Source organism: Yersinia pekkanenii (genome assembly GCF_001152565.1).
Classification (GTDB): Bacteria; Pseudomonadota; Gammaproteobacteria; order Enterobacterales; family Enterobacteriaceae; genus Yersinia; species Yersinia pekkanenii.
In genome coordinates this window covers 1-57,671 of record NZ_CQAZ01000017.1, presented here as the reverse complement: position 1 = coordinate 57,671, position 57,671 = coordinate 1, and the positions used below count along the sequence as shown (strand labels likewise).

Sequence of the window (57,671 nt, the reverse complement as noted above, 5' to 3'; positions counted from 1 at the left end):
GCAGGTTCATATGTTATTAAAGTACTTGCCAGTACTAAATTAGAAGTAGGAACTATCATACAATTTACCAATCATAAAAAGATATATAAGATTATTAGTAATGATGGTTTGGGTAATCTATCCATATATCCATCTCTAAGAAAAACAGTGCAATTATCTGAAAATATCAAATTTAATAATATCATGGGTACATTCATCTTACAGAACAGTAATGATAAGACTGATTATAATTCGGGAAATATCATAAGTATGAACATATCCGCAATTGAGGATGTAACATCATAATGAACAATTCAATCCTAACTAATCCAGATCTGATCAAGTACTGGAATGTTACTCGTGGTGGTAATAAGACCGTACTAACAGAATCTGATGTATATCAACTCAATGTTGTTGTTAAATGCTTGGATGTTATTCCTAACAGTACTACAGCTCCAATTTACATCACAGATTCATGGACAGACCTAACAGCAAATGGCATCGATTATAAATCTGCTCCCGACTTCATCGATGATTCATTCAGTACGACAACAGAGAAGAATTCAATATCTAACAATGGTACTTCATTTAAGATTTCAAATGTCGAACAACCATATATATCACTACTGTCTCAGGGTTTACTTAACAACGCCAAGGTAAACATTTACCTAACAATCCTTAATCCAGCAAATGGTAATGTTATTTCACATGATCGTATGTTTTCTGGTTATATCAATAACTTTGAAAGTACTTTCAGTAATACTACTGGCTCTGTGAAAAATGAAACAACTCTTAATCTTAATTCTATTTGGAAAAAGTTAGATAGAAGCCAGCCAGTACTATCATCTACCAGCATACATCAAAGTACTCATAAAGGGGATCAATTCTTTGATCTGATAGGAATTATTAATAGTACGCAACAATGGAAGAACTAAGGAAGAACTAATGGATCATGGAAGAATCACACAATACCTATCTCAATTATTAGAACAAGAATTCGAATTTGGCGTCAATGATTGTCATATTATGGCATTCACAGTAGTAGACCTAATATTAGGAAATACAAATTATAGGGATGAATTAGTAGGGAAGTACAAAACAGCCAAGGCAGGATTTAGATTACTTGCCAAGAAAGGAACGTTTAAAAACATTGTTCATCTATGCCAAGAATTATGTGATGAAGTAGATCATCCCATGGAAGGAGATATTCTCGTAGATGTGGATGGGTTTCATTGTTCCATATATTGGATGGGCAAATATTTAGTACTGAATCAAGAAAAAAACAAATATCAAATAACAAAGTATTCCACGGATTGTGAATACAAAATTTATAGAATAAGGAAATCATAATATGGGCTTCATCGCAGTAATTGGAGCAGTAATCGCGGGTATGAGTGCGGCAGCAGCAGTAGCCGCGACAGTCAGTACAATAGCCATGATCGCAATTGGCGTTGGGGTGGCCGCATTGTCATATATTGCCAGTGCCAGCATGATGAAAATCGGTAGTTCTGGAACATCAACCTATTCAAGTACGAGTAGTTCAAATTCTCGCTCCACATCCCCAAGCACTGGAATTCCTATAATTTATGGTGGTGACAAGTTAAATGTCAGTACTGAAGCATTCGTGAAAGTGGGTTCAATAGTAGCATGGCAAAACATCCCAAATGATACGGGGGCAAAGTTATGTACGGTTCATGCCATTTCAATTGGTGAATGTGGCAATAAGATCAATCAAATCTATTTCGATAACGTAGCAGTATTGGCACAACCAATCACCAAAGAGGGTATTGTTGATAGTACTTTACTGTTTGACAAGTTCAGACCATATCTACAATTAGAGGTACGATTCGGTAAATCATCATATTCAGGTTCTATGTCATTGGCAAAACAATATGGTGGTTCTCAATGGACAGATAATTTTAGGGGTGATGGATTAGTACAAATATGTTCAGTTATTACCAAGACAGAAGATAGTATGTTGGGTGGAATATTAACCAATCAAAATTATGCTCTCTCTGTAGAGATGAAAGGTCGTCAAATTACAGATATTTTAACCAGTCAGAAATCAAGTTCATCTAATCCCGTAAATCAAGTGTATGATTACTTAACAAATGAAGAATTTGGATTCGGATTTGATTCACAAAATATTGATATGGCATCATTCCAAAACATTGCTCAATACTGTGTTAATCACGAATTGTATTCGAATGGATCAATTGATTACTCAAAAACGTATAAGGAAAACTTAGAAAGTATTTTACAAACATTTGCGGGTGTTATATATGAAAGTACTGGCAAGATCTACCTTACTGTTGATACGGCAGATGTACCCATTTTCGCATTCGATGAGTCATCTATCATTGGTGAAGTACAAGTCGTCTCTGGTACGAATACCGATTATTACAATACAATGGACGTTACATATACGAATCCAATAGGCGATTACAGTAATGATATAGTACGTTATCCAAGTGACCTATACGCATCAGAACAATTAAAACGTGATGGCGTAATTATCAAGAAAGATTTGAATTATCTTTGGGTTCAGGATAAAACTCAATTATCATTTCTTGCCAATAAAGAAATGCGAAAGTCTCAGTACTTGAATACTACTATAACATTTAATTCGCACGTCGGGTATGACCTTAAAGTTTATGATGTCGTCACAATGACATTTCCAGAAATGGGATACAATAATAAGAAATTCCGAGTATTACAAAAAATAATTCCATTGTCTGTTAAGAAAGTTGGGATCAATCAATTTACCCTTATCGAATACTTTGACGAGATCTACAGTGGTAATGATGTTGGAAATTTCCCACAGGCAGGTTCCAGTACTTTACCTAATTCACAATTTGTTCAACCTCCAACGAACCTAACAGTAGTCAAGAAAGGTAATACGGTTAATGGTGGCACTGTAGTACTTAATTGGGATTTCAGCCCTGATTCACAAGTTCGCGGTTATCATGTTAGATACAAGAAATCGAATTCTACAGTTTGGGTTAAATTGGCAAGTCTCAATCAATATCAAAATAGCTATGAAGTCTATGGGCTTGAACCTGATACCAAGTATGATTTTGGTGTGTGTGGATATAATAATATTGGTGTTGTCTCAGAATTGATAACTGTTATGAATTCTATTCCTCAATTGGCGTTCACCCTACCTATTGTTACTGGCTTGAAACTGGATAATGGAGATATTGATCAGTTCAATACTAACAGTACTGATTTTAGTATCTCATGGGATAACCAGAACTCCGTACAGGTCAATGGAAAACCATTTGTTGAGTACTTCAAGTATTATGAAGTGAAAGTTTATGATGGTAATGGCGTATATCTTAAGTCTTATTATTCTCAAGTATCGAACTTTAATTATACATTTGAAATGAATAAAGGTGATGGGATTGGGCGTAAGAGAACATTTGGTATTATTGTGTGGGGATTCTCAAATAATATCTATAGTCAAGAAGTACAGATAACAGTACAAAATCCACAATCGCCAGCTCTCGCAGGGGCTATTTTCAAATCTGGAATTGATCTGTTCTTTGTAGAATGGATAGAATCAAATGTTCCAGATTATGCGGGTATCGTTGTAATGGTCGCCGTAGATATTGAATTCAGCTCTAGCGTTCAGTATTTCCAATCTAATAATGTTTATTCTGCGAGTTTTAACCTATCTGATGGTTCGTATTTCATCAAGGCAGGACAATATGATAAATTTGGTATCGATGGCGTAGTATATAGTCCCCCAATTGGTTTTAACCAGAATAGTAAAGTACCATATTCTAAACTCAATGATGATGTTGTAGATGGAATTATCAATAGTCCTAAATTGGATGGGGTTATTCAATCTCAGGTCACCGATGAGTTGGGTTCTAAATGGCAATTACAGGTTAGTGCTAATGGGAATATAGCGGGGCTTGTTTTGGCGGCAGACGGAAAGGAGAGTGTTGCTACGTTCGTGGCTGATAGGTTCTCAATAATTGGAACAGACGCGGCATCACAGAGTACTAAGGTCTATCCATTCGTAGTACAGAATGGGAAGGTTTATATGAATTCAGCAGTGATTCAGGACGCCAGTATTGGAACCGCACAAATTAATGATCTTTCTGTCTCGAATGCCAAGATTCAGAATGGTGCTATTGATGCTGCCAAGATTAAAGATGCCAGTATTACAAATGCTAAAATTCAGGACGCATCTATTAGTACTGCCAAGATTCAGGACGCATCTATTAGTAATGCGAAAATTGGTTCGGTTATTCAAAGTACTAACTATGTTGCTAATACGTCTGGCTGGCAATTAAATAAAGCCGGGACCCTTTACGCCATGAATATCGATATCAAAGGTAAAATACAGGCTACGAGTGGTACATTCTCTGGAACACTAAGTGCGACAGATGGTGTTTTCAGCGGTACGATTTATGCTGAGAAAATCCAAGGCGATGTGACAAAAACGTACATTCTTAATTCGAACAGCGGTGTTATGACAATTGCGTCCCAACCATTTGCCCGAATATTAGCAATACCCTGTATTCTTAGTTTTGCGTCATCATCGAGTACATCAGGGAGTACGTCAGCAAGTAGCGTTATCACATTATATATAAACGGTAGTAGTATTTTAAATTGGACAACACAAAGTTCAAACGGATCGGCGGCTCAATTCAACTCTCAAAGTTATTCTCTTAATATTGCTGCGAACAGTGTAACAACAATCGAATATCGCTCCTCTGCTTCATACTCAGGTACGGCAAACGCTGGTGTGTTAACGCCGCTCGTTGTATTGGTCAGTAAGTCATAAATAATAGAGCATAATAATAATAATAATAATATGGAAGTAATAATATGGGTCTTGATTTAGCAACAGTTGCCATAGTGTTCTCAATCCTAAGTGTTCTCTGGACAATTTTCCGAGATAGGAAGATTGACGCAGACGGCCTGAATACGAGAATATCAAATATTGAGAGTGATTATCGAGTACTACAAAGTACTGTCAAAATATTAAATGATGATCAAGAAAAAACGAAGGAAACTTTGAAAAATCTTGAAACGTCGATTAATAGTCTTAATCTAAAAATGGAACGTGTAATCACAATTTTGGAAAAGAAGTAACCAAAAGGTCAGCCAATAGCTGGCCTTTTTTCATTTGGGGATTGTTTTGAATCTATTTGATAAATATTCATAACAACAATCAAATGGGATTATTAAAATGGAACTAAAAGCAAAATTAAAAGAATATGAAGGTACTAAGGCATATCAAACGAAATTCGGTTATTTCAAGAATGATAAATTCTGGGTCTATAAGTGTAGCGAAGGATTCCCCACAATAGGGTATGGACACCTTGTCCTAAGAAATGAGAAAGCATACTATGATGGCATAACAGAGCACCAAGCAGATTTATTATTAGAACAAGATATTGAAATTGCCCGTACTGGTGTTAACTCACTAAAATTGAATTTACCCCCAGAGAGCCGTTGGAATGAATTCCTAATCATGATGATATTTCAACTCGGATTAGCAGGGACAAAACAATTTAAACGTTTCTTGGCAGCATTATCAACCGGGAATTACGCTACCGCAATACTTGAAGTAAAAGATTCAAAATGGTATCGACAGACGCCAAACAGAGTAGAAAGCATGATTACCTATGTAGTAAGGGGTTAATTATGGATAAAACAGAATGGAGAATGTGGGGTAATGAGTTTAGGCTTGAAGAAGTAACAGATCATGCGGCATTTGTTTATATGATTCAGTTCCCCGATAGTGGTCAATATTATATTGGGGTAAAACAAGTATACAAAGGTATTCGCAATATTAAAGATTTTGATGAGAATTCTAAACAATCAAATTGGCGTACTTATACATCCTCATCAAAATCTGTTAATGAATATATTGGTGAAGGACAACCATATCGTAAATCAATATTGTATTGTTATAAAACATTACAGGAAGCCTCATTGTGTGAAACTGCCTTGATAAGTATTTTTGGTACACGTTGGGATTGTTTGAACAAAGCAATAATGGTGAAGAATCGATTGTTGAAGGATAACGGTGAACAATTGTTTATTATTCGTCAACTATTAGAGGACTTATCATAAGGATTAGCATATGCAAAATACATCTGGCTGGCAAGGAATGACGCCAAGACAAGCGGGGGCATTATTAAATCGTAATGCTCCACGTATAACGGCAGATTTTCAAAAAGAATTGTCTCAACGTGTAAGATTAGTATCACAACAAATTCAAAATAAGATTAACAGCACTGCCAAGGGTGGAGTAGTACCGTTCACATCAAAGGCGATATTATTCAATTATAAAAATGTGAACGGTAGAACTGAGAACCAGATTCTTGTAAAGCAATTACAGACGAAGTACTTAAAATGGATGTTAGACGATTCTTACACACAGAAACAAGAATCTAAAATTATTCCATTCAGTACTGCCAAGTTAAACCAACAAGGTAATATTACGGGACTTAAATCTAATCTTGCCAATGGTAAGTTTAAAAAGCAAAAAGATAAACATGGTAGAACTTACATTATAGATACGCGTAAGAAGAAGGGTAAAAGTAAGCAAGATAGATTGGCGAGGATTATTGGTGTCATTCGTCAGAAGAAACGTAAACCATTGTTTGATTTTTATCAAGAGACATTAACACAAGTAAATAATGAACTATCAGATCTGAGAGGGTCATTTAACTATACATTTAGGTAAACAATATATGAACAATTTAGAAGATTGTATAAAACAATTTCCATGTTATCACCACGAAGATTTAAAAGACCAATTATTCAATGGATTTGTACCAGTAAGTACTACATTACCTTATTCAATTTGTTTGGTAATGATCAAAAAAGTTAAGAAAATGCTCGACAAGAATGGTGGTGATATGTTCGTCGTATCATTCAATCTGGATCAAAAACCATTAGTATTAGATGGTGATATTAGTACTTTTAATATTAAGGGTATAGAACAAGAATGCACTGTGATTACCCAATTACCAATCCAGTATAAAGGATATAGGTGCTGGTCAATTGTTTGCCAGTTCACACAAAAGGAGGGGACAACGGATGTTCTCAATCACAGCAATTATTGAATTAATAAAAACAGGTTTTGGATTCTTTCAGAAGAAGGAGCAAAACAAAGATGAATTGAATAGTCAGAATAGTCATGAACAAAACCAGATCACCATGGAAGAAACCCGCAATGGCAAGTCATGGCGTAATTATATGGGTTATGGCTGTGTAATTATAATCATGTGGAACTACATTGCGATTCCAATTCTGGGATTGTTTGGCGTTATTTTACCCATCATCCCACTGGAGCAGATTTTCAGGATCGTGTTCGCCATGCTGGGGAGTATATAGGCCCTAAGGGGGGGTATGGGATGTGACGGGCATTGTGGTGTTAGGTTATGGGTTCACAGTGCGATCTCATACTCACATCTCAAATAATAGTTGTTTGATTGTCTCATAACAATTGTATAAGAGTAGTATCATAGATAGTGATCGCCTCACAATGAGAACTATTATCATGTGTAAATGATTTAACAATACCTTAGTCTATGGTCATACTCATCTGCCCGAAGCTCAGTGGCAAGGTGATATAATTTGTTTTAATCTCGGTTCAGTCAGCATCCCTAAAGGGGGATATCCGGTAAGTTATGGCGTGTTAGATGAGGGCGTTTTACAGGTTCTAACCCTACAAAGTGATGAGCCTGTCGTCCAGTTGGCATTGAAAGACTAATTAACAATTGCGCGCGTATTAATCGCGCCCAGAGAGAAGGTTTCAGAGGATGGTGGAGCAAAATCCAGCAGCAGTCACCGAGTGGGTTGATATTGTTGATGATCAGAATGAGGTTATAGCTCAATCCAGTCGTCAACAAATGAGAGCTCAACGGCTACGCCATCGTGCTACTTATATTGTGGTGCATGATGGAATGGGCAAGATTCTGGTACAACGCCGTACTGAGAACAAAGATTTCTATCCCGGAAAACTGGATGCGACAGCCGGTGGGGTGGTGCAAGGCGGTGAGAACTATCTTGAATCTGCCCGGCGCGAGGCAGAAGAAGAGTTAGGCATTGCAGGGGTGCCTTTTGCCGAACATGGGCTGTTCTACTTTGAAGAAGAGTGTTGCCGCGTCTGGGGTGCTTTGTTCAGTTGTGTTTCTCATGGCCCGTTTGCGTTGCAGGCCGAGGAGATTGACGAAGTATGTTGGATGGTACCGGAGGAGATAACCGCCCGTTGTGACGAGTTCACTCCGGATTCCCTGAAAGCACTGTCATTGTGGTTAACCCGCAACAATGAGCAGAATTACGGCAAAATTACCCCGCGCGAAGATTAATGCCTGCTTAGCCATAAAAAAGCCCCTTCGTCAGGGGCTTTTGTGTTTTTACATTTATCTCACTGATTAGCGAACAATAATACCCAGCAGAATACCCAGCGCACCAAAGTCAGCATCGCTGAAGGTGGTGTTGGCAAAACCGATATCACCTAGCACGGGCAGTAAGAACACGGGTAGGAAGGTAATCAACAAGCCTTGGGCAAATGCGCCCAGAATGGCACCGCGACGCCCACCGGTGGCATTACCAAACACCCCGGCGGCGGCACCGACGAAGAAGTGAGGCACGACACCAGGGATAATCACGGTCATGTTCATCAAATACAGCGCGAACATACCGATAAGGCCCGCTGCAAAACTACTCAGGAAGCCAACCAATACCGCATTTGGCGCGTAAGGGAACACCACCGGGCAGTCCAATGCAGGTTTTGCATTCGGTACCAGTTTATCGGAGATCCCTTTGAATGCCGGTACGATCTCAGCAATAACCATTCGTACACCTTGCAGGATGATGTATACACCCGCCGCAAAAGTAATGGATTGCATCAGCGAGAACATAAACCAGTTTTTGCCACCACTCAGGCTTTTCACCACTTCCGGCCCGGCAAACAGGCAGGTTACGATGAAAATAATACACATGGTGAATGAGATAGCCACTGGTGTATCACGCAGGAACAGCAGGCTTTTCGGTACATTCATATCTTCAGTTGAATGTTCTTTATTGCCGAATTTGCTACCGATAAAACCGGCCAGTACATAAGACAAAGTAGAGAAGTGGCCGATTGCCACATCATCAGAACCGGTGACCTTTTTCATGTAAGGGTGGGCAATGGCTGGGAAGAACACCATCGCAACCCCAACCACCAGCGAACCAATAACAATCAGTGTCACACCGCTGATGCCAGCGGTGGCCAGGATCACGGCGACCATCATTGACATAAATAGGGTGTGATGACCGGTCAGGAAGATAAATTTCCACGGCGTAAAGCGAGCAATCAGAATATTGATAACCATAGCGAAGAACATAATCATCGCCATTTCTTTACCAAAGCTCTTTTGTGCCACTGACACAATCGCTTCGTTATTTGGCACCACGCCCTGAATACCGAAAGCATGCTGGAAGATATTGGCAAAATCACCCAAAGATGAAACTACCAGCCCGGCACCGGCACCTAAAATCACAAAACCCATGATGGTTTTTACGGTGCCTTTAATACATTCAGTCACCGGTTTTTTCTGGGCAATCAGGCCGATTAAAGCGATCAAACCGACCAGAATTGCCGGTTCAGAAAGCACATCACTCATTAAAAAACGAAAGAAATCCATACCAGCCTCCGCTTACAAAGCGCCTAATTCGGTTAATGCTGCAGACAGACGCTCTTTCATGGCTTTCTTATCGATCATGTTATCCAATGCCACTATCCTACCGCCAACCGCTTGAGCCACTAATTGTTCGGCAATATCTTTGGTACCGATGAAAATATCACTCGGTGTCCCTTTTGCTGAGCCCAGGTCGACGTGATCAACTTCTGCACTCACGGCTAATTCTTTCAGAATACTTTTGATGCTGATTTCCATCATCAGGCTGGTGCCTAAACCGTTACCGCAAACCACTGTAATTTTCATTTTCTTTTCCCTTAAAATTATTATCCAAACTGAATACCAAGATTAGTAACGTGCAATAACCGACAAAATATCCTGCTGCGTTTTGGCATTAAGTAAGGTTTGTACATCGTTATCGTTATCGAACAACTGAGCGAGTTGAGAAATAGCCTCGATATGGCTAGTACTGTCTGTCGCGGCTAACACGATGAGCAGTTTTACCGGGTCGTTACCTTCTGCATTGAAAGTGACGCCCTCAGTAATGAGGGTTAATGCCAGAGAGCGTTTATTTACGCCTTCTTCCGGGCGGGCATGTGGCATCGCAATCCCCGGCCCGACCACGTAATAGGGGCCAATAGCCTCATGGGAGCGATAAATTGCCTCGACATAACGGGGTTCAATGGCGCCATTATCAATCAGCGGCTGGCATGAAATTGCAATAGCATCACGCCAGTCTTTTGCCTGGCTGACCACCTGAATGACGTCTGAGGTTAACAGTGTTTTTAACATGATATTGATGACTCCCGATGACTGTTAACCTGAGAGTAGAGCGTTATCGTTGGTATTAATGTGATGAATATCTCAATTGGTAGCGCTACCTGATAGCGCTACCAAAAATTGTGATAGCGCTATCATTTGTTGTGTCAGGGGCTTTGGCTATCTCCGGATAAGCCATATACAATGCAATGTATTGTCGAGGGCTAGCTCGGAATGGCGTGTTTTGTCCAGAAAAGAAATTTTAATCAGGCAGGAATTCAGCATGGAAAAAACGCGTAAGCGCCGTAATACCGGCCGGGTCACTCTACAGGAAGTAGCAAATTACGCCGGAGTAGGGTCGATGACGGCTTCCAGAGCGCTGCGAACGCCGGAGCAGGTTTCCGAAAAATTACGTGAAAAAATAGAGCAAGCGGTTGAAATACTTGGGTATATTCCTAATCGTACCGCAGGAGCATTGGCATCAGGGCACAGTGATACCATCGCCGTTTTAATTCCGTCATTGACGGACAAAGCCAGTTCCCGGTTTATGCAAGCACTACAACAGATTCTGAATAAAAATGAGTTCCAGCTATTGCTCGGTTGCCATGAATATAATCAGCGTAAAGAGGCTGAAATATTGATGACCTTGCTGCAAAGTAATCCGGCGGCAGTGGTGATATTCGGTTCACAACTGGCAGATAAAACCTATCAACTGCTTGAAAGAGCTAACGTTCCGACGGTCAATGTGATCGGTTCCTCTTTTAAAGGGGCTAAAATAACCCTTGAAGCGGCTTTTTTTGAGTCGGCCTATGAATTAAGCCGCCATTTGCTGGCGCGTGGCTATCGCAATATTGGGTTTATCGGCGCTCATATGGACAACCGTTTACAACGCCAGCAACTGAACGGCTGGCATAAGGCGATGCTGGAGCATTACAAGAATGCGGATCAATCGGTCACTACGCCTGAAACGGCCAGTTTACAGTTTGGCCGTTATGCTCTGACTGAAATACTTCAGCGCCAACCGGAGCTGGATGCGGTGATATGCAGCCATGAAGATATCGCTCTCGGTGTGCTATTTGAGTGCCAGCGGCGGTTATTGAAAATCCCCGGTGGGATTGCAGTTGCTTGCCTGGATGGCTCAGACAGTTGTGATCAAACTCACCCGACGCTGACTTCAATGCGTATTGATTACAAAAAGATGGGTAAAGAAGCCGGTAAGATGTTGATTGATCTGCTTGATAACGATGAAGGCGGGGAGGCGGATGAACCGGTTAGCCAAAGTTTTAGCTATAAGTTTGAACCCCGGCAAAGTACTTGAATATAGAGCCAAATAGCAAAGGAAAGCCGCCCCGAAGGACGGCTACCGGGCTTACTTGCCTGATGTATTGATTATTACCGTGATTGAGTTGTTAAAAATACTCCAACCGCCACTCCCGGATGTTAACAACGCACCAAATACAACGAGTACAATACAAAAGTATCGTTTCATTGTGCGGTCCATGCTTAGACCGCTTCACGCCAGCACCACCGGTGATACTACCGTGAATACAAGCGCTGGGGTGCGCTTGCCTTTACGGCCATTGGATATCCTTTCCTGAAACCGATGCCCGCTTGCTTAAGGCGGCGAAAAGGCCCGCTGCGATTGTACACTAATGCATCTCCAGCAGATACTTGACAGTGAATAGCAACTGGCCCAAACTGAGTGGGCTGGGGTGCGCTTGCGATATGTTGGTAACCGTTTTTTTGATACCAACAACCCTGCTGGAATGGCTGCTTACCGGACCAGCGCAGAGAAACCGCTTATATGGCGGTTTTTTTGTGGGTATTTTTTACGGATGCGTTTTTGGCCAGGATGGTAGGGAGGTAAACGTGTTCTGACTGCCAATTAATAAGCCTTTTTGCCATTGAGCAAAAACGCCAGCACAAGGCTGGCGTTTCTCACACATCTTAATGGTAAAATTAAGACGCGGCGGCATCTGCCTGCGCGGACTGGATCGCCGTCAGTGCCACGGTATAGACAATATCGTCAACCAATGCACCACGTGACAAATCATTAACTGGCTTACGCATGCCTTGCAGCATTGGCCCGATAGATATCAGGTCGGCAGAACGCTGTACCGCTTTATAGGTGGTGTTACCGGTGTTCAAGTCTGGGAAGATGAACACGGTAGCTTTACCTGCAACCGGTGAGTTAGGCGCTTTAGATTTAGCCACATCAGCCATGATTGCCGCGTCATACTGCAACGGGCCATCAATGATCAGATCTGGGCGTTTTTCCTGTGCCAGACGGGTCGCTTCACGGACTTTTTCTACATCGCTACCGGCACCGGAATTACCGGTGGAGTAGGAGATCATCGCCACACGAGGTTCGATACCGAAGGCCGCCGCAGAATCAGCCGACTGGATAGCAATCTCAGACAGTTGCTCTGCTGTTGGGTCTGGGTTGATAGCACAGTCGCCGTAAACCAGAACCTGGTCAGGCAGCAGCATGAAGAACACCGAAGAGACCAATGAACTGCCCGGTGCGGTTTTGATCAACTGCAACGGTGGGCGAATAGTGTTTGCGGTGGTATGTACGGCACCAGAAACCAGGCCGTCAACTTCACCTTTCTCCAGCATTAAGGTGCCGAGAACCACGTTGTCTTCCAACTGTTCGCGGGCAACCACTTCGGTCATGCCTTTGCTCTTACGCAGCTCAACCAGACGCGGAACATATTGCTCACGCACGGCGACCGGATCAATGATTTCAACGCCTTTACCCAACTCAATACCTTGAGCCGCAGCAACACGTTGGATCTCTTCCGGGTTACCCAGCAGCACACAAGTAGCAATACCGCGTTCAGCACAGATAGAGGCTGCTTTAACCGTACGTGGCTCATCGCCTTCAGGCAATACGATACGCTTACCGGCCTTACGGGCCAGTTCGGTCAGCTCGTAACGGAATGCTGGCGGGGACAGACGGCGTGAACGCTCCGAAGTTGCACTCAGAGAATCGATCCAATCACTGCTGATATGGCTGGCAACGTAGTTTTGCACTTTCTCAACACGTTCATGGTCGTCAGCAGGGACTTCCAGATTGAAGCTTTGCAGGCTCAGAGAGGTCTGCCAAGTGTTGGTATCAACCATAAATACGGGCAGACCCGTTTGGAAGGCACGTTCACACAGCTTTTTGATAGGCTTATCAATCGCATAACCGCCAGTCAGCAGGATGGCACCGATCTCAACGCCATTCATCGCTGCCAGGCAAGCTGAAACCAATACGTCCGGGCGGTCTGCTGAAGTGACTAACAGAGAACCAGGGCGGAAATGTTCCAGCATATGCGGGATACTGCGAGCACAGAAAGTCACCGACTTAACCCGGCGAGTATTGATATCGCCTTCGTTAATTATGGTGGCTTTCAAGTGCTTGGCCATATCAATAGCGCGGGTCGCAATCAGCTCGAAGCTCCAAGGCACACAGCCCAGAACGGGGATCGGGCTGTTGGCAAACAGCAGGCTTGGATCAATATTTGCCACACTGGCCTTGGTCGAATCATCAAAGATTTCAGACAGGTCAGGGCGGGTACGGCCTTGCTCATCAACAGGTGCATTCAGCTTGTTGATGATAACGCCGGTGATATTTTTGTTTTTGCTGCCACCAAAACTAGAGCGCGCGAGTTCGATACGCTCTTTCAACTGATCCGGCGAGTCATTACCCAGAGCAATAACAAAGACGATTTCAGCGTTCAGCGTTTTGGCAATTTCATAGTTCAGTGCATTGGCAAACTGATGTTTACGGGTTGGCACCAAGCCTTCAACCAGAACCACTTCTGCGTCTTTGGTATTTTCGTGGTAACGGGCAACAATCTCTTCCATCAACACGTCTTGCTGGTTAGAACTCAGCAAGGTTTCCACATAACCCATGTTCAGTGGCTCAGCAGCAGTGATGCTGGAGTTTGCACGAATGATGGTGGTGGTTTGGTCAGGTGCGTTATCACCTGCACGTGGCTGGGCGATGGGCTTGAATACGCTCAGGCGTACACCTTTTTGCTCCATCGAGCGGATGACACCCAAGCTGACGCTGGTTAAACCAACGCTGGTGCCTGTCGGGATCAACATTATTGTACGGGACACGGCTAAACCTCTTTACGGTTATGCCCTTCGCCCTTGACGTTGCAGGGTTGTTAGATACGCTTACCTGCCACGCCAATGACTTTGGGAACATCCTTCGCCCTTGACGTTGCAGGGTTGTTAGCTACGCTTACTAACCCGAATCCCTGACCTGAGTAAGCTCATCGGGATTAGTTCGCTTGCTGCCTACCTGCTACGCCAATGACTTTGGGTATTGGGTATATGTCAAAAACTCTTACGCGGTCAGACAGGCTGCGTCTTGCGCAATAACCAGCTCTTCGTTGGTTGGGATAACCAGAGCCAGGCGGCTGCCATCTTTGGTGATAGTGCCGGACTTACCAAAGCGTGCTGCCATGTTACGTTCATGGTCAATTTCAAAGCCCAGCAGGCCCAGTTTGTTCAGTGTCAGTTCACGTACCATTGCGGCGTTTTCACCAATCCCGCCAGTGAAGACGACTGCATCCAGACGACCCTCCATCAGCGCGGTATAAGCACCGATGTATTTCGCCAGACGGTGGCAGAATACGTCCATCGCACGCTTGGCATCTGCTTTGGTGTGGTAGTTGTCTTCAACATAACGGCAATCACTGGTGACTTCAGTCAGGCCCAGCAGACCCGACTCTTTGGTCAGCAGCTTGTTGATTTGATCAACGCTCATCCCCATTGAATCATGCAGATGGAAAATGATAGCTGGATCCAAGTCACCACTACGGGTACCCATTACCAGACCTTCCAGTGGGGTCAGACCCATTGAAGTATCAACACATTTACCATTACGAACTGCGGTAACTGAACCACCGTTACCCAAATGGCAGGTGATGACATTCAGTTCATCCAGTGGTTTGTTCAGGGTTTTAGCCGCTTTCTGACTAACATAGAAGTGGCTAGTACCGTGCGCGCCATAACGACGGATACCGTGATCTTTGTATAAGCGGTACGGCAGAGCGTAGAGATAAGACTCTTCTGACATTGTTTGGTGGAAAGCCGTATCAAACACCGCAACATTTTTATTCGCCAGATTCGGGAATGATTTCAATGCGTCAGCAATACCGATCAGGTGAGCCGGGTTATGCAATGGTGCAAACGGGATCGAATCTTTGATACCCTGAATAACTTCTTCAGTAATGATAGCTGATGCAGTGAATTTCTCGCCACCATGAACAATACGGTGACCGATAGCCGTCAGCTGAGCAGAAAGCTCTGGTTTTTGTGCCAGAATAGTATTAACAATGAAATTCAGTGCTTCGCTGTGTGCAGCACCAGCGCCCAATGCTGCTTCTTGTTTGCTGCCCTCAAGTTTCCATTTGATACGGGCTTCAGGCAGATGGAAGCATTCGGCTAAACCAGAGAGGTGTTCTTCACCGTTGGTCGCGTCGATGATAGCAAATTTTAAGGAAGAGCTACCGCAGTTAAGAACCAGTACTAGCTTACTCGACATGGAAGTACCTATTTATAGTCGTGTTCAACAATTGTTTTGGCCGGACCGATGCGAATGATTTATCAACGGTGCAAAAACAATGAAAAACATATGGTTAATAAAACGTCAATCTGCCCAAAAGCGTAGCGCATATTGGCGTCGACATTAATGATTAACATCATGCGATAGTAAAAAAGGCATGATGATGGAAAAATCGCGGATTAAACGTTAAGAGCAAACGTTAAAATCGGGTGTAACAATCGGTGCGATTTAACAAAAATGGTTTAAATGCTGCAAAAAGTTGACATATTTAGTGTCATCTTCTAGCGGCCAGAAGGCCGAGCTAGGATACCGATAGCGCCGACTAAAAACAAAATATATTTAACAGACTAATTTTTAGTTTGTGGATTACAAAATAAATTTTAATATTTATATGTGAAGTTGAGGTGAGTCATGACAACAAAACCCTCTGATACTGTAAGTTGGTTTCAGGTACTCCAGCGCGGCCAGCACTATATGAAGACCTGGCCTGCGGATAAACGACTGGCCCCGATGTTTCCGGAGAATCGTGTCGTAACCGCGACGCGCTTTGGCATCCGCTTTATGCCACCGTTGGCCATCTTTACCCTAACCTGGCAGATAGCGCTTAGCGGCCAATTGGGGCCAGCTATCGCAACGGCGCTGTTCGCCTGCGGTTTACCCTTACAAGGGTTATGGTGGTTAGGTAAGCGTGCCATAACCCCCTTGCCGCCAACATTATTACAGTGGTTCCACGACGTTCGTAACAAGCTGGCCGAAGCTGGGCAGGTGGTAGCACCCATTGAACAAACGCCAACTTATCAATCCCTGGCGGATGTGCTGAAACGAGCCTTCAAGCAACTGGATAAAACGTTTCTCGATGATCTGTAGCGGTGGCTTGCTATAAGGATGCTGACCGGGTTTCTCCTCCCCCGGTCATTCCCGGTGCAAAATCCCCTGTCAAATCAAAGTATGGCTTAAGTCGGTGTGCGATGATTTCCTCATTATTTATGTATTAGGAGTGAGTGATGGATATGACAAACGCCCAACGGCTGATTCTATCGAATCAGTACAAGATGATGACCATGCTGGATCCGGAAAACGCTGAGCGCTATCGCCGCCAACAAACTATCGTCGAGCGTGGCTTTGGTTTGCAGATGCGTGAACTGGACCGCGATTTTGGTGAAATGAGCGAAGAAACTTGCCGTACTATCATTAATATTATGGAGATGCATCACGCTCTGCAAGTCTCTTGGGGTAACCTGAACGATAAGCAGGATCTGGATGAGCGCCGTATTGCGTTCCTCGGTTTTGATGCGGCCACAGAATCTCGTTATCTGAGCTATGTGCGCTTTATGGTCAACACTGAAGGGCGCTATACCCATTTTGATTCCGGTACCCACGGCTTTAATTCTCAAACCCCAATGTGGGACAAATACCAACGGATGTTGGCTATCTGGCAATCATGTCCGCGCCAATATCATTTGAGTGCGGTTGAAATTTCGCAAATTATTAATGCCTGAGAGGGCGTAATTATCGCGACATTAGTTTTTTGAAGACATTAGTTTTGTGAGAATACGGTATTTTGTGAAAATACGGGTTTACTGATGAGGATGAGCTTGTGGAGTGTAAAGGTTTTCTTTTTGATTTGGACGGGACTCTGGTCGATTCATTACCGGCTGTGGAACGAGCATGGATTGGTTGGGCGCAAGGCCACGGCATTGAACCATCGGAAGTGTTAGATTTTATCCATGGCAAACAAGCGATTACCTCTTTACGTCATTTTATGCCGGGTGCCAGTGATGCTGAACTTCAGGCAGAGTTTCTGGCATTAGAGCACATCGAAGCTAATGACACCGACGGTGTTAGTGCACTACCGGGCGCAGTATCGCTATTGGAGCGACTGAATAGCCTGTCTATTCCGTGGGCTATCGTCACTTCTGGTTCGGTACCGGTCGCGAGCGCACGCCGTGCGGCCGGCCATTTGCCGGCGCCGGAGGTATTTATTACTTGTGAGCAGGTTAAACACGGAAAACCTCAACCGGATGCCTATTTACTGGGCGCTGAGCGTTTAGGTTTGGCACCTGCTGATTGCATCGTGGTGGAAGATGCCCCTGCGGGTATTTTATCTGGCCTGGCTGCAGGTTGTAAGGTGATTGCGGTCAACGCACCCGCCGACACGCCAAAACTGGAACAGGTTGATTTGGTATTGAATTCACTTGAGCAAATTGTGGTTGAAGCCACTGCAAAGGGTGCCGTGGTTCGCCTGCTAGATTAAACAGGTGATAAGTCAGTGACCGAACAGCCTGATGGCGCTCTGAGGTTATCGACAACGTGCTCAGCACGGAGAGAATAGGCAGACAGTAAAGACGCCGTAAACCCATCCCTGGCGCGGACGCTTTACTCTTCTGCCTATCCTCACCGTCTAACATCGCGTCATCGGGGTTTGTCAACAGTAAAAGAGCGCCTGATGGCGCTCTTTTACTGTTTTCAGGAAAAAATACGATTAATATGCTGGTGGGATGGTAAGCGCATAAATTTACAGTCATTATTGATCTCAAACAGCGGCAACTGCTTAATTTAATGTTTTACTACCAGAGCCGGATATCTCCTTTCACTTTTTGCCAACGAGGCCATTTTGAACAGCGAACTATTATGGGTGTTGACGCTACTTCTGATAGCTATTGTGCTGTTTACCACCAATAAACTGCGGATGGATGTGGTGGCATTGCTGGTGATTATTGCCTTTGTGATGAGTGGTACCTTGTCTCTGAGTGAGGCTACCAGCGGGTTCAGTGACCCTAACGTGATATTGATCGCCGCACTGTTTGTGATTGGTGAAGGGTTGGTCAGAACCGGTGTTGCCTATCAGGTTGGTGATTGGTTGGTGAAAGTTGCCGGTCACAGTGAAACGAAAATGTTGGCATTACTCATGGTTACTGTTGCCGGCCTGGGGGCTTTTATGAGCTCAACCGGGATCGTCGCGATTTTTATCCCGGTGGTACTGAGTGTGGCTAACCGGATGAAAATCTCGCCGGGGCGTTTAATGATGCCACTGAGTTTTGCCGGTTTAATCAGTGGCATGATGACATTGGTCGCGACTCCACCAAACATGGTTGTTAACAGTGAGTTACTGCGTGAAGGTCTAAAAGGGTTTGGTTTCTTCGGCGTCACACCAATTGGTATTATCATTTTGCTGTTGGGTGTTGGTTACATGCTAGTTGCCCGGCGCTGGCTGGGGGGAAAACCGGAAAGTTCAGAAAAAGAACAGCAATGGAAGCGCCGTACCTTCCGTGATCTAATCCGCGATTATAAACTGACGGGTCGCGCCCGCCGTTTGGCTATTCGCCACGATTCTCCGTTGATTGGCCGATCCCTTGACGAACTGCATTTGCGCGCCCGCTATGGCGCTAATGTGGTTGGGATTGAGCGCTGGAAGCGTTTTCGCCGCGTGATGGTCAGTGCGACTGGTTCGTCTGAACTGCGCGAGAACGATGTGTTGCTGATCGATATGTCTGATTGCGATATGGATTTGCGTGAGTTCTGTACTGAGCAAATGCTGGAGCCGATGGTGCTGCGTGGTGAGTACTTCTCTGAACAGTCTCGCAACGTAGGGATGGCTGAAGTTTCTCTTATCCCGGATTCTGCTCTGTTGGGCAAAAGCTTACGTGAGGTCACCTTCCGTACCCGTTATGGCCTGAATGTGGTCGGTATTCGCCGCAATGGTAAGACGTTAGAAGGCAAGCTGGTTGATGAAAAATTGCAGTTTGGCGATATCTTATTGGTGATAGGTGACTGGAAATTGATCCGTCAGTTGCAGTTAAAAACCCGTGATTTTATCGTACTGAGCCTGCCCGCTGAAGTTGACGAAGTGGCACCGGCTATCTCACAAGCGCCTCATGCTCTGTTCTGTTTGGCATTGATGGTTGCCATGATGCTCACCGACGAAGTGCCAAATGTGATTGCCGCTCTGGTGGCCTGTTTGCTGATGGGACAATTTCGTTGTATTGATATGGAAAGTGCTTACCGCTCAATCCATTGGCCAAGTTTGATTTTGATTATCGGGATGATGCCCTTTGCACAGGCGTTGCAGAAAACCGGTGGGGTTGATTTGATTGTTCAGGGGCTGATGGATGTCGCTGGGGGATTGGGGCCACGGGTCATGTTGACCTGTTTATTTGTGCTATGTGCCACGATTGGGTTGTTTATCTCCAATACGGCAACGGCGGTATTAATGGCACCGATTGCCATTGCTGCCGCCCGTGAAATGTCGGTTTCCCCTTATCCTTTCGCGATGATCATTGGCATTGCCGCTTCCGCAGCCTTTATGACACCGGTGTCGTCACCAGTAAATACATTGGTTTTAGGCCCTGGAGGTTATAAATTCGGTGATTTTCTCCGAATGGGGGTACCGTTTACGATATTAGTGATGGCAGTGAGTGTGATGGTGGTGCCAGTGTTATTTCCCTTCTGATTATCCTTCGTCCGTGACGTTACAGGGTTGTTAGCTGTGTTTGCGCACCCGAATCACTGACGAGAGTCAGCTCATCGGGATTAATGAGCCTCATCCATGAGGCCCACCCTATAGGCTAGCATAAATGCTGTTCAAATCGGTTCCCGACCGATTTGTTGCTCACTGGCTGCCTACCTGTAACGCCAATGACTTTGGCTAATTTCATTCGGCAGCTCAAATGCGCTTTTAAGGTCAAAACATAAAATGATGGATTGCTGGTTAATCCGGTGAGTCGAGGCTGATTTCATCCAGAGACAGGCTGAAGCTGGGCACGAACACCACCATAAAGTAATCCATTTCTGGGCTTTGGCGCAGCGCGAGCGTTTTTTCTAACCGCGCTTTGGCTTGAATAAACTCATTATTACCCGCAGACAGCTCTTCCAGACATTTTAAATAAGCACACAAGGCATCGGCTTGTTTAACCAGTGCTTTCTCCTCATCGCTGTAATAGTGCTCATCCAGCAGACAACGAAAATCATGCTGTAGCTCTGCCGGTAGCATCTCGATCAGTTTCTGTTGAGCGACTTTTTCTATTTTTTTGTATTCGTGCGCGATTTGCGGGTTGTAATACTTGATGGGCGTCGGTAAATCCCCGGTAATCACTTCGCTGGCATCGTGGTACATCGCCAGCAGTGCAATGCGATCAGCATTAAGATTGCCCTTAAACTTACGGTTCTTGATGATCGCCAGCGCATGGGCGACAAACGCCACCTGCAAGCTATGTTCAGAGACATTTTCAGTGCGAACATTGCGCATCAGCGGCCAGCGATTGATCAGTTTCAGGCGGGATAAATGGGCGAAGAAGTGGCTCATTATTTACTCTCTTTTGTACTTTTTAAGTGCAGGCATGGGGATAGTTTATCAGATCGGGTTTCAGTTGATGCGCGATTAGTTCGGTTGTTAAAACTTCAATGTTCCACCTGGCCCCGGTAGCTCCAACCGGTCAAGGGTGTGTTGGCGCACACCCTTAACAATCCCGCGCCTACGCACGTATCGCCAGCCTGCTGCGCAGATGCCCTCGGTTCATCATTTCCCTACCTTCATTCTTCACTCGGCGGCTCAAATGTGCTTTTAAACTTCAAAACCTAAAAACCATGGTTTTGATTTTGATGTTGAGCGCAATCAGGGATATTACCGACAAAGACGATGGCCCGAGTGAGCCGCCATGGACAAATCTGCCGGGAGCAGATTTGAACGCTGCTTGCAGTGGCCCCGAAGGGGTGAGTCCCAAGGACGGGACGAATACCTCGGCGAAAAGCGCGCTGGAGCAGGAAGCGACTCGCGTTGGCTCGATAAGGCCAACGACTGCCGGAGGGGACTGCGAATAGCAGTAATATTTCGCGCAAGCCGCAGGTGAAGGAGGGCCGGCTTGCCCTCCTTCTCGGTTGAGTCTACGGTGGTCAGGTCATAACTGAAGGATTATCAACCGAAAAATGATTCGATCTGCCCTAACAACCGAACCAATCACCCAATCAAATATCAACCGAACCGGATCACTGAGCAAACATTTACTTACTGGCGATATGTCTCCAGGAACCGCCCTAACTTACTCACCGCCATCTCCAACTCATCCACGCGCGGTAACGTGACAATCCGCACATGATCCGGATACGGCCAGTTAAAAGCGCTGCCTTGCACCAGCAACACTTTTTCCTGCAATAACAGATCCAAAACCAGTTTCTGATCGTCTTTCAGGTTAAAACGCTTCTGATCAATGCGTGGGAACATATACAACGCGCCCTGAGGCTTCACGCAGGAAACGCCGGGGATTTGGTTGATTAGTTCCCAGGCGCGGTTGCGCTGTTCATATAAGCGCCCCCCCGGCTGAATAAACTCGCTGATGCTTTGATAACCGCCCAAGGCAGTCTGAATCGCATGCTGCATCGGCACGTTAGCGCACAGGCGCATCGAGGCCAACATCTCCAAGCCTTCAATATAACCTTTGGCGTGCTTCTTCGGCCCGTTCAGCACCATCCAGCCCTGACGAAAACCGGCAACACGGTAAGTCTTGGACAAACCATTGAACGTCACTGTCAGCAAATCAGGTGCCAGAGCGGCAATAGAATGGTGCTGGGCGTCGTCATATAGAATCTTATCGTAGATCTCATCGGCGAAAATAATCAGGTCATGCTGGCGGGCGATCTCTACAATCTCTAGCAACAATTCTTTGCTGTAAACTGCACCCGTCGGGTTGTTCGGGTTAATAATCACAATCCCACGGGTGCGTGGGGTGATTTTACTGCGGAGATCATCCAAATCAGGGAACCAGCCTGACTCTTCATCACAGATATAATGTACGGCTTTACCGCTTGAAAGCGAAACGGCTGCCGTCCATAACGGGTAATCCGGTGCTGGCACCAGCATTTCATCGCCAAGGTTCAGCAAGGCTTGCATGGATTGCACGATCAACTCAGAAACGCCGTTCCCAATGTAGATATCCTCGACTGTCAGATCACGCATATTGCGCGCCTGATAGTGCTGCATAATGGCTTTGCGCGCCGAAAACAAGCCTTTGGAATCGCAATAGCCCTGTGCCGTTGGCAAATTACGGATCACATCCACCAGAATTTCATCCGGTGCATCGAAACCAAACGGGGCAGGATTGCCGATGTTTAGTTTCAGAACTTTGTTACCTTCTTCTTCAAGACGCTTAGCTTCTTTTAGCACCGGGCCACGAATGTCGTAACAGACGTTGTCCAGTTTGCTGGATTTCTCAATGGGAGACATAAAAAAATGAGCCTTTTGCTGGTAAAAGCGTGTCCTCAGCGCGGAACACTGCAAGGTATCCAATGTACTCCGACGCTGTTGATTTTTGAAGTTCTATGCAGATCTTTAGTGCAAATGCTTGTGTTTTTATTGCAAATGACCGTGGGCCGAAAAGAGCCAAAGAGATTACGGGGGTTTTACCCGCAAACTCACTCGGTTATGTCTAATTGATGCGTTTATCTGAAGTTTTATTCTGGCAGCTTTAGCGATAGACAGTTATTAAGGAAAAATATGTGCATAAGGCGAGGTTGACTTTCCTCTCAGCGAAGATTTGCCTATAAGAGTCAGTAATAGGGCATGAATTATGTGGGGTTTTAATGGCAAAAATCTCAGTTCAACCATTTATATCATCATACCTATTTTCAAAAGGGGCATAGGAGAAAATTGTAAATCGGAAAACTATTAAGAATAATTAATGTTAATTATGAAAATAAAAACAACTCTTAAATGTTATTGCTTGAATTTGTTCAATTAAGTAAAAAATACACTTAGAGATATATTGATATTTTTTGATATTATTGAGATGGCAGAGCCTGCTTTTTTAATTAGAATAGGCTTGTCGTCTTATAAGGGCGGTCAGAAAAAAACGGTTACTGAAGAGAAAAATCTTCATTTATCGAAGATTTAGTGTTTTTTTATCAACGTATTTACAAACAAATACATAACTTATCCAATAGATTTTTTTAAAAAGAGATAGCGGTAACGAAATATAAGTAAATTTTTTGCCCTACTCTAATGAGTGGGGTACTGTCATACTTAGCGTTGTTGCTTATTGATGGCGCTAATACTTAAACACCAGGGTAGTTTGTAATTAGAATTCAAAAAAGTGAAGAATACACTATGACAAATGCAAATCGTCCGATAATTAATCTCGACCTCGATCTGCTTAGAACCTTTGTAGCTGTTGCTGACTTGAATACTTTTGCCTCTGCTGCTGCAGCGGTTTGTCGAACTCAGTCAGCAGTTAGCCAGCAAATGCAACGGTTAGAACAGTTAGTTGGTAAGGAGTTATTTGCCCGTCATGGGCGTAACAAATTACTCACTGAACATGGTCTCCAGTTACTTGGCTATGCCAGAAAGATTTTGCGTTTCAACGATGAAGCTTGTACGTCACTTATGTACAGCGATATAGAAGGGTCATTCATTATCGGCGCATCTGATGATACTGCCGATACACTGTTACCTTTCCTGCTGAACCGAGTAGCGACGCTATATCCTCGGCTAAAGATAGATGTGCGGATAAAACGCAGTCCATTTATTGCCGAGATGCTGAGTAAAGGCGAAGTGGATCTGGCTATTACCACGGCCAAGGTCGACACTCATCCTCATGTGATTTTAAGAACATCACCCACGCTTTGGTATTGTTCCGCCGACTATCAGTTCCTGCCCGGCGAATCGGTTCCTTTAGTGGTGATGGATGAGCCAAGCCCATTCCGCGATATGGCAACAGAATATCTGACCAGAGCCGGTATTGCATGGCGTATCGCCTATGTAGCCTCTTCGCTTTCTGCCATTCGAGCGGCAGTCAGGGCTGGGCTGGGTGTGACCGCCAGACCGATAGAGATGATGAGTCCTGATTTACGCGTACTGGGTGAAACAGAAGGGCTGCCTCGGTTGCCTGAAACACATTATGCATTATGTAAAGACAGTCAGTGTGGCAACGAATTGGCGTTAGCCATTTTTGATGCTATGCAGACGGGCCACCAACATGGCTTGCCGTCTGGATCGGATTTAGTGCTGGATTCTGATTATTTAATAGACGAGAAAAGTTGAACGTCTGGCGTTAATTAAAATATCATAAGCCCCTTATTTTAGGGGCTTTTTTGTTTTTATCTTTTATAAAAAACAGTTTTCCACTGCTTCCGTTTAATTTCATGCTTAAAACGTCGCTTTATTTCACTTAGCGATGCGTCTGAGTAGGGGTTAAAGCAAAATAAACCATATTGAATTAGTGGTTAATATTTCTTCTTATTTTTTCATTTGTTTTTATTAAAACAACGTTCCATTATTTATTTTTTTTAAAAGACAACTTTTCACGTCGAATATTTATGAAATAACCCTCAAAACGTGTTCTGGATCAAAAAAATACCCCTAGCTAGTGAGTGGAAGAACAGGTTATTCCTGAGACAATGGTATAGTTAAAGCGAATCCTCCATGTTGGTTTGTAGGTGTATGTTCTGATTTGACAAATTACTGACTCGATTTAGCTTTTGAGTTCGCACCATTTGTTAAGCAAGATCATTCGTTTGTAAATTAATGTGTAGTTACTTTTGTCTAAGTTGACAAAAGGTTACTGAAAGGAGTAAAAAGCCCACAGTAAAACGCTGGCTAAGCAGTTGTAAAGACAGTGTGTTTTGTGTGGTTTTATTCCTTCCCTTTGAATCGATGTGGTGCACTAACTGCCAACTCAAGAGCAGGATGTCCGACGCCACTTTTGATGAGTAAGCAATGCGTATGTCAACAACCACTGAAGTTATCGCTCATCATTGGGCGTTCGCTGTATTCCTGATCGGCGCTATCGGGCTGTGCGGTTTGATGCTCTTAGGTGCGTTTTTTCTGGGCGGGAGAGCTCGGGCCCGTGCCAAAAACGTGCCTTATGAATCCGGTATTGACTCCGTAGGCTCCGCGCGTATGCGTTTGTCTGCCAAGTTTTATCTGGTCGCCATGTTCTTCGTTATTTTCGATGTTGAAGCCCTGTACCTATATGCATGGTCAATCTCTATCCGTGAGAGTGGCTGGGTAGGCTTTATCGAAGCAACCATTTTCATTTTGGTGCTCTTGGCTGGTTTGGTTTATCTGGTGCGCATTGGCGCTCTGGACTGGACTCCTGCGCGTTCTAATCGCCGTGTGAGCAAACCGAGCATAGTCAAATACGCCAGCAGTCATCCGCAAGAGATACCCAAAGAGCTTGGTGTTGCAGGTAGGCAGCAAGCAAACGAATCCCGATGAACTTACTCAGGTAAGTGATTCGGGTGAGGGCGCACAGCTAACAACCCTGCGGCTCCAAGAACAAAGGGTATAGTGGTCAATAAATACAGCGAGGCATTAACATGGACTATACGCTCACCCGCATAGACCCTAACGGTGAAAATGACCGTTACCCCCTGCAAACTCAGGAAACCGTCAGCGGCGATCCTCTCGAGCAACATGTCCACCGTAGTGTTTACATGGGTAAACTCGAGAACGCCATGCATGACATGGTGAACTGGGGGCGCAAGAACTCCCTTTGGCCGTATAACTTCGGTCTTTCCTGCTGTTATGTGGAGATGGTGACTTCGTTCACTGCCGTACATGACGTCGCTCGTTTTGGTGCTGAAGTATTACGTGCTTCCCCGCGTCAGGCTGATTTTATGGTCGTGGCCGGTACCTGCTTTACCAAAATGGCTCCGGTTATTCAGCGTTTGTATGAACAAATGCTGGAACCGAAATGGGTTATCTCGATGGGAGCTTGTGCCAACTCCGGCGGCATGTACGATATCTATTCTGTGGTACAGGGCGTGGATAAATTCCTGCCGGTAGATGTATACATTCCAGGCTGCCCACCACGTCCGGAAGCCTATATGCAAGCACTGCTGTTGCTACAGGAATCCATTGGTAAAGAACGTCGTCCTCTCTCTTGGGTTGTCGGTGATCAAGGTGTCTACCGCGCCAATATGCAGCCGGAAAGAGAACGTAAGCATGCTGAACGAATTGCAGTAACTAACCTGCGTACCCCTGATGAGGTCTGAATCTGCTTATTTTTCGCACCGCTAGAGTGGCGAAAGAGAGCGGTGCAATATCTTGGTACGTAAGTGATTTGTTTTTGGAATGAACGATTTTTCTTCCAGAACATGTGTGCGGAAAATGACCACAAAATGACACATTCAGTGTGGTGAAAAAAACAGTGTGGTGAATAAATAATGACCGATTTAACGACGTCCGACAGCGCACAGCCTGCATGGCAAACCCGTTCACATCTCGATGATCCGGTGATCGGTGAACTGTCGAACCGTTTTGGGCCTGAGGCCTTTGTTGTTCAAGCGACCCGTACCGGTATGCCCGTGGTATGGGTGAAGCGTGAACAATTGCTGGAAATAATGACGTTCCTGAGAAAACAACCGAAGCCGTATGTCATGCTGTTCGACCTGCATGGTGTCGATGAGCGCCTTCGAACTCACCGCCAGGGCCTCCCTGATGCGGATTTTTCTGTTTTCTATCATCTGCTATCCATCGAACGTAACCGCGATATTATGCTGAAAGTGGCACTGTCTGAAAAAGACATGCATGTGCCCACAGCCACTAAGATTTTCCCGAATGCCAACTGGTATGAGCGGGAAACCTGGGAAATGTTCGGTATTACCTTTGATGGTCACCCACATTTGACGCGCATCATGATGCCGCAGACGTGGGAAGGACATCCGCTGCGTAAAGATTATCCGGCGCGGGCGACTGAGTTCGATCCCTTTGTGCTGACCAAGCAGAAAGAAGATCTGGAGATGGAATCTCTGACCTTCAAACCCGAAGACTGGGGCATGAAGCGCGGCACCGAAAACGAGGACTTTATGTTCCTTAACCTCGGCCCGAACCACCCCTCTTCACATGGTGCGTTCCGTATTGTGTTGCAGTTGGATGGCGAAGAGATTGTCGACTGCGTACCGGATGTGGGTTACCACCATCGTGGTGCGGAGAAGATGGGCGAACGCCAGTCCTGGCACAGCTATATCCCGTACACTGACCGTATCGAATATCTGGGCGGCTGCGTTAACGAAATGCCTTACGTACTGGCGGTTGAAAAACTGGCGGGTATCGTCGTACCCGATCGGGTTAAAACCATCCGCGTGATGTTGTCTGAATTATTCCGCATCAACAGTCATCTGCTGTACATCAGTACCTTTATTCAAGACGTAGGCGCAATGACGCCGGTGTTCTTCGCCTTTACCGACCGGCAGAAAGTGTACGACGTGATCGAGGCGATTACCGGTTTCCGTATGCATCCGGCCTGGTTCCGCATTGGTGGTGTGGCACATGACCTGCCACGTGGCTGGGAACGTTTACTGCGCGACTTCCTTGACTGGATGCCAAAACGTCTGGATTCCTATGTCAAAGCTGCCTTAGAGAACAGTATCCTGAAAGGGCGTTCTGTCGGCGTGGCGGCTTACAATGCCAAAGAAGCATTGGAATGGGGTGTCACCGGCGCTGGCCTGCGTGCCACTGGGGTTGAGTTTGACGTGCGTAAGTGGCGTCCGTATTCCGGTTATGAAAACTTTGATTTTGAAGTTCCAATCGGTAACAACGGCGACTGCTATGATCGTGTGATGCTGAAAGTGGAAGAATTGCGTCAAAGCCTGCGCATTCTGGAGCAATGTTATAAAAACATGCCAGAAGGGCCATTCAAGGCAGACCACCCACTGACCACGCCGCCACCGAAAGAACGTACGCTGCAACATATCGAAACGCTGATCACTCACTTCCTGCAAGTTTCATGGGGTCCGGTGATGCCAGCTAACGAATCATTCCAAATGGTTGAAGCGACCAAAGGGATCAACAGTTACTATCTAACCAGTGACGGCAGCACCATGAGCTACCGCACCCGGATACGTACCCCAAGCTATGCCCATTTGCAGCAGATCCCCTCGGTTATCCGTGGCAGCCTGGTATCTGACCTGATTGTCTATCTGGGCAGTATCGATTTTGTAATGTCTGATGTGGACCGCTAATTATGAGTGATCAAAAAGAGACTCAGGTGAGTAACGAAAGCCAAAATGTGGTGGATCTGGCAGTCAATGCGGCTGAACCGGTGACCATCCCCGAGGCTTTCGAGTTGAGTACTGAAGAACGTGATGCTATCGAGCATGAAAAACACCATTACGAAGATGCTCGCGCCGCGTCGATCGAAGCACTGAAAATTGTGCAGAAAAAACGCGGCTGGGTACCGGATGGGGCGATCCACGCTATTGCTGAAGTGCTGGGTATCCCGGCCAGTGATGTTGAAGGGGTTGCCACATTCTACAGTCAGATCTTCCGTCAACCGGTTGGGCGTCATGTGATCCGTTACTGTGACAGCGTGGTGTGCCACATCACGGGATATCAAGGGATCCAGGCCGCAATTTCTAAAAAACTCAGTATTCAGCCGGGCCAGACGACCTTTGATGGCCGCTTTACACTGTTGCCGACCTGCTGTTTAGGTAACTGTGATCGTGGCCCAACCATGATGATCGATGATGATACTCACAGCTACCTGAAGCCTGAAGATATCGAGAAGTTACTGGAGCAATATCCATGATAACTCAATCCGGTTTTACTAAAGAGATCGTCCGCACACCGGAAATGCACCCGTTGACCTGGCGCTTGCGCGATGATAAACAGCCAGTATGGCTGGATGAATATCGCAGCAAAAATGGTTATCAGGGTGCTGAAAAAGCCTTAAAAGGCATGGCACCCCCTGATGTGGTCAATTTGGTTAAAGACGCTGGCCTGAAAGGGCGCGGCGGCGCAGGCTTTTCCACCGGTTTGAAGTGGAGCCTGATGCCAAAAGACGAAAGCATGAACATCCGCTATCTGCTGTGTAATGCCGATGAGATGGAACCGGGTACTTATAAAGACCGTCTGCTGATGGAGCAATTGCCTCATCTGCTGGTGGAAGGGATGCTGATCAGTGCCTTTGCGCTGAAAGCCTACCGTGGTTACATCTTCTTGCGTGGCGAGTATATCGAAGCGGCCGTGCACTTGCGCCGTGCGATTAGCGAGGCTACCGAAGCCGGTCTGTTGGGCAAAAATATTATGGGCAGTGGCTTTGATTTCGAGCTGATTGTCCATACCGGTGCTGGCCGTTATATCTGCGGCGAAGAAACCGCATTGATTAACTCGCTGGAAGGCCGCCGTGCCAATCCACGCTCTAAGCCACCTTTCCCGGCTTCTTCCGGTGTTTGGGGTAAGCCGACCTGCGTCAATAACGTTGAAACTCTGTGTAATGTTCCGGCCATTATTGAACATGGCGTGGAGTGGTATCAGGGGATCACTGCGGGTAAGAGTAATGATGCCGGTACCAAACTGATGGGCTTCTCTGGTCGGGTAAAAAACCCAGGCTTATGGGAACTGCCGTTTGGTATCTCAGCCCGTGAAATTCTGGAAGACTATGCCGGTGGTATGCGCGATGGACTGAAGTTCAAAGCCTGGCAGCCGGGCGGAGCAGGGACTGACTTCCTGACCGCTGACCATCTGGATTTGCCGATGGACTTCGAAAATATCGCCAAAGCAGGCAGCCGTTTAGGGACTGCGCTGGCGATGGCGGTAGACCACGAAATCGGTATGGTGCCGCTGGTACGCAATCTGGAAGAGTTCTTTTCCCGTGAATCCTGTGGCTGGTGTACGCCTTGCCGCGATGGTTTGCCATGGAGCGTGAAGATCCTGCGTGCACTCGAACGCGGCGAAGGTCAGCCGGGCGACATTGAGACGCTGGAGCAACTGTGCCGCTTCTTAGGGCCGGGCAAAACCTTCTGTGCTCACGCGCCGGGCGCGGTTGAACCACTGCAAAGCGCGATCAAATATTTCCGGGAAGAATTCGAAGCCGGGATCGCGAACAAGGACTATGGCAACACCCGAGCCATAGCCGGTATTCAACCAAACCTTTTAAAAGCGCGCTGGTGATACTTTGGGTAATATAGAGATACGTTGAATGTAGCCTCTCAGTGTACCCAATAAGAAAGTTTTTATAATTAACGCTTGAAAAATAACCAAATAATTTGCGTGGCGGCAAGGCGGCAACGAAGAGAAACGCCGGGAGTTTAGTGAACTAAATGACCGGTGTGAACGACGGTAGCCAACACAGCAGCAGCGTAAAGAATGACGGTTATTTCAGGCCACTTGGAAGCATGCATATGGCTACGATACATGTAGACGGCAAAGAATACGACGTAAACGGGGCCGATAACCTGTTACAGGCTTGTCTCTCTCTGGGACTCGATATTCCTTACTTTTGCTGGCATCCGGCGCTGGGAAGCGTCGGCGCTTGCCGCCAATGTGCGGTAAAGCAATACCAAAACGCCGATGATACCCGTGGGCGTTTGGTCATGTCCTGTATGACCCCGGCCACCGATGGAACCTTTATTTCCATTGATGACGGCGAAGCCAAAGCGTTCCGTGAAAGTGTGGTTGAATGGTTGATGACTAACCACCCACACGATTGCCCGGTCTGTGAAGAAGGGGGTAACTGTCATCTGCAAGATATGACAGTGATGACCGGACACAGTTTCCGCCGCTATCGCTTCAGTAAACGTACTCACCAGAATCAGGATCTCGGGCCATTCATCTCGCATGAAATGAACCGCTGTATTGCCTGCTATCGCTGTGTGCGTTACTACAAAGATTACGCTGATGGTACCGATTTAGGGGTCTACGGTGCGCACGATAACGTCTACTTTGGTCGTACTGAGAGCGGCACGCTGGAAAGCGAGTTCTCCGGTAATCTGGTAGAAGTATGTCCAACCGGGGTATTCACCGATAAAACCCATTCCGAGCGTTATAACCGTAAATGGGATATGCAGTTCGCGCCAAGTATCTGCCAACAGTGCAGCGTGGGTTGTAACACCAGCCCCGGCGAACGTTACGGTGAATTGCGCCGTATCGAAAACCGTTATAACGGCAGCGTGAACCATTACTTCTTGTGTGATCGCGGCCGCTTTGGTTATGGTTACGTCAACCTGAAAGACCGCCCACGTCAACCACAGCAATTGCGTGGTAATGACTGGATCCACCTGAATGCCGAACAGGCGATGCAAGGTGCGGCAGATATTCTGCGTCAGGCGAAGAAAACCATCGGTATCGGTTCACCGCGTGCCAGCCTGGAAAGCAACTTTGCGTTGCGCGAACTGGTCGGTGCGGAAAACTTCTATACCGGCATTGCCGCAAGTGAGCAACAACGCTTGCAACTGATGCTGAAAGTGCTGCAAGAAGGCGGTGTTTACACGCCATCGCTGCGCGAAATTGAAAGCTACGATGCCGTACTGATTCTGGGTGAAGATTTAACCCAGACCGGTGCTCGTATTGCGCTGTCGGTCCGTCAGGCAGTGAAAGGCAAAGCCCGCGAGATGGCTGCCGCACAAAAAGTGGCTGACTGGCAGATTGCCGCCATCATGAATATTGGTCAGCATGCCAAACATCCGCTGTTTATCACTAACGTTGATAACACCCGCATGGATGATATCGCGGCATGGAATTACCGTGCGCCGGTAGATGACCAGGCCCGTTTAGGCTTTGCGGTTGCCAATGCTTTGGATGAGTCGGCACCGGCGGTGTCTGACCTCGATCCTGCGCTGAAAGGCAAAGTGGATATCATCGTGCAGGCGTTGGCCGGAGCGAAGAAACCACTGATTATTACCGGTAGCAATGCGGGTAGCGATGCCATCATTGCTGCTGCCGCCAACGTGGCGAAAGCCCTGAAAGGCCGTGGTTCAGACGTCGGTATTACTTTCGTTGCCAGCGCCGCCAACAGCATCGGTCTGACCATGATCGGCGGCGGTTCTCTGGATCAAGCATTGGCGTCGTTGACCCAAGGTGACGCGGACAGCGTTATCGTGATGGAAAACGATTTGTATCGCCATGCAGCGCAAGACAAAGTTGATGCAGCATTGGATAAAGTCGCCAACCTGATTGTGGTTGATCATCAGCGCACCGCCATCATGGATAAAGCGAACTTGATTCTGTCTGCCGCCAGTTTTGCTGAAAGTGATGGGACGCTGGTCAATCAGGAGGGCCGCGCTCAGCGCTTCTTCCAGGTTTACGATCCAACCTATTACGACGACCCGAAAAAACCAGAAAACAACAGCATCATGCTGGAAAGCTGGCGCTGGTTGCACTCCTTGCATTCAACTTATACCCGTCGCCATGTGGATTGGACGCAACTGGATCACGTTATTGCGGCCTGCGTTCGCGCACTGCCACAGTTGAACGGTATTGTTGAAGCGGCACCGGATGCCACCTTCCGTATCCGTGGTCAGAAACTGGCGCGTTCACCTATCCGCTACAGTGGACGTACCGCAATGCGCGCGGATATCAGTGTGCACGAACCACGCCAGCCGCAGGATATCGATACGCCGTTTGCCTTCTCGATGGAAGGCAACAACAGCCCGCTGGCTGATCGTCAGCAGATCCCGTTTGCTTGGGCACCGGGTTGGAACTCACCACAAGCATGGAACAAGTTCCAGGCTGAAGTGGGGGGTAGCTTGCGCTTTGGTGATCCAGGTGTGCGCCTGATTGAAGCCGGTGAGGCAACACTGAGTTACTTTGATTCGATCCCAGCAGCCTTTACCGCTCAGGCTGATGGCTGGCAGATTGCCCCTTACTATCATCTGTTTGGTAGTGAAGAGATGTCTCAGCGTTCAGATGTTATCCAGCAGCGGATGCCAGCACCTTATGTGATGGTCAATCCTGCTGATGCAGCCCGACTCGGGGTTAATCTCGGTACGCTGGTGGAATTCAACTGTGCCGGTCAGACTTTGCGTCTGCCAGTGCGTCTGAGTGAAACCTTGGCTCAGGGTCAGGTCGGCTTGCCGCTTGGCTTACCGGGCATTCCACCGATGATGGTGGGTGCGCGGGTTGAGAATCTGCGGGAGGCAGTACTATGAGCTGGTTTACCCCTGAATTGATTGAGATTTTAATCTCTGTCCTGAAAGCGGTAGTGATTCTGTTGGTGGTAGTGACCTGCGGCGCATTTATGAGCTTCGGCGAGCGCCGTTTGCTGGGCTTGTTCCAGAACCGTTACGGGCCAAACCGTGTTGGTTGGGGCGGGTCGTTGCAGTTGGTCGCTGACATGATCAAAATGTTCTTCAAAGAAGACTGGGTACCGCGCTTCTCCGATAAGGCTATTTTTACGCTGGCTCCGGTGATTGCCTTTACCTCACTGCTGCTCTCTTTTGCTATCGTTCCGGTCAGCCCGACCTGGGCGGTTGCGGACCTTAATATCGGTATTCTGTTCTTCCTGATGATGGCCGGGCTGACGGTCTACGCCGTACTGTTCGCCGGTTGGTCGAGTAATAACAAATATTCTCTGTTAGGGGCGATGCGTGCATCTGCGCAAACCCTGAGCTACGAAGTGTTCCTCGGCCTATCCCTCATGGGCGTGGTGGCACAGGCAGGTTCGTTCAACATGCAGGATATTGTTAACTCTCAGGAACACGTCTGGAATGTCATCCCACAATTCTTTGGTTTCCTAACCTTTGCTATTGCGGGTGTTGCAGTCTGTCACCGTCATCCCTTTGACCAGCCAGAAGCTGAACAAGAGCTGGCCGATGGTTACCACATTGAATATTCCGGTATGAAATTCGGTCTGTTCTTCGTGGGTGAATACATCGGTATCGTGACCGTCTCTGCACTGATAGTCACCTTGTTCTTCGGTGGTTGGCAAGGTCCGTTCTTGCCGCCCTTTATCTGGTTTGCGCTGAAAACGGCTTTCTTCATGGTGATGTTCATTCTGATCCGTGCATCCTTGCCGCGCCCACGTTATGACCAAGTGATGTCATTCGGCTGGAAAGTTTGCCTGCCGTTGACCCTGCTGAATCTGTTGGCGACTGCCGCGGTCATTTTGTACAACGCTCAATAAGGGGTGAATGAACCATGACGTTGAAAGAGTTAGTGGTTGGTTTCGGCACCCAAGTGCGCAGCCTGTGGATGATTGGCCTTCATGCCTTCCATAAGCGCGAAACCCTAATGTATCCGGAAGAACCGGTTTACCTGCCGCCGCGTTACCGTGGCCGTATCGTGTTGACGCGTGACCCTGACGGTGAAGAGCGTTGCGTTGCCTGTAACCTGTGCGCCGTTGCCTGTCCGGTTGGCTGTATCTCATTACAGAAAGCAGAGCATCAGGATGGCCGCTGGTATCCGGAGTTCTTCCGTATCAACTTTTCCCGCTGCATTTTCTGTGGTCTGTGTGAAGAGGCTTGCCCGACGACGGCTATCCAGCTAACGCCGGATTTCGAAATGGGTGAGTTTAAGCGTCAGGATCTGGTGTATGAGAAAGAAGACTTGTTGATCTCGGGGCCGGGTAAATATCCGGAATATAACTTCTACCGGATGTCCGGTATGGCAGTTGACGGCAAGCAGAAAGGCGACGCCGAAAATGAAGCCAAACCGATTGATGTTAAAGGTCTAATGCCTTAGGAGCCGCCTTCCATGGAATTTGCATTTTATATTGCAGCATTGGTGGCAGTGGTGGCGACTCTTCGCGTTATCACTCACACCAACCCGGTACATGCGCTGCTGTACCTGATTATTTCTTTGTTGGCTATCTCGGCGGTGTTCTTCTCGCTGGGCGCTTACTTCGCCGGTGCGTTGGAAATCATCGTTTACGCCGGTGCCATTATGGTGCTGTTCGTGTTCGTGGTAATGATGCTGAACTTGGGCAATGTCGAACAACAAGAACGTGACTGGCTGAAACCGAGCCTGTGGATTGGCCCCGGTTTGCTGGCGCTGGTGCTGCTGTCGGTACTGATTTATGCCATCAGTTCAGTCACTGATGCCGGTATTAGCGGTGAAATGGTCGATGCCAAAGCTGTTGGTATCAGCTTGTTCGGCCCTTATGTACTGGCAGTTGAGCTGGCGTCAATGTTGTTGTTGGCCGGTCTGGTGGTTGCTTTCCATATTGGGCGTGAACATAAGCCGGGTGATGTGATGGGCGCGAGCGACAGCGCGAAAAGAAAAACGGAGGAACAAGCATGATCCCTCTACAACATGGCCTTATTTTGGCGGCCATCCTGTTTGTGCTGGGGCTGACAGGGTTGCTGATCCGTCGCAATCTGCTGTTTATGCTGATAAGCCTTGAAGTGATGATCAACGCAGCGGCGCTCGCTTTTGTAGTGGCGGGCAGTTATTGGGGTCAGGCTGACGGTCAGGTGATGTATATCCTGGCGATCACGCTGGCAGCAGCCGAGGCCAGTATTGGCCTGGCATTGCTGTTACAGCTCTATCGTCGCCGTCATACTCTGAATATCGATACAGTCAGTGAGATGCGCGGATGAACCTATTATATTTAACCATTCTGCTGCCACTGCTGGGCTTCTTGCTGTTGGCATTCTCCCGTGGGCGGTGGTCTGAGAATACCTCAGCTACCGTTGGGGTGGGATCTATTGGTCTGACTGCATTGGTCACGCTGTATGTTGCAGTGGACTTCCTCAGTCAAAAGGCCACCGGAGTTCAGGTCTTTAACCAGACCTTGTGGAACTGGATGTCGGTTGGCACCTTCAACATTCCGTTAACCCTGACGCTGGATGGCTTGTCGCTGACCATGCTGTCGGTGGTGACCGGTGTGGGCTTCCTGATCCACATGTATGCCTCCTGGTATATGCGTGGGGAAGAGGGCTACTCCCGCTTCTTCGCCTATACCAACCTGTTTATCGCCAGTATGGTGGTTCTGGTGTTGGCGGATAACCTGATGCTGATGTATCTGGGTTGGGAAGGGGTGGGGCTGTGCAGTTACCTGCTGATTGGTTTCTACTACACCAATCCGGCTAACGGCGCGGCGGCGATGAAAGCCTTTATCGTGACCCGTGTCGGTGATGTGTTCTTGGCCATCGCCCTGTTCATTCTTTACAACGAACTGGGTACGCTGAACATTCGTGAGCTGATGGTCTTGGCACCGCAAAAACTGGAAATGGGTTCGACCGCCATTACTTGGGCGACGCTAATGCTGTTGGGTGGTGCGGTGGGTAAATCGGCGCAGTTGCCGTTACAAACCTGGCTGGCCGATGCGATGGCTGGCCCGACACCGGTTTCCGCGCTGATCCATGCGGCCACCATGGTTACCGCCGGCGTGTATCTGATTGCCCGTACCCATGGTCTGTTCCTGATGGCACCGGAAGTCTTGCATCTGGTGGGCATTATTGGGGCGACTACTCTGGTGCTGGCGGGTTTCGCCGCGTTGGTGCAAACCGATATCAAGCGGGTGTTGGCGTATTCCACCATGAGCCAGATTGGCTACATGTTCCTGGCGCTGGGCGTTCAGGCGTGGGATGCGGCTATCTTCCACCTGATGACCCATGCCTTCTTTAAGGCGTTACTGTTCCTCTCATCCGGTTCGGTAATTTTGGCCTGCCACCACGAGCAAAATATTTTCAAAATGGGGGGGCTGCGTAAGACTATCCCATTGGTCTATATCTGCTTCCTGGTGGGTGGCGCGGCGCTGGCAGCATTGCCAATTGTCACCGCAGGCTTCTACAGTAAAGACGAAATTCTATGGGGCGCATTGGCCAGTGGCCATATCAATCTGATGGTAGCTGGGCTGGTCGGGGCATTCCTCACCGCGCTGTATACCTTCCGGATGATTTTCATTGTGTTCCATGGCGAGGCAAAAACCCAAGCGCATCCGGTCAAAGGGATCACTCATAACTTGCCGCTGCTGGTGTTGCTGGTGTTGTCGACATTTGTTGGCGCGCTGATACCCCCGCCGCTGGCGGGCGTATTGCCAGAACTTCACTTCGGTGAAGAGGGCAAAATGCCACTGGAAATCTTCTCCGGCGTGTTAGTGGTGATCGGCATTGCACTGGCTGCGTTCCTCTATCTGGGCAAACGTCAGTGGGTGACTCGCATTGCGCAAAGTGCGCCGGGCCGCTTCTTTACGGTCTGGTGGTTCCATGCGTGGGGCTTCGACTGGCTGTACCACAACGTATTTGTCCGTCCGTATCTGTGGATTGCAAAATTGATACAGCGTGATCCACTGAACTCACTGATGAATACCCCGGCGATACTTTCACGCTGGAGTAATCGTGGTTTGACGCTCAGTGAAAATGGACAGGTGCGTTGGTATGTCGCGTCTATGGGTTTGGGTGCAGTCGTCGTACTGGCTCTGTTGCTTTTCGTTTAATTAGGGACACAAAACGCCATGCTATTACCTTGGCTAATTCTTATCCCCTTTATCGGCGGCTTACTGTCTTGGCAGTGTGATCGTTTCGGTACTAAAGTACCGCGTTGGATAGCGCTATTCGCGATGGGGCTGACATTGGTGCTCTCCCTGCTATTGTGGGTGCAGGGCAGCTATTCACTGGTTAATCCGGCGGGTATTCCGCAATGGCAGTCAGAGTTCATCTTGCCGTGGATCCCCCGGTTCGGGATTGAATTCCACCTGGCACTGGATGGTCTATCACTGCTGATGGTGGTGCTAACCGGCTTGCTCGGCGTGCTGGCCATCCTCTGTTCGTGGCGTGAAATTCAGCGCAACCAGGGTTTCTTCTACCTGAATCTGTTGTGGATACTGGGTGGGGTCATCGGCGTGTTCCTCGCCATCGACATGTTCCTGTTCTTCTTCTTCTGGGAAATGATGTTGGTGCCGATGTACTTCCTGATTGCCTTGTGGGGTCACAAAGCATCCGACGGTAAAACACGCATCGCGGCGGCTACCAAGTTCTTCATCTATACCCAGGCCAGCGGTCTTATCATGCTGATTGCCATTTTGGGGCTGGTGTTTGTGCACTACAACGCCACCGGGATCTGGACTTTCAACTATGAAGATTTGTTGAAAACCCCGATGTCCCACAATGTGGAATGGTTGCTGATGCTGGGCTTCTTTATCGCCTTTGCGGTAAAAATGCCAGTGGTACCGCTACACGGTTGGTTGCCGGATGCACATAGCCAGGCACCAACGGCCGGTTCTGTCGACCTGGCGGGGATCTTGTTGAAAACGGCAGCCTACGGTTTGCTGCGTTTCAGCCTACCGTTGTTCCCCAATGCCTCCCATGAGTTTGCCCCTATCGCTATGTGGTTAGGTGTCATCGGTATCTTCTACGGTGCGTGGATGGCCTTCTGCCAGACCGATATCAAACGCCTGATTGCCTACACCAGCGTATCGCACATGGGCTTTGTGTTGATTGCCATTTACACCGGCAGCCAATTGGCTTATCAGGGTGCAGTTATTCAGATGATTGCCCACGGTTTGTCCGCCGCCGGTATGTTCATCATCTGTGGCCAGTTGTACGAGCGGCTGCATACCCGTGATATGCGCCAGATGGGCGGTTTATGGAGTCGAATCAAATATTTGCCTGCGCTGTCGCTGTTCTTCGCGGTGGCAACCTTGGGGATGCCGGGTACCGGTAACTTCGTCGGTGAATTCATGATCCTGTTCGGCAGTTTCCAGGTGGTACCGGTGATCACTATCATCGCTACTTTTGGGTTGGTTTTTGCTTCGGTTTACTCGCTTATCATGATGCAACGGGCTTATTACGGTGCGCCAAAATCAGAAGAAGCGTTACCGGGTATGAGTGCAAGGGAACTGTCTATCATCCTGCTGTTGGTGGTGCTGTTAGTGTTGCTGGGGGTTTATCCACAGCCCATTCTCGACACCTCCCATGCGGCGATGAGTAATGTACAGCAGTGGTTCAATGCTTCATCTATTCCAGCTCAATCACTTATAACAACAAGGCCGTAATTCGCCATGACAATAACTCCTCAACAACTGATCGCAATGCTACCGCTGTTGATCGTCGGATTGACGGTGGTGGTTGTGATGCTGTCTATTGCGTGGCGACGCGATCACTTTATCAACGCCACCCTGACGGTCATCGGGCTTAACGTAGCGCTACTGTCACTTTACTTTGTCGGCCAGGTCGGGCCGATGGATGTCACGCCGCTGATGCGGGTTGACGGCTACTCGATGTTCTACACTGGGTTAGTGATAGTGGCCAGTCTGGCAACCAGTACCTTTGCCTATCCTTGGTTGGGCGGGTATCCAGATAACCGCGAAGAGTTCTACCTGCTGGTGCTGATTGCCACCATGGGTGGCATTCTATTGGCCAGTGCTAATCATCTGGCGTCGCTGTTCTTAGGTATTGAACTGATCTCCCTGCCGTTGTTTGGTCTGATTGGTTACGCCTATCGCCAGAAGCGCTCACTGGAAGCCAGTATCAAATACATGCTGCTGTCTGCGGCGGCATCGTCATTCCTGCTGTTCGGCATGGCGCTGTTGTATGCGGAATCCGGTAGTTTGTCTTTCGCCGGTCTGGGCAAGAGCCTGAGCGACTCCGCTATCCACCAGCCGCTGATCCTGGCCGGTCTGGGGATGATGATTGTCGGCCTCGGCTTTAAATTGTCACTGGTACCCTTCCAACTGTGGACGCCGGATGTGTATCAGGGCGCACCTGCTCCGGTATCAACCTTCCTGGCAACTGCCAGTAAAATTGCTATCTTTGCGGTAGTGATGCGCCTGTTCCTGTATGCGCCTGCTGCCGACAGTGAAGCGGTACGTCTGGTGCTGTCACTGATTGCGGTAGCATCGATTCTGTTTGGTAACCTGATGGCGATCAGCCAGACCAACATCAAGCGTCTGTTGGGTTATTCCTCTATCGCGCACCTTGGCTATTTGCTGATTGCGCTGGTGGCAGTGCAAACCCACCAGTTGGCATTGGAAACCGTCGGCGTCTATCTGGCCGGTTACCTGTTCAGCAGCTTGGGCGCGTTCGGTGTAGTCAGCCTGATGTCCAGCCCGTACAAAGGCCCGGATGCAGAGTCACTGTTCTCTTACCGTGGGTTGTTCTGGCACAAGCCTATTTTGTCTGCGGTGATGACCGTAATGATGCTATCACTGGCCGGTATCCCAATGACCTTGGGCTTTATCGGTAAGTTCTTTGTGGTGGCAATGGGTGTCAGCGCCAACCTGTGGTGGCTGACCGGTGCTGTGGTCCTGGGCAGTGCCATTGGCTTGTACTACTATCTGCGCGTGACGGTGAGCCTGTTCCTCAGCGCGCCGGAAACATTGGTACGTGATACGCCAAGCAACTGGGCATTGACTGCTGGTGGTGTGGTGGTGCTGATTTCTGCGATTCTGGTGCTGTTCCTGGGTATCTACCCGCAGCCGTTGATTTCGCTGGTGCAGTTGGCTCAACCATTGATGTAATTCATTGTTAAGTCACTCTAAAAACCCCCTGTTAGCTGAAACGCGCAGGGGGTTTTATTTTATGGGCGACGGGCAGCGCTAAAGCTTAGTTCAAGCGCACTGATGACCGCCCGCTGCACATCCGGGTGAACCACCAGCCAGATATCCACCCAATCTTGTTGCTCTGGCCAGATGCGCACCAGTTCGTCGTCATTATCAGCCAAAAAGCACGACAGTAAGCCAATCCCCGCCCCTTTACGTGCTGCAGCCCGCAACAATTGCTGAGAATTACTCTCCAGCACCACATTGGGATTTTCCAAGGTTTCACTGCACAAATCTTGCCAGTGGCGCGGCACGGATTGCTGCGGAAACAGCAGCAGTTCGTGACCACGAAAATGTTCACCCCGCAGTGGTTCGCCGTAACGGGCCAAATAATCACGGCTGGCATACAGGCCCATCTCGATAATTGCCAACCGCTTGATAACCAGCTCATTATCATCAGGGCGGACACCGCGAATTGCCAGATCGACACTGTGATAAGCAATATCAGAAATATCAATGCCAGTCAGCACCCGCAGACTAATCTCAGGATAATGCTGGTGTAGCTGCTTGAGGGCGGGCAGCACAAAGGCTTCAGCCAGGGTGTCGGTGGTGGCGATGCTCACAATACCCTGTGACCGGCTATCACTGTTGGAGGCTTTGCGACCAATACTTTGCGCGGCATTTTCCATCACCCTAACGTCAGCCAGCACCTGTTCTCCTAGCGGGAAAGTGACAGACCTGTGGCTGATGATTCTGCCCGCGCTGGGCGCGGTGCTGGGGGGCGCATTGTTATTCGCCATTGCAGGTTCTTTCAGCCTAATGTTTATGGCGCGATTATTAGCGGGGATCGGAACTGGGGCGCTGACCGGCGCAGCAAATCTGGCCTTGATTCGTTTTTGCCCGCCTGATGGCGGTAAACGCGCGGCATTGATAGCCACCTTATCTTTTACCGTCGGATTGGCGTTGGGGCCGGTATTTAGCAGTTTGTCACTGCAAGCCAATTTCCACCCGACAGTGGTGCCGTTTGTTTTAATTATTGTGATGGCTTTTGCGGCTGCGGTTCACTTCCATTCATTGCTTTTGGCGGGGATGGGCATGGTGGTGACGGGCTATACGTTCGGCTCTATCTTTGTTGGCAGTGCCGCACTGGTGAACCTGATTTCACCGAAAGCCAGTCATGCGCGTTTGTTGTCGCTGTTTTATGTCATTGCTTATACCGCCAACTGGGTGCCGGTGTTACTGGGGGTGATAATTGACCGCAGTAGTTTGTTGATGGCCACCAATATCTTATTTATTGTGGCTGCGCCAGTGTGTTTATTCTTGTCGGTCTTTATTGCCCGCGCAGATTTTCCGCGAAATTAAGGCTGTTTAAGGTTGGGGTAGGGTTAACAGTGGATGCGATGACATGGTTAATTTAAATAAAATAGAATCTTTATTGGCCGTTCCATTATTGGGAATACTCATTGTGGATAATTTTATTTAAGGTGATATTTATGAGTTTAGTGAGTTTTTTTCGTGAGGGCTATTATGCGGCCAAGGAATTGATTAATCATGATCATAACGATAAGTCTTTTTCAAAGGCAACGCCGGAATGTTTCAGTCGGCAAGAAGAGCGGGAACTTAAAGTTTTAATTGAAAAATTAAATGAAAGCTTTAAAAACGAGTCGGTCATGGAGCGACTTTCCGCGCAAAATAAAATAGATGAAATGTTAAATAAGAGTAAAGAACATCTCGACTTTTTTCTTTTTAACGTACAGAAAGATGAAAGATTATGCAGTTATCTTGTTGAAAAATCATGGTTTAATATGCATGGGTGTATATTTAAAGAACAACCTGAAATGATAGCCGAACTGGCTAGTTTCGCGATAAATAAAGTTATTAACGGAATTAATGGGAGAGTTAATGTAGTTGGTGAGAAAAAAAATCCTTCAGAGGAAGATAAAGGAAGCTATATTAGTTTTAAAGAGAGTTTATATTCACCTTTTAAACGCGATGAAAATACAGTAACAGATTTACTAAATGTCGAAATATCTAAATTGACAAGCGTAGATAAAATATTTAATACAGACTGTGCTAACAAAACCGTTGAAAATATTTCTTTAAATTTGGCTAGCTATATCAATAGCCAAGCCAGCTACCGGGTGGAGCCTGAAAAATTTAGTGGCCTGGTAATGAAGTATTATGCCTACCATGCCCAGAGTCTGAGTTTACCTTCTGCGACCGAGTTGGATGTTCTGGTTAATAGTGTCGTCAAAAAAATCGAAGATGCCAAATTATTGTTTGCTAGCAACCTGGAAAACTTGTTTGACCAGCCTGCGGGTACGCGTCATGCAATTCATATTGCCAAATTAGCGTGATATTTATCACTAAATTAATGTATGAAAAGTCATTGAGTTAGTATTTATGTGACTTTAATCGCTAAAGATCGCCTCAATTCAGGTAAGCTGCAAAACTTTCACTCCATAAACATTCTGTTTAATGCTTTTAGCGCAGGTAACATTGATGAACATTATTCTGATGATTGCCATTACCACCGGCATTCTCTCAGGTATTTGGGGTTGGGTTGCGGTCACCCTGGGGCTAATCAGCTGGGCGGGTTTCCTGGGGTGTACCGCGTACTTTGCCTGCCCGCAAGGTGGCCTGAAAGGGTTGCTGATGACGCTATTAACCTGCTTGAGCGGGGTATTCTGGGCGATGATGATTATTCAAGGCAGTGCGTTACAACCTGAATGGACCATCCTCGGCTATGTACTGACCGGGATTGTGGCGTTTCTGATGTGTATTCAGGCTTGCCAGCAGTGGTTATCCTTTGTTCCTGGCACTTTTATTGGTGCCTGCGCCACTTTTGCTGGCAATGGCCACTGGACGCTAGTCGTTATCTCACTGTTAGTTGGCGTAGTGTTTGGCTATGCGATGAAAAACAGTGGCTTGTGGCTAGCGGCGAGGCGGGAGCGCCAAGGGCGGAGTTCCTTGGAGTCGGTAGGGCAGGATTGAGTTTTATCTATATTCATTCAGGTGCTGAAGTATGGGATCATTATTTCGGTTGTCAGTCGTTCCGTGTTTACTTTACCTCTGTGTCCTCAACCGAGCAGAGGGCAGGCCGGCCCTCCGGCACCTGCGGCTGGCGTGAAATATTGCCCTGCGGGTGAAATCAACGCCATCTTTATCGCTTAAAATGGTCGTGGCAGATGCGTTTTTTCCATCGAGAGTTTCTCTTGGATCGGGTGATTGCGCGAAGTGATGGTGGCTGAAAATAAATTATTCTTATGTTTTGTCGTGTTTTTTTTAGAGGTTCTATGGCCGTAATATGGGCAAGATCGTTGAGGCTAACTCAGATAAATCAACAATTTATTAAAGATTTTTCAATATAATTGATTGGCGTGAGAAGTGTATGTTGGTATTTCCAACAAACGCATTAATGGGCTGATCCGATACTGTAACCACGCAAGTTAAATGCTCGCCAGATTAATCCTGAAAATCCCATCTTCGGCCTAAATTAATATTATGCTCACTATTTTCGACTATGCTTAAAAAATGCCCTTTTTTCACTGACGGAGAATGCATATGAACCGAGATAAAGAACAACAAACCTCGCTGGATGATGATCTAACCATGCTGACGGATACGTTGGAAGAAGTATTGCGCTCCTCGGGCAATGTTGCTGACGAAAGCTATAAGGAAATCAAAGCCCGCGCGGAGAAAGCATTAAAGGAGGTTCAGAACCGTTTGAGTGGCCGCAGTGAATGCTATATCAAACGGGCAAAAGCACTCGCGTGTTGTACCGATGATTATGTGCGTGAGAAACCTTGGTGTAGCGTGGGGATCGGTGCAACTGTCGGGCTGGTGGTGGGATTATTGATTGCCCGCCGCTGAGTCATTGAATCGAGAGTAGGGGGCTATGGCCCCTTAATTATTGATTCAAACAGTCACCTTAAATCTGGACCGACAGATAACACTTATTAAGTATATAAAAACATCAATATCAACTATTAGTGTGATAACTAACAATAACTTTTCAATCCGACTTTTCTTATTATTCACGCCCCGTATAATCCCACTCTTTCTGTTGATTTGCCGAGGTGGTCGTGAAACAACTTTCTGGTTTATTGGGCGAATTACGGCAGAAGTTACGTGCCGGTTTCCCTGACCAGGCTGGTATTCGGCAAATTATCGTGCCCGCACCGGGCCGAATCGGTAGCCAACTGTTAGAGTGGCTGGCCGCCCAATGCCATTTCCCGCAATTTTACTGGCGCCATCGCGAAGGCCATGAAGAGGCTGCAGTCTGCGGCCAAACTTGGCTCTTCACTGATATGCAGTCAGCAGATCATTTTATTCAGCAGCACCGGGATCTCAGCGGATTACGTATTTGGGGCTTGAATGCTTTTGAGCCCGTCATGGTTGACGGATACCGCAATGCTGAGCAACCGGTTCAGGCCAGTTTCTTGTTTTTGCCGCGTATTGAAATATTACGTCGTGGTGAGCAGACCTATTTAACACTTAATCTGGCCAGTGATCTATCCCTGCATCAAGATGCGTTGCGCGCGATTATCTTTATCGATCAACTAGTTGCTGCCAGGCCATTGCCTGAGTTGGATGTTTGCGTTCAACATGCCAGCCATCTGCCGGAGTATCCGCAGTGGTGTCACCTGATTCAGCGTGCGCTAGATGATATTGGGCAGCAGAAGATGGAGAAAGTGGTATTGGCACGGACTACCCGGCTCACGCTGGATAAGCCCCTCTCTTGTGGTGCCTTTATGGCCGCCAGCCGTCAGGTTAATCACCATTGTTTCCACTTTATGCTACGTTTTGATGCGCGGCGGGCGTTTCTTGGCTCCAGCCCTGAGCGCCTCTATCTGCGCCAGCAGTTGCATTTGGAAACCGAGGCGCTGGCAGGCACGGTTTCCAATGCGGAAAGCCAGCAGCAGGCGAGCGAACTGGCCGATTGGCTGATGCATGATGAAAAGAATCAGCGCGAGAACTTACTGGTGGTCGATGATATCTGCCAGCGATTGCAAGGCGGGGTGGCGGCAGTTGATGTGATGCCACCGGAAATCATTCGCCTGCGTAAAGTGCAGCACTTACGCCGCTGCATTCATGCGCAGCTCAGCCGCGTCAGCGATACCGATTGCCTGCAACGTCTACAACCGACAGCGGCAGTCGCCGGTCTGCCCCGCAATGTGGCGCGGCAGTTTATTGCAGAATATGAGCCATTTTCCCGAGGTTGGTATGCCGGTTCTGCCGGTTACCTTTCGGCAAAACAGACTGAATTTAGTGTTGCCCTGCGCTCTGCCTGGCTAGAGGAGCAACAGATCCATTTGTATGCCGGAGCCGGTATTGTGGCCGGTTCAGATGCGGAACAGGAATGGCAAGAAATTAACAATAAAGCGGCCGGGCTACGTACCTTGCTGGGAAGTCGGCAGCAAAATAATAAAATACAGTAATTAACCTCACTCATTATATGGTTGGATTGTGGCACCTAAACGGCAGGTGTAAACTGTGGTCACTTTCCTTACTTATAACCATTAATCAGTCACTCCGGGCTTTTTTGACAGGATGAAGCGCTATCCTCATGTTGATTATCGCGATCGCAGTGTCTGTTAACTGACTTTTGGGCGAACCATGTCGACAAGTGTTTTTAACCGTCGTTGGGCGGCATTGCTACTGGAAGCGTTGACCCGCCATGGCGTGCGTCATATCTGTATTGCTCCTGGATCCCGTTCGACTCCGTTAACGCTGGCGGCGGCGGCGAATCCATCGTTGATATGCCATACCCATTTTGATGAGCGCGGTCTGGGCCATTTGGCATTAGGGCTGGCGAAAGCCTCCACCGAGCCGGTGGCGGTGATTGTCACCTCCGGTACTGCGGTGGCCAATCTGTATCCGGCCTTAATTGAAGCCGGGCTGACCGGTGAACGCCTGATATTACTGACCGCTGATCGTCCGCCGGAATTGATCGATTGCGGCGCTAATCAGGCTATCCGTCAGCCAGGGCTGTTTGCCAGCTACCCCAGCGTAAGCATTAACCTGCCGCGCCCGACACCCGATATCCCCGCCAGTTGGCTGGTTTCTACCCTTGATAATGCCATGGCGCAATTGCAACACGGTGGTCTGCATATTAACTGCCCGTTCGCGGAACCCTTATATGGCGGAGATGCGCAAGCCTATGCTGACTGGTCTGCTACTTTAGGTGACTGGTGGCAGGGATGCCATCCGTGGTTGCGCCAATCCTTATCGGTGCCACAAAGTCAGCAGGCAGATTGGTTTTTCTGGCGGCAAAAGCGCGGGGTGGTGATAGCCGGACGGATGATGGCGCAAGAGGGGCAATTACTGGCCGAATGGGCAGCATCGCTGGGCTGGCCACTGATTGGTGATGTGCTATCGCAAACCGGTCAGCCGCTGCCTTGTGCTGACTTATGGTTGGGGCATCCCGCCGCTAAAAAAATCCTCGCTCAGGCACAGATTGTGCTGCAATTTGGTAGCAGCCTGACCGGAAAACGCCTGTTGCAATGGCAGGCTGAATGTCAGCCGCAAGAGTATTGGTTAGTCGATAAGATACCGGGCCGTCTTGATCCGGCCAATCATCGTGGCCGTAGAATCATTTCACCGGTGGATGAGTGGTTGGCGCAGCATCCGGCTCAACCTCGCACGCCGTGGGCCAGTGAGCTGACCGTATGGGCAGAGAGTGCACAAACCCATGTTGCTGAAACACTGAATGAGCAATTCAGCGAAGCGGCAGTAGCGCATCATCTGGCGACATTATTGCCGGATAATGGTCAGTTGTTTGTCGGTAACAGCTTAATTGTTCGTCTGATTGATGCGTTAGGTCAACTGCCAGCCGGTTATCCGGTTTACAGTAACCGTGGGGCCAGTGGTATTGATGGTTTGTTATCAACTGCGGCGGGTGTTCAGCGTGCCACCGCCAAGCCGACGCTGGCGATTGTCGGTGATTTGTCTGCCTTGTATGATCTCAATGCGCTGACACTGTTGCGCCAAAGTTCAGCCCCCATGGTGTTGCTGATAGTGAACAATAATGGCGGACAGATTTTCTCTCTACTCCCCACACCAGAAGCTGATCGCCAACGCTTCTATTGCATGCCGCAAGATGTCAGTTTTGAGCACGCGGCCGCCATGTTTAGTTTGGATTATGCCCGGCCAGATAGCGGGTCTGAGCTACAACAACGGGTGGCGCAATGCTGGTTGCAGGGGGGCGTTACACTGATTGAAATACAGGTGCCGCCGAGTCAGGGGGCGGAAACATTACAACAATTGGCACAACAGGTGGCGCAATTATGACGCTGGCTTGCCGCAAACTCGGTTCTCACCTGCCATCTTCCACGCAGCAACATACCGGGCCGTGGGTGGTGTGGTTGCACGGTTTATTGGGTAGTGGCCAGGACTGGCAGCCGGTGGCCGAGTTGTGTGGTGACATGCCCTCATTGCTGGTAGATCTGCCGGGCCACGGTGAGTCGCTCTCTCAGACCACCCACAGTTTTGCTGATATCAGCCACCAGCTTACACAAACATTGCAGGCTAACGGCATTCGTCAATATTGGCTGGCAGGCTATTCTTTAGGCGGCAGGATCGCGATGTACCACGCCTGCTATGGTAGCCATCACGGCTTACAGGGGCTGATTGTGGAAGGGGGTAACCTCGGTTTGGCAAGCAATGAATTGCGTCAAGCCCGGTTACAACATGACCACCAGTGGGCACAGCGTTTTCGCCTCGAGCCTTTGCCACAGGTGCTGGCTGACTGGTATCAGCAGGCGGTGTTTGCTGATTTAGATAGGCAGCAACGTAAGCAATTGGTGTCATTACGTGCCAATAATCACGGCCCGGCAGTGGCGGATATGCTTGAAGCAACCTCACTTGGGCATCAGCCTTGGCTGCTTCCAGCCCTGCAACGGCTCACGGTGCCATACACTTATTTGTGTGGCGATCGTGACCATAAATTCCAGCAATTAGCTGAACAATACCAGTTGCCATTACGTATTCTGGCCCGCGCCGGACACAATGCTCATCGGGCCAATCCCGGTGCTTTTGCTGCGCAGGTGCAGTCATTTTTATCACAGTCCTCATTGTTAACACTCTCCCGTTAAAGGAATGCTTATTATGCTTTATCCGAGCGAAGAACAACTGTACGCCACCATCGACTGGCAGGATTGCTCCGCCGGGTTTGAAGATATTCGCTATCACAAATCCAGCGATGGTATTGCCAAGATAACCATTAACCGCCCACAGGTGCGTAACGCATTCCGTCCGTTAACGGTTAAAGAGATGATTCAGGCGCTGGCCGATGCTCGCTATGATGACAACATTGGCGTGATCATTTTGACCGGCGAAGGCGACAAAGCGTTCTGTTCCGGTGGTGATCAGAAAGTCCGTGGCGACTACGGTGGTTATAAAGATACCAGCGGCGTTCATCATCTGAACGTGCTGGATTTTCAGCGCCAGATCCGTACCTGCCCGAAACCGGTGGTAGCAATGGTAGCCGGTTATTCTATTGGCGGCGGCCATGTATTGCATATGATGTGTGATCTCACCGTCGCGGCAGATAATGCCATTTTCGGCCAGACCGGGCCAAAAGTCGGTTCATTCGATGGTGGCTGGGGTGCTGCCTATATGGCGCGTATTGTCGGTCAGAAAAAAGCGCGCGAAATCTGGTTCCTGTGCCGCCAATATGATGCCAAACAAGCATTGGATATGGGGCTGGTCAATACCGTGGTGCCCATCGCTGAGTTGGAACGCGAAACTGTGCGCTGGTGCCGTGAAATGCTGCAGAACAGCCCAATGGCACTGCGCTGCTTGAAAGCGGCGCTTAACGCGGACTGTGATGGGCAGGCAGGCTTACAAGAGTTGGCCGGGAACGCCACCATGCTGTTTTATATGACCGACGAAGGTCAGGAAGGGCGTAACGCATTCAATGAGAAACGCCAGCCGGACTTCAGCAAATTTAAGCGTAATCCGTAATGCGCGCGGCCACGCTTTACCGCTATAGCATCCCGATGGAAGCCGGGGTGATACTGCGTCATCAGCGGCTGAAAAGCCGCGATGGGCTGTTGGTTAAGTTACAACAAGGCGAACTGACCGGTTGGGGGGAAATTGCGCCCTTACCGGAGTTTAGCCAGGAAACCCTGACAGAAGCGCAGGTTGTGGCCCAAAATTGGCTGCAAAACTGGGTGGGCGGTGCGGAACCTGAGATTGATGCGCTGCCTTCAGTGGCTTTTGGTCTCAGTTGTGCTCTGGCGGAACTCGATAGCCGGTTGCCACTGGCGGCGGATTATCGCAAAGCCCCGTTGTGTAGCGGTGATCCCGATGAGCTATTTGCCGTGCTACAGGCTCTTCCCGGCGAGAAGGTCGCCAAGGTAAAAGTGGGGCTGTATGAAGCAGTGCGTGACGGCATGATTGTTAATGTGCTGCTGGAGGCCTTGCCCGACCTGACATTACGGCTGGATGCCAATCGCAGTTGGACACGGGCGAAAGCCGACGGATTTGCCCGGTATGTTAATCCTGAACTGCGCTCACGTATCGCGTTTCTGGAAGAACCCTGCCAAACCCGCGCTGAATCACGCGAGTTTGCCCGTGACACGGGTATCGCCATCGCCTGGGATGAAAGTGTGCGCGAGGCTGATTTTCGGGTTGAAGCCGAACCGGGTGTGGCGGCGATTGTTATCAAGCCGACGCTGGTGGGCAGCATTGCGCGTTGCCAACAGCTAGTGCAGCAAGCGCATCAGGTGGGACTGGTGGCAGTTATCAGCTCCAGTATCGAATCGAGTTTGGGTTTAACTCAATTGGCACGGCTGGCACATTGGTTAACACCGGCGACAGTTCCGGGACTGGATACGCTGAACCTGATGCAAGCGCAACTGGTGCGTCAATGGCCGGAGAGTCAGTTGCCGTTAATAACGGTGGATCAACTGGACGTGCTATGGCGCAGTTGAATCATTGCCCTTGGAAAAACGCTTCTCCCTGGCACCACTGGGCTAATCTGCGGCCCCACGCGATAGCCATTCGCTCGGGTTCGCAACTGATCAGTTGGCAGCAATTGGTCGCCGATATTGATAGCCTGGCATCAGGTTTTCAACAGCAGGGGGTGGTTGCTGGCAGCGGCGTGGTGCTGCGCGGTAAAAACAGTTATTCACTGCTATTGGCTTATTTGGCGGCATTACAGTGTTCCGCGCGTGTTTTGCCGTTAAATCCTCAATTGCCTGATGCGTTGCTGACACAACTCTTACCGCCGCTAGATATCGATTTTATGTTGAATCTGGCAGATCCACTTCCGGCATCATTTTCACTGACGCCACTTGAGGTCCGCCGCGTTAATCCACCGGTGCTGAGTCAAGAGTGGGATAGCCAACGGCTGGCGACCATGACATTAACCTCCGGCTCATCGGGTTTACCCAAGGCAGCAGTGCATACATTGGCGGCTCATTTGGCCAGTGCGGATGGCGTATTGCAGTTGATGCATTTCACCGCGACTGACAGTTGGTTGCTGTCGTTACCGCTATTTCATGTTTCGGGGCAGGGCATTGTTTGGCGCTGGTTAAGTGCCGGAGCAATATTGGTGGTGCAACATGGGATCTCGTTGTCTGATGCGCTGGCCGGATGTAGCCACGCATCATTGGTGCCAACCCAACTGTGGCGTTTGCTGGCGAATTCTGACACTCACTTAACGCTGAAAGAAGTGCTGCTGGGGGGCGCGACTATCCCAACGGCATTGACCGAGCAAGCCGAGGCCCGTGGTATCCGCTGTTGGTGTGGCTATGGTCTGACGGAATTAGCGTCCACCGTGTGCGCCAAACGCGCTGATGGTTTACCCGGTGTTGGTGTGGCGCTGGCTGGGCGTGAGGTGAAACTGGTTGAAGATGAAGTGTGGGTGAAAGCAGATTGCCTTGCGGCAGGGTATTGGCAACAGGGTAAGTTACGGCCGATAACTGACCATGAGGGTTGGTTCCATACCCGTGATCGTGCGGTATGGCAGCAAGGTGAGTTACGTATTATTGGGCGACTGGATAACCTGTTTTTCAGTGGTGGTGAGGGGATTCAGCCGGAAGATATTGAGCGAGTTTTGTTGCAGTATCCGGGGGTGCAGCAGGCTTTTGTTATCCCTGTTGCTGACCGTGAGTTCGGTCACCGACCCGTCGCGGTGATAGATGCCGCCGATGATGTGGATGACATGAGTTTGTCGGATTGGTTAGCGCCGCAATTGGCGGTGTTCCAGCGCCCAGTGGTTTTTTACCGCTTACCGGGGGAGCTTAAGCTGGGAGGGATTAAGGTGTCACGGCGGGATGTATTTGATTTTATTGTTAATTTATAGCCAATTGATGTTCGGTTCGGTTGCTTTAACAACCGAACCCAATCACTAATAGTGATAAAAAACGCTAATTTAATCCAAGAGCCTGCTTCACCCCATTGCCATAATCTGGGTGAACCTGTGTAAACAACGCTATCTGGCGGTGTTGGATCTCTTCCGGAACGTGTGATAGCTCACCGGCAATGCGGGTAAACATCCGCTGATGTTCTTCTTTACTGAGCAAATTAAACAGCGCCCGTGGCTGTGAGAAGTAATCAGTATCTTCGCGGTGATCCCAGTGGCCAGCGGCACCTTCCAGCGTCAACGGCGGTTCACTGAAATCAGGTTGCTCCTGGAACAAACCAAAACTGTTCGGTTCGTAAGTCGCGGTATTGCCACTGTTACCATCGACCCGCATTGCACCGTCACGATGGTAATTGTGGAACGGACATTTGGCACCGTTCACCGGGATCTGATGATGGTTCACACCTAAACGATAGCGTGCAGCATCACCGTAAGAGAAAAGGCGGCCTTGCAGCATACGGTCAGGTGAGAAACTGACACCCGGTACCACGTTGGCTGGGTTGAATGCCACTTGCTCAACTTCGGCAAAATAGTTTTCTGGATTACGGTTCAGTTCGAAGAAACCGACATCGATCAGGGGATAATCACCGTGCGGCCATACTTTGGTCAGGTCGAACGGGTTATACGGAGTTTGTGATGCTTCATGTTCTGGCATCACCTGAATTTGCAGATTCCAGAGCGGGTAGTCTTTGCGCTCAATGGCTTCATACAGATCACGTTGAGAGCTTTCGCGATCGGTGCCGATCAGTTTTTCAGCCTCGTCATCCATAAGGTTTTCAATGCCTTGTTGGCAGCGGAAGTGGAATTTAACCCAAAAACGCTCATTATTGGCATTGATAAAACTAAAGGTATGGCTGCCGAACCCGTGCATATGGCGATAAGATTTTGGCAGGCCACGGTCACTGAAATCGATAGTGAGCTGGTGCAGAGATTCGGGCAGTTGGGAGAAAAAGTCCCATTTATACGTTGGGTTACGCAGATTTGTGCGAGGGTCGCGTTTGACAACGTGGTTGAGATCGGGGAATTTCAATGGGTCACGTAAATAGAATACCGGTGTATCGTTACCCACTAAATCCCAGTTACCTTCTTCGGTGTAATATTTCATGGCAAAGCCACGGATATCACGTTCAGCATCAGCAGCACCACGCTCGCCGGCCACCGTTGAGAATCGGACAAACATTTCGGTTTGTTTACCTATCTCAGCAAAAATTTTTGCTCGGGTAAATTGGCTAATATCGTGGGTCACGGTAAAGGTACCGTAGGCACCGGAGCCTTTAGCATGCATACGGCGCTCAGGGATCACTTCACGATCAAAATGAGCCAGTTTTTCCAGCAACCACACATCTTGCAGTAACATTGGGCCACGTCGGCCCGCCGTAACGACATTATTATTATCAACAACGGGTGCGCCCGCTGCGGTCGTTAATCCTTTCTTTTTGCTCATTATTTTCTCCAGTATCGCGGTTGAACTGATTGCTTTCTCGGGTACTTTAAAGCATTACATCGCGCCAAAATCCTAATTGACAAGATAATAATTTAAACAACAACAAGAGGTTATTCTTTGATCTCCACACTAGTTGTAGCCTTATTGGTCGTATTCAGCAAATAGGTAAACCTTATCGTTATCATTGCTCACATAGGGCATTTCAATCGTATGGTGATTTACAATCATTTGAAATATTGTGCTATTTAATCGGTTTTACGTATGTTTATGGTGTTTTTTTCGGTTAAACTCAGGCAGGAAAAACCTGTCAGCCGGAGTTTGCTTATGGGTGACATCACGAATAACGAGAGAAAAATATGAATAAGCATTTAATCGCGTGTGCAGCTAGCCTGCTGTTTGTGGCAGGTTCAGCCAGTGCGGTGAGTTTTAATGGTGAAGTCGGCAGTGATTACACCAATTTAGGTTTTGGCTTGGGTACTAACACCGGCGGGCTGGCTATCAGTGGTAACTGGACGCGCAGTGATCACGATGGTGACGTTTATGGGCTGGGCTTGGGCTTCAATCTACCGCTAGGACCGATGATGGCAACGGTAGGCGGCAAAGGCATCTATATGTCACCAGAGGATGGTAGCAGTGGTGGCGCGGTGGCTATTGGCGGTGGGTTAACTTACCCCATCAACAAATCGTTCACCCTGTACGGTGAAGGTTATTTTGCCCCTGAAGAGCTGACCAGCGGGATGAAATCCTACAGTGAAGCCAACGGTGGCCTGCGCTGGAATGTATTCCGCCCATTAACTGTTGATGTCGGTTATCGCTATATCAATATGGAAGGCAAAGAAGGTCATCGGGATAACCGTGTGGCCGACGGCGTGTATATCGGTGCCGGTTTAGCATTTTAATTTAATACTATTTTCTATAAAAAAGGGCGCATTTCTGTGAAGATATGCGCCCTTTTACTGGTGGATTAGATTAGCCGACGGCAGGTAATGCGCCGGTGACAATCCCCACCTGAATGCCGATCACCATCACTCCGCAGGCAAATACCGCCGCCAGTGCTGGTTTCCCGCCCCAAACCCGATAACTTCCCTGATGAATTTTACGTGCTTTCCACACCAGCATGGCAGGCAGAATCAAAGCCAAAACCGACAAGGCTACTGCGGCAAAACCTAGCGCCATAATAAAGCCACGTGGGTAAAACAGCGCAAACAGTAGTGGCAGTGTAAAGGTGATTAACCCGGTTTGCAGACGGCCACGGACTGAATTACGGCGTTTAAAAAGATCAGCCAAATAATCGAACAACCCTAACGCCACCCCGAGGAATGACGTTGCCAGCGCTAAATCGGCAAACAAGTGAACCGACAGCTCAACATGTGGCGACGCCACCACATCACGCACCGCTTGCAGTAAACCGTTCAGCCCGGCTTGCTGTGCCAGAATGCCCATAAAGGTATGGGACGAGATCGCCCCAAGCGTGGTCAACTGCCAGAAGATATAAGCAATTAGCGGGATAGCACTGCCGATAATAAACACCCAGCGCAGCTTACGAATGTTGCCACCCATATAATTGACAATACTTGGCACGCTGCCATGGAAGCCAAATGAGGTGAAAATCACCGGAATAGCGGAAAGCGCCAACCCTTGTTCCAGTGGCAATGTCAGTAAGTTGGTTTTTTCGATATGCGGCATCATCAGTGCCAGCATCACAACCAAAAAGATGATTTTGGCGCTGAATAAGATGCGATTGAATAGATCGACTGAATGGGTACCGATACAGACCACGCCACCGGCCACCAACGTGAACAGCAACACCCCAAGCGAGGTCGGAAACGATTGTTGCGTCCATTGGCTGATACTGGTTGCCAGTAACTCACCGGCGCCGCTGATATAGGCGGCAGTTAATGCGTACATCAAAAACATCATACTGAAACCAGTCAGCCATTGCCCCCGATTGCCGAGATAGCGTTTTGCCAGGGTGCCAAGCCCGGTATCGGCTGCTTCATACTGATAAACTTCCACCAGCAGTAATGCGGTATAACACATTAATATCCATAAAGAAATTAATAAAATCAGTGTGACGCCGAAGCCCACTCCCGCGGCGGCCAGTGGCATAGCCAACATACCTGCACCAATCGTGGTGCCGGCAACGATAAAGATACTGCCCAGAGTGCGATTCTTCACGCTTTCCTCTACTGGATGACAATTTGTTAGCATTATAAAGCGCAGCAGAGTAGAGGATTAGCTCGTTTGTGTCAAATCGACGTTACGGGTTATGTAAACTTATCATTACGATTATGAAGGTATTGAACAATAGGCTTTTATCGGGGTTATTTATCCTGATGATGGATAACCGTTGTGTTTCTGCAGTGAGGTTCATAAAGTAAATGTATAAGCGCCAACGGAGAAGAAAATGATCAGAGTTGAGATGTTGAGTACCGGAGACGAAGTGCTACATGGGCAGATTATCGATACCAATGCGGCCTGGTTGGCCGATTATTTATTTAATCAGGGTTTGCCGATCAGCAGCAGGGAAACTGTTGGTGACTCACTCTCGGCTCTTATCGAGGTGCTAACAGAGCGTAGCCGGGTCGCTGATGTGTTGATTGTGAATGGGGGCCTGGGGCCAACCAGTGATGATCTGAGTGCATTGGCGGCGGCGCGTGCGGCAGGGACGGAGTTGATTGAGCACCCGGAGTGGATTGCGCGTATGGAGGCTTTCTTCAATGAGCGCGGCCGGGTGATGTCATCGACCAACCGTAAGCAAGCCCATATTCCCGCAAATGCAGAAATGCTGGATAACCCCGTTGGCACGGCATGTGGTTTTGCGCTACGTCTGAATAAATGTTTGATGTTTTTCACGCCCGGTGTGCCGTCAGAATTTAAAGTGATGGTAGAACAGCAGATCATGCCACGTTTACGTCAACATTTTGAGGTGGCTGAGCCGCCATTGTGTTTGCGTATGACCACCTTTGGCCGTTCAGAAAGTGATTTGGCGCAAGAGCTGGACCCGCTGTTACTGCCTGACGGTGTGGTGTTAGGCTATCGTTCATCCGCGCCGATTATTGAATTGAAGCTAACCGGACCGGCCTCGCAACGTTCGGCGATGGAACAGGTATGGCAGCAGGTAAGACAGGTGGCTGGCGATAGCACGATATTCGAAGGCACTCAGGGATTACCGGCACTGCTGGCGGAACAATTGACCCAACGTGGGCTGCTGCTGGCCGTCAGTGAGCAATTTACTGCCGGGCTGATGCATTGGCAGTTGCAGAGTGCTGCTGCACCGCTGGTGGGTGGTGAGTTGTTACCGGCTCATTGTCAGGAACCCTTAGCTGAGGTAGCCAGCCGTGCACAATCATTATCCATGCTGTGTGGCGCGCAGATAGTATTAGCCGTGAGTGCGATGCAAAACGATTGCTTGAGTGTGGCGTTACATACACCCAATGGAGTATTTGCTCAGACAGTACGCTATCAGGCCAGCCGTCATGGCTTGCGGATACGGCAGGAGAGCAGCGCTATGCTGGCTTTAGATATGCTACGCCGTTGGCTTAAAGATAGCCCAGTATGTGGTCAACATGGTTGGCTGGACGTGATTGAAATTTTGTCGTTAATCGATAACTCTCAATAATAATATAAAGGCGCGAAATAGTAGCGCCTTTTTTATAGTCTTTTATGCTGCTAATAAATATATTCTCTTAATTATTTATATAATTCTAGTAAAGGTTTGGTGGGGTATTTAGTTACTGCTTATTTCTTGCTTTGTTTT

Annotated in this window: 49 protein-coding genes and 3 pseudogenes (1 of these 52 running past the window's edge); 42 read left to right on the top strand and 10 right to left on the bottom strand. The window is 48.1% G+C overall.

Features of this window, described 5'->3' with window-relative positions:
* The 10 genes and pseudogenes from AEP37_RS10520 to yfcD all read left to right on the top strand — a co-directional run.
* Window positions 1-285: the 3' portion of a hypothetical protein gene (locus tag AEP37_RS10520; RefSeq protein WP_049613089.1), read on the top strand. It extends 279 nt beyond the left edge of the window; the window shows 285 of its 564 coding nt (coding positions 280-564); its start codon lies beyond the left edge, outside the window; its stop codon occupies window positions 283-285.
* A complete protein-coding gene (locus AEP37_RS10515; protein WP_049613087.1) occupies window positions 285-914 on the top strand; it encodes a hypothetical protein in 630 nt (209 codons plus the stop codon). Before AEP37_RS10520 ends, AEP37_RS10515 begins: the two co-directional genes overlap by 1 nt.
* A gap of 10 nt (window positions 915-924) precedes the next feature.
* The gene (locus tag AEP37_RS10510) at window positions 925-1,329 is read left to right on the top strand and encodes a DUF6950 family protein (protein WP_049613086.1); all 405 of its coding nucleotides are present in this window, start codon (window positions 925-927) and stop codon (window positions 1,327-1,329) included.
* A gap of 1 nt (window position 1,330) precedes the next feature.
* Window positions 1,331-4,777, top strand: coding sequence for a phage tail tip fiber protein (locus AEP37_RS10505; protein WP_049613084.1), 3,447 nt, complete (start codon window positions 1,331-1,333; stop codon window positions 4,775-4,777).
* Window positions 4,778-5,185: 408 nt separating this feature from the next.
* On the top strand, window positions 5,186-5,641 hold the full coding sequence (locus AEP37_RS10495; RefSeq protein WP_049613081.1) for a glycoside hydrolase family protein: 456 nt from the start codon (window positions 5,186-5,188) through the stop codon (window positions 5,639-5,641).
* Window positions 5,642-5,643: 2 nt separating this feature from the next.
* Window positions 5,644-6,075: a hypothetical protein gene (locus tag AEP37_RS10490; protein WP_049613079.1), complete on the top strand. Its 432-nt coding sequence runs from the start codon at window positions 5,644-5,646 to the stop codon at window positions 6,073-6,075.
* Between the two features lie 10 nt (window positions 6,076-6,085).
* Window positions 6,086-6,691 (top strand): hypothetical protein, encoded by a 606-nt coding sequence (locus AEP37_RS10485; protein ID WP_049613078.1) that lies wholly within the window; start codon window positions 6,086-6,088, stop codon window positions 6,689-6,691.
* Window positions 6,692-7,047: 356 nt separating this feature from the next.
* A complete protein-coding gene (locus AEP37_RS10475; RefSeq protein ID WP_049613075.1) occupies window positions 7,048-7,344 on the top strand; it encodes a hypothetical protein in 297 nt (98 codons plus the stop codon).
* 190 nt (window positions 7,345-7,534) lie between these two features.
* Window positions 7,535-7,723 (top strand): annotated as a pseudogene (locus tag AEP37_RS24845) (metallophosphoesterase family protein); the annotation flags it as partial.
* Between the two features lie 49 nt (window positions 7,724-7,772).
* Window positions 7,773-8,321, top strand: a complete 549-nt coding sequence (gene yfcD / locus AEP37_RS10470; protein ID WP_049613073.1) for an NUDIX hydrolase YfcD — start codon at window positions 7,773-7,775, stop codon at window positions 8,319-8,321.
* Between the two features lie 66 nt (window positions 8,322-8,387).
* On the opposite strand, the gene AEP37_RS10465 is transcribed toward yfcD, so the two are convergent.
* The 3 genes from AEP37_RS10465 to AEP37_RS10455 are packed head-to-tail and all read right to left on the bottom strand — an operon-like array spanning window position 8,388 to window position 10,430.
* Window positions 8,388-9,644, bottom strand: coding sequence for a PTS ascorbate transporter subunit IIC (locus AEP37_RS10465; protein WP_038631791.1), 1,257 nt, complete (start codon window positions 9,642-9,644; stop codon window positions 8,388-8,390).
* 12 nt (window positions 9,645-9,656) lie between these two features.
* Entirely contained in the window at window positions 9,657-9,944 is a 288-nt protein-coding gene (locus AEP37_RS10460) for a PTS sugar transporter subunit IIB (protein WP_049613071.1), read from the bottom strand.
* Between the two features lie 42 nt (window positions 9,945-9,986).
* Window positions 9,987-10,430, bottom strand: coding sequence for a PTS sugar transporter subunit IIA (locus AEP37_RS10455; RefSeq protein ID WP_049613069.1), 444 nt, complete (start codon window positions 10,428-10,430; stop codon window positions 9,987-9,989).
* Window positions 10,431-10,680: 250 nt separating this feature from the next.
* Here AEP37_RS10455 and AEP37_RS10450 point away from each other — a divergent pair, with 250 nt between their 5' ends.
* Complete coding sequence (locus AEP37_RS10450) at window positions 10,681-11,715, top strand: LacI family DNA-binding transcriptional regulator (protein WP_049613068.1); 1,035 nt, start codon at window positions 10,681-10,683, stop codon at window positions 11,713-11,715.
* A gap of 641 nt (window positions 11,716-12,356) precedes the next feature.
* Here AEP37_RS10450 and pta read toward each other — a convergent pair.
* Together pta and ackA are read right to left on the bottom strand one after the other, a co-directional pair.
* On the bottom strand, window positions 12,357-14,495 hold the full coding sequence (pta, locus tag AEP37_RS10445; RefSeq protein WP_049613066.1) for a phosphate acetyltransferase: 2,139 nt from the start codon (window positions 14,493-14,495) through the stop codon (window positions 12,357-12,359).
* A gap of 247 nt (window positions 14,496-14,742) precedes the next feature.
* Window positions 14,743-15,945 carry an acetate kinase gene (gene ackA, locus AEP37_RS10440; protein WP_049613064.1) on the bottom strand — a complete coding sequence of 401 codons (1,203 nt, stop codon included), beginning with the start codon at window positions 15,943-15,945 and terminating at the stop codon, window positions 14,743-14,745.
* Window positions 15,946-16,377: 432 nt separating this feature from the next.
* Between ackA and yfbV the strand changes: the two genes are divergently transcribed.
* The 4 genes from yfbV to AEP37_RS10420 all read left to right on the top strand — a co-directional run bounded on the left by yfbV (window position 16,378) and on the right by AEP37_RS10420 (window position 20,416).
* Window positions 16,378-16,833: a terminus macrodomain insulation protein YfbV gene (gene yfbV, locus AEP37_RS10435; protein WP_049613062.1), complete on the top strand. Its 456-nt coding sequence runs from the start codon at window positions 16,378-16,380 to the stop codon at window positions 16,831-16,833.
* A gap of 137 nt (window positions 16,834-16,970) precedes the next feature.
* Window positions 16,971-17,465, top strand: a complete 495-nt coding sequence (locus tag AEP37_RS10430) for a YfbU family protein (protein ID WP_049613060.1) — start codon at window positions 16,971-16,973, stop codon at window positions 17,463-17,465.
* Between the two features lie 98 nt (window positions 17,466-17,563).
* Window positions 17,564-18,220, top strand: a complete 657-nt coding sequence (locus AEP37_RS10425; protein ID WP_049613059.1) for a sugar phosphatase — start codon at window positions 17,564-17,566, stop codon at window positions 18,218-18,220.
* A gap of 360 nt (window positions 18,221-18,580) precedes the next feature.
* On the top strand, window positions 18,581-20,416 hold the full coding sequence (locus AEP37_RS10420; protein WP_049613057.1) for an SLC13 family permease: 1,836 nt from the start codon (window positions 18,581-18,583) through the stop codon (window positions 20,414-20,416).
* Between the two features lie 258 nt (window positions 20,417-20,674).
* Here the strand turns inward: AEP37_RS10420 and yfbR are convergent, their stop codons facing one another.
* On the bottom strand, window positions 20,675-21,268 hold the full coding sequence (gene yfbR / locus AEP37_RS10415; protein ID WP_049613055.1) for a 5'-deoxynucleotidase: 594 nt from the start codon (window positions 21,266-21,268) through the stop codon (window positions 20,675-20,677).
* 296 nt (window positions 21,269-21,564) lie between these two features.
* On the opposite strand from yfbR, the gene AEP37_RS10410 reads away from it, so the two are divergent.
* Complete coding sequence (locus AEP37_RS10410; RefSeq protein ID WP_049613052.1) at window positions 21,565-21,783, top strand: hypothetical protein; 219 nt, start codon at window positions 21,565-21,567, stop codon at window positions 21,781-21,783.
* Between the two features lie 184 nt (window positions 21,784-21,967).
* Here AEP37_RS10410 and AEP37_RS10405 read toward each other — a convergent pair whose 3' ends face one another.
* Entirely contained in the window at window positions 21,968-23,182 is a 1,215-nt protein-coding gene (locus tag AEP37_RS10405) for a pyridoxal phosphate-dependent aminotransferase (RefSeq protein WP_049613050.1), read from the bottom strand.
* Between the two features lie 879 nt (window positions 23,183-24,061).
* Between AEP37_RS10405 and rovM the strand changes: the two genes are divergently transcribed.
* The 14 genes from rovM (at window position 24,062) to nuoN (ending at window position 41,072) form a co-directional block, all read left to right on the top strand.
* A complete protein-coding gene (gene rovM, locus AEP37_RS10400; RefSeq protein ID WP_049613048.1) occupies window positions 24,062-24,994 on the top strand; it encodes a virulence transcriptional regulator RovM in 933 nt (310 codons plus the stop codon).
* 675 nt (window positions 24,995-25,669) lie between these two features.
* A complete protein-coding gene (gene nuoA / locus AEP37_RS10395; protein ID WP_049613046.1) occupies window positions 25,670-26,170 on the top strand; it encodes an NADH-quinone oxidoreductase subunit NuoA in 501 nt (166 codons plus the stop codon).
* A gap of 101 nt (window positions 26,171-26,271) precedes the next feature.
* On the top strand, window positions 26,272-26,949 hold the full coding sequence (locus AEP37_RS10390; RefSeq protein ID WP_049613045.1) for a NuoB/complex I 20 kDa subunit family protein: 678 nt from the start codon (window positions 26,272-26,274) through the stop codon (window positions 26,947-26,949).
* 171 nt (window positions 26,950-27,120) lie between these two features.
* Window positions 27,121-28,917, top strand: coding sequence for an NADH-quinone oxidoreductase subunit C/D (gene nuoC, locus AEP37_RS10385; RefSeq protein ID WP_049613044.1), 1,797 nt, complete (start codon window positions 27,121-27,123; stop codon window positions 28,915-28,917).
* A 2-nt stretch (window positions 28,918-28,919) separates the two neighbouring features.
* Window positions 28,920-29,483: an NADH-quinone oxidoreductase subunit NuoE gene (gene nuoE, locus AEP37_RS10380; RefSeq protein WP_049613041.1), complete on the top strand. Its 564-nt coding sequence runs from the start codon at window positions 28,920-28,922 to the stop codon at window positions 29,481-29,483.
* Window positions 29,480-30,847, top strand: coding sequence for an NADH-quinone oxidoreductase subunit NuoF (gene nuoF / locus AEP37_RS10375; RefSeq protein WP_049613039.1), 1,368 nt, complete (start codon window positions 29,480-29,482; stop codon window positions 30,845-30,847). The genes nuoE and nuoF overlap by 4 nt, the downstream gene beginning before the upstream one ends.
* A gap of 230 nt (window positions 30,848-31,077) precedes the next feature.
* Window positions 31,078-33,822 carry an NADH-quinone oxidoreductase subunit NuoG gene (gene nuoG, locus AEP37_RS10370; RefSeq protein WP_049613168.1) on the top strand — a complete coding sequence of 915 codons (2,745 nt, stop codon included), beginning with the start codon at window positions 31,078-31,080 and terminating at the stop codon, window positions 33,820-33,822.
* Window positions 33,819-34,796, top strand: a complete 978-nt coding sequence (gene nuoH, locus AEP37_RS10365; RefSeq protein ID WP_049613037.1) for an NADH-quinone oxidoreductase subunit NuoH — start codon at window positions 33,819-33,821, stop codon at window positions 34,794-34,796. Before nuoG ends, nuoH begins: the two co-directional genes overlap by 4 nt.
* Window positions 34,797-34,810: 14 nt before the next feature.
* Window positions 34,811-35,353, top strand: coding sequence for an NADH-quinone oxidoreductase subunit NuoI (gene nuoI, locus AEP37_RS10360; protein ID WP_049613035.1), 543 nt, complete (start codon window positions 34,811-34,813; stop codon window positions 35,351-35,353).
* A 12-nt stretch (window positions 35,354-35,365) separates the two neighbouring features.
* Window positions 35,366-35,911, top strand: coding sequence for an NADH-quinone oxidoreductase subunit J (gene nuoJ / locus AEP37_RS10355; protein WP_049613033.1), 546 nt, complete (start codon window positions 35,366-35,368; stop codon window positions 35,909-35,911).
* Window positions 35,908-36,210, top strand: coding sequence for an NADH-quinone oxidoreductase subunit NuoK (nuoK, locus tag AEP37_RS10350; protein WP_032815102.1), 303 nt, complete (start codon window positions 35,908-35,910; stop codon window positions 36,208-36,210). Before nuoJ ends, nuoK begins: the two co-directional genes overlap by 4 nt.
* A complete protein-coding gene (nuoL, locus tag AEP37_RS26095) occupies window positions 36,207-38,051 on the top strand; it encodes an NADH-quinone oxidoreductase subunit L (protein WP_049613031.1) in 1,845 nt (614 codons plus the stop codon). Before nuoK ends, nuoL begins: the two co-directional genes overlap by 4 nt.
* Window positions 38,052-38,069: 18 nt before the next feature.
* Window positions 38,070-39,608, top strand: a complete 1,539-nt coding sequence (gene nuoM, locus AEP37_RS26090; protein WP_049613029.1) for an NADH-quinone oxidoreductase subunit M — start codon at window positions 38,070-38,072, stop codon at window positions 39,606-39,608.
* Between the two features lie 6 nt (window positions 39,609-39,614).
* Window positions 39,615-41,072: an NADH-quinone oxidoreductase subunit NuoN gene (gene nuoN, locus AEP37_RS10335; protein ID WP_049613027.1), complete on the top strand. Its 1,458-nt coding sequence runs from the start codon at window positions 39,615-39,617 to the stop codon at window positions 41,070-41,072.
* A 59-nt stretch (window positions 41,073-41,131) separates the two neighbouring features.
* Here nuoN and AEP37_RS10330 read toward each other — a convergent pair.
* Window positions 41,132-41,818, bottom strand: a pseudogene (locus AEP37_RS10330) (LysR substrate-binding domain-containing protein); the annotation flags it as partial.
* On the opposite strand from AEP37_RS10330, the pseudogene AEP37_RS10325 reads away from it, so the two are divergent.
* The 10 genes and pseudogenes from AEP37_RS10325 to menE form a co-directional block, all read left to right on the top strand.
* Window positions 41,814-42,455 (top strand): annotated as a pseudogene (locus tag AEP37_RS10325) (MFS transporter); the annotation flags it as partial. The pseudogenes AEP37_RS10330 and AEP37_RS10325 sit on opposite strands and share 5 nt — an antisense overlap.
* 131 nt (window positions 42,456-42,586) lie before the next feature.
* The gene (locus AEP37_RS24270) at window positions 42,587-43,450 is read left to right on the top strand and encodes a hypothetical protein (RefSeq protein WP_050691893.1); all 864 of its coding nucleotides are present in this window, start codon (window positions 42,587-42,589) and stop codon (window positions 43,448-43,450) included.
* 145 nt (window positions 43,451-43,595) lie between these two features.
* Complete coding sequence (locus tag AEP37_RS10315; protein ID WP_049613024.1) at window positions 43,596-44,087, top strand: DUF1097 domain-containing protein; 492 nt, start codon at window positions 43,596-43,598, stop codon at window positions 44,085-44,087.
* 570 nt (window positions 44,088-44,657) lie between these two features.
* Window positions 44,658-44,966, top strand: coding sequence for a DUF883 domain-containing protein (locus AEP37_RS10310; RefSeq protein ID WP_049613022.1), 309 nt, complete (start codon window positions 44,658-44,660; stop codon window positions 44,964-44,966).
* 212 nt (window positions 44,967-45,178) lie between these two features.
* Complete coding sequence (gene menF / locus AEP37_RS10305) at window positions 45,179-46,534, top strand: isochorismate synthase MenF (protein WP_049613020.1); 1,356 nt, start codon at window positions 45,179-45,181, stop codon at window positions 46,532-46,534.
* 178 nt (window positions 46,535-46,712) lie between these two features.
* The gene (menD, locus tag AEP37_RS10300) at window positions 46,713-48,386 is read left to right on the top strand and encodes a 2-succinyl-5-enolpyruvyl-6-hydroxy-3-cyclohexene-1-carboxylic-acid synthase (protein WP_049613018.1); all 1,674 of its coding nucleotides are present in this window, start codon (window positions 46,713-46,715) and stop codon (window positions 48,384-48,386) included.
* Window positions 48,380-49,189, top strand: coding sequence for a 2-succinyl-6-hydroxy-2,4-cyclohexadiene-1-carboxylate synthase (gene menH, locus AEP37_RS10295; RefSeq protein WP_082170762.1), 810 nt, complete (start codon window positions 48,380-48,382; stop codon window positions 49,187-49,189). The genes menD and menH overlap by 7 nt, the downstream gene beginning before the upstream one ends.
* Before the next feature lie 13 nt (window positions 49,190-49,202).
* Complete coding sequence (menB, locus tag AEP37_RS10290; protein WP_049613015.1) at window positions 49,203-50,060, top strand: 1,4-dihydroxy-2-naphthoyl-CoA synthase; 858 nt, start codon at window positions 49,203-49,205, stop codon at window positions 50,058-50,060.
* Window positions 50,060-51,031: an o-succinylbenzoate synthase gene (menC, locus tag AEP37_RS10285; protein ID WP_049613013.1), complete on the top strand. Its 972-nt coding sequence runs from the start codon at window positions 50,060-50,062 to the stop codon at window positions 51,029-51,031. The genes menB and menC overlap by 1 nt, the downstream gene beginning before the upstream one ends.
* Window positions 51,019-52,407: an o-succinylbenzoate--CoA ligase gene (gene menE, locus AEP37_RS10280; protein ID WP_049613011.1), complete on the top strand. Its 1,389-nt coding sequence runs from the start codon at window positions 51,019-51,021 to the stop codon at window positions 52,405-52,407. The genes menC and menE overlap by 13 nt, the downstream gene beginning before the upstream one ends.
* Before the next feature lie 64 nt (window positions 52,408-52,471).
* On the opposite strand, the gene AEP37_RS10275 is transcribed toward menE, so the two are convergent.
* Window positions 52,472-53,911, bottom strand: coding sequence for a catalase (locus tag AEP37_RS10275; RefSeq protein ID WP_049613009.1), 1,440 nt, complete (start codon window positions 53,909-53,911; stop codon window positions 52,472-52,474).
* Between the two features lie 356 nt (window positions 53,912-54,267).
* Between AEP37_RS10275 and AEP37_RS10270 the strand changes: the two genes are divergently transcribed.
* On the top strand, window positions 54,268-54,810 hold the full coding sequence (locus tag AEP37_RS10270) for a YfaZ family protein (RefSeq protein ID WP_049613007.1): 543 nt from the start codon (window positions 54,268-54,270) through the stop codon (window positions 54,808-54,810).
* A gap of 70 nt (window positions 54,811-54,880) precedes the next feature.
* Here the strand turns inward: AEP37_RS10270 and tyrP are convergent, their stop codons facing one another.
* A complete protein-coding gene (gene tyrP / locus AEP37_RS10265; RefSeq protein ID WP_049613004.1) occupies window positions 54,881-56,089 on the bottom strand; it encodes a tyrosine transporter TyrP in 1,209 nt (402 codons plus the stop codon).
* 229 nt (window positions 56,090-56,318) lie between these two features.
* Here tyrP and AEP37_RS10260 point away from each other — a divergent pair, with 229 nt between their 5' ends.
* Window positions 56,319-57,533, top strand: coding sequence for a nicotinamide mononucleotide deamidase-related protein YfaY (locus tag AEP37_RS10260; protein WP_049613002.1), 1,215 nt, complete (start codon window positions 56,319-56,321; stop codon window positions 57,531-57,533).
* Window positions 57,534-57,671: the final 138 nt, after the last annotated feature.

Excerpts from the sequence above, each read along its gene's own strand:
- AEP37_RS10430 (WP_049613060.1), top strand. The coding sequence starts at position 16,971 with ATGGATATGACAAACGCCCAACGGCTGATTCTATCGAATCAGTACAAG.
- AEP37_RS10505 (WP_049613084.1), top strand. The coding sequence starts at position 1,331 with ATGGGCTTCATCGCAGTAATTGGAGCAGTAATCGCGGGTATGAGTGCG.
- AEP37_RS10475 (WP_049613075.1), top strand. The coding sequence starts at position 7,048 with ATGTTCTCAATCACAGCAATTATTGAATTAATAAAAACAGGTTTTGGA.
- AEP37_RS24270 (WP_050691893.1), top strand. The coding sequence starts at position 42,587 with ATGAGTTTAGTGAGTTTTTTTCGTGAGGGCTATTATGCGGCCAAGGAA.
- AEP37_RS10275 (WP_049613009.1), bottom strand. The coding sequence starts at position 53,911 with ATGAGCAAAAAGAAAGGATTAACGACCGCAGCGGGCGCACCCGTTGTT.
- menC (WP_049613013.1), top strand. The coding sequence starts at position 50,060 with ATGCGCGCGGCCACGCTTTACCGCTATAGCATCCCGATGGAAGCCGGG.
- nuoN (WP_049613027.1), top strand. The coding sequence starts at position 39,615 with ATGACAATAACTCCTCAACAACTGATCGCAATGCTACCGCTGTTGATC.
- rovM (WP_049613048.1), top strand. The coding sequence starts at position 24,062 with ATGACAAATGCAAATCGTCCGATAATTAATCTCGACCTCGATCTGCTT.
- nuoH (WP_049613037.1), top strand. The coding sequence starts at position 33,819 with ATGAGCTGGTTTACCCCTGAATTGATTGAGATTTTAATCTCTGTCCTG.
- AEP37_RS10465 (WP_038631791.1), bottom strand. The coding sequence starts at position 9,644 with ATGGATTTCTTTCGTTTTTTAATGAGTGATGTGCTTTCTGAACCGGCA.
- AEP37_RS10455 (WP_049613069.1), bottom strand. The coding sequence starts at position 10,430 with ATGTTAAAAACACTGTTAACCTCAGACGTCATTCAGGTGGTCAGCCAG.
- menB (WP_049613015.1), top strand. The coding sequence starts at position 49,203 with ATGCTTTATCCGAGCGAAGAACAACTGTACGCCACCATCGACTGGCAG.
- yfbR (WP_049613055.1), bottom strand. The coding sequence starts at position 21,268 with ATGAGCCACTTCTTCGCCCATTTATCCCGCCTGAAACTGATCAATCGC.
- yfbV (WP_049613062.1), top strand. The coding sequence starts at position 16,378 with ATGACAACAAAACCCTCTGATACTGTAAGTTGGTTTCAGGTACTCCAG.
- AEP37_RS10510 (WP_049613086.1), top strand. The coding sequence starts at position 925 with ATGGATCATGGAAGAATCACACAATACCTATCTCAATTATTAGAACAA.
- nuoE (WP_049613041.1), top strand. The coding sequence starts at position 28,920 with ATGAGTGATCAAAAAGAGACTCAGGTGAGTAACGAAAGCCAAAATGTG.
- AEP37_RS10405 (WP_049613050.1), bottom strand. The coding sequence starts at position 23,182 with ATGTCTCCCATTGAGAAATCCAGCAAACTGGACAACGTCTGTTACGAC.
- nuoG (WP_049613168.1), top strand. The coding sequence starts at position 31,078 with ATGGCTACGATACATGTAGACGGCAAAGAATACGACGTAAACGGGGCC.
- nuoL (WP_049613031.1), top strand. The coding sequence starts at position 36,207 with ATGAACCTATTATATTTAACCATTCTGCTGCCACTGCTGGGCTTCTTG.
- nuoA (WP_049613046.1), top strand. The coding sequence starts at position 25,670 with ATGCGTATGTCAACAACCACTGAAGTTATCGCTCATCATTGGGCGTTC.
- AEP37_RS10495 (WP_049613081.1), top strand. The coding sequence starts at position 5,186 with ATGGAACTAAAAGCAAAATTAAAAGAATATGAAGGTACTAAGGCATAT.
- AEP37_RS10390 (WP_049613045.1), top strand. The coding sequence starts at position 26,272 with ATGGACTATACGCTCACCCGCATAGACCCTAACGGTGAAAATGACCGT.
- AEP37_RS10490 (WP_049613079.1), top strand. The coding sequence starts at position 5,644 with ATGGATAAAACAGAATGGAGAATGTGGGGTAATGAGTTTAGGCTTGAA.
- nuoI (WP_049613035.1), top strand. The coding sequence starts at position 34,811 with ATGACGTTGAAAGAGTTAGTGGTTGGTTTCGGCACCCAAGTGCGCAGC.
- nuoJ (WP_049613033.1), top strand. The coding sequence starts at position 35,366 with ATGGAATTTGCATTTTATATTGCAGCATTGGTGGCAGTGGTGGCGACT.
- AEP37_RS10515 (WP_049613087.1), top strand. The coding sequence starts at position 285 with ATGAACAATTCAATCCTAACTAATCCAGATCTGATCAAGTACTGGAAT.
- AEP37_RS10260 (WP_049613002.1), top strand. The coding sequence starts at position 56,319 with ATGATCAGAGTTGAGATGTTGAGTACCGGAGACGAAGTGCTACATGGG.
- menD (WP_049613018.1), top strand. The coding sequence starts at position 46,713 with ATGTCGACAAGTGTTTTTAACCGTCGTTGGGCGGCATTGCTACTGGAA.
- AEP37_RS10315 (WP_049613024.1), top strand. The coding sequence starts at position 43,596 with ATGAACATTATTCTGATGATTGCCATTACCACCGGCATTCTCTCAGGT.
- ackA (WP_049613064.1), bottom strand. The coding sequence starts at position 15,945 with ATGTCGAGTAAGCTAGTACTGGTTCTTAACTGCGGTAGCTCTTCCTTA.
- AEP37_RS10460 (WP_049613071.1), bottom strand. The coding sequence starts at position 9,944 with ATGAAAATTACAGTGGTTTGCGGTAACGGTTTAGGCACCAGCCTGATG.
- yfcD (WP_049613073.1), top strand. The coding sequence starts at position 7,773 with ATGGTGGAGCAAAATCCAGCAGCAGTCACCGAGTGGGTTGATATTGTT.
- nuoM (WP_049613029.1), top strand. The coding sequence starts at position 38,070 with ATGCTATTACCTTGGCTAATTCTTATCCCCTTTATCGGCGGCTTACTG.
- AEP37_RS10450 (WP_049613068.1), top strand. The coding sequence starts at position 10,681 with ATGGAAAAAACGCGTAAGCGCCGTAATACCGGCCGGGTCACTCTACAG.
- nuoC (WP_049613044.1), top strand. The coding sequence starts at position 27,121 with ATGACCGATTTAACGACGTCCGACAGCGCACAGCCTGCATGGCAAACC.
- menE (WP_049613011.1), top strand. The coding sequence starts at position 51,019 with ATGGCGCAGTTGAATCATTGCCCTTGGAAAAACGCTTCTCCCTGGCAC.
- AEP37_RS10310 (WP_049613022.1), top strand. The coding sequence starts at position 44,658 with ATGAACCGAGATAAAGAACAACAAACCTCGCTGGATGATGATCTAACC.
- AEP37_RS10410 (WP_049613052.1), top strand. The coding sequence starts at position 21,565 with ATGTTGAGCGCAATCAGGGATATTACCGACAAAGACGATGGCCCGAGT.
- pta (WP_049613066.1), bottom strand. The coding sequence starts at position 14,495 with ATGTTGATCCCGACAGGCACCAGCGTTGGTTTAACCAGCGTCAGCTTG.
- AEP37_RS10270 (WP_049613007.1), top strand. The coding sequence starts at position 54,268 with ATGAATAAGCATTTAATCGCGTGTGCAGCTAGCCTGCTGTTTGTGGCA.
- AEP37_RS10485 (WP_049613078.1), top strand. The coding sequence starts at position 6,086 with ATGCAAAATACATCTGGCTGGCAAGGAATGACGCCAAGACAAGCGGGG.
- nuoF (WP_049613039.1), top strand. The coding sequence starts at position 29,480 with ATGATAACTCAATCCGGTTTTACTAAAGAGATCGTCCGCACACCGGAA.
- nuoK (WP_032815102.1), top strand. The coding sequence starts at position 35,908 with ATGATCCCTCTACAACATGGCCTTATTTTGGCGGCCATCCTGTTTGTG.